Raw genomic sequence first — 56,799 nt, 5'->3', positions numbered from 1 at the left:
CGCGTCGGCTTCAGGCTTCGATTGCGCCGGCAGATCACCGAACAATTCATCGGCAGCCATCTTCGCCTCCCGCCAATCCATCATCGCCAGAGAATCACATGCCACCGGCATTCGGACAGATTTACCTGGCACGCTGCCAAAAAATCACACGCTCTGAGGTGGCCGCTTCTTCAGCGGCCCTCGAAGGGCGACGGCCCGGTTGCATCGGGGCCGTGCATCCTTCGAGGCTCGCTGCACGGTGCGTTGCACCGTACAGCTCGCACCTCAGGATGACGGAACTGGCAGGGATGCGTGCCCCTAAAAATTTACCCGGTTCGAGATCGCCCCATCCACGATGAGATTGGAGCCCGTGGTGAACGATGACACCGGGCTTGCCAAAAACACCGCCGCGCTCGCGATCTCCTGCGGCGTCGCCATGCGGCCCGTCGGGTTGCGGCTCATCGCATCTTCGTAGCGCTTGGGCATGTTCTGCTCGATCGTATTCCAGACGCCGCCCTTGAAATAGACCGTGCCCGGCGACACCACGTTGACGCGGATTTTCTTCTTGGCATATTGCCGCGCCAATCCCTTGGCCATGTGGATCAGCGCCGCCTTGATCGGGCCGTAGGAGCTGGCGAGATCGGCCTGCGCCGCCGAGATCGAGGAGATGATGACGAAGGCGGCGTCCCCGCTCTTTTCGCCGCTTGTCTTGAGAAACGGCCGCGCGGCGTCAAACGCATGCACGGCGCCGAGCAGGTCCAGCCGGAAATTTTGCTCCCACGATGCCGCATCATGACCTTGCGCCATGGCGCCCGCATTGGAAAACAGCATGTCGATGCCGCCGAGCTCTTTTGCGGCACCCTCGATCCAAGATTTCAGCGCCGCGCCGTCGCTGATGTCGACCGGCCCGCCGGTGGCGCGGATACCGCTCGCCTTCAACTCGGTGACGGTCGCCGCGACCTGATCCGCATTGCGTGCGCACACCGCGACATTGCTGCCTTCACCGGCCAGCGTCGCCGCAATCGCCCGCCCGATGCCGCGCGTGCCGCCGAGCACGATGGCGTTCTTTCCTTTGAGACCGAGATCCATTGATGGCACCTTCTTGTTGATCCTGCGGACCTTAGTTGTTTGAACGAGGATATCGAATTCGTTTTCGGTGTCATACCCCGCGCAAGCGGGGTATCCAGTACGCCGTGACGTCTCGGCTCTATCATCAGTGTCTCTGGAATACTGGATCATCCGCCTTCGCGGATGATGACACCGAGTAAAATGGCCAAGAGCGCGCCGTACTCACTCCGGTGCGGCGCCCACCGGCGGGCCGCCGGGCGGGCGGTGTAGGTAGGTCAGCGACACGTAGGCGCCGGCCCATGAGCCGATCGCCGCGAAAGCGACATAGAAGGCGTTTTCGGTGTAGCTGATCACGGCGTAAGAGGAGAGCAGATACCAGACTGCGCTCCAGTTCGCGGCCGGCACGCGCTTGCGTGCGATCACGGCCGAGGTGAACATCACATAGACTGCGTCGGTGGCCGCCGTTGCGATGAATACGGCGCCTGCGGTGAGGGGATCGATGGCGGCCATTGCATGCCTTTATGTGGTAATGGAAGGTCGCAAAAACTAAGGGAGATAAGCGGCCATGCAAAGCCCCTCCAACATTCTCAGTGACATCTGGACCTCCGCCGATGGCGATAAAGCCGCGCTCGAACGCGTACGGCTGACCGGCGAGGAGCCGCAAATCCCGTCCTCGTTCCGCGTCGCCGTAGCCGGACAAACGACCATCGCCGCCGCCGGCCTTGCCGCCGCGGAGATCTGGAAGCTGCGCAGCGGCGTGGCGCAGGACGTCAGCGTCGACATGCGCCACGCCGTCGCCGAATGCCGCTCGGAGCGTTATTTGCGCCTCGACGATAAGCCGCCGCCACCGGCCTGGGACGCCATCGCCGGCGTCTACAGGACCGGCGACAACCGTTTCGTCCGCTGTCACACCAACTTCCCGCATCATCGCGACGCCGTCTGCAAGGTGCTGGCTTGCGAGCCCGAGCGCGAGAAGGTGCAGGCCGCATTGATGCAATGGAAGGGCGAGGATTTTGAAACCGCGGCCTACGCCGGCGGCGGCGTCGTTGCCCTGATGCGCTCTTACGACGAATGGTCGGCGCTGCCGCAATCGCGTGCGCTCGCAGAACTGCCGCTGGTCTCGATCGAGAAGATCGGCGATGCCCCGCCAAAGCCATGGCCTAAAGGCGATCGTCCGCTCTCGGGCCTTCGCGTGCTCGATCTCTCCCGCGTCATCGCAGGTCCTGTTGCCGGCCGCACGCTCGCCGCACACGGCGCGGATGTGCTGCTCGTCTCGGGGCCTGAGCTGCCGGCCATTCCCTGGCTCACCATCGACACCGGCCGCGGCAAGCTCAGCACATCCATCGAACTCAAGAGCGAGGCAGGACGGGCGCAACTGCGCGAGCTGTTGAAAGAGGCCGACATCTTCTCGCAAGGCTATCGCCCGCGCGCGCTCGGAGCCCTCGGCTTCTCGCCGGAGGATACAGCCAGCATCAATCCCGGCATCGTCTATGTGACGCTGTCGGCCTACGGCCACGTCGGCCCCTGGGCCGAGCGGCGCGGCTTCGATTCACTGGTGCAGACCACGACCGGCTTCAACCACGCCGAGGGACAGGCCGCCGGCATCGACGGGCCGAAGGAATTGCCGGCGCAGATGCTCGACCACGCCACCGGCTATCTGATGGCGTTCGGCGCGATGATGGCCAAGGCCCGTCAGGCCCGCGAAGGCGGAAGCTGGCATGTGCGGGTGTCGCTGGCGCAGACCGGACGCTGGCTGTGGAATCTCGGCCGGCTCGAAGGTGGGCTGAACACCCCGGATCTTACGGGCGAGGCCGTACATTCTGCGTTCATGGAAACGGTGTCATCTGGCTTTGGTACACTGATGGCGGTGCGCCATTCGGCAGTGCTGTCGGCAACGCCGGCGCGTTGGAGTCGTCCGGCCATGCCGCTCGGCAGCCATCCGCCGCAATGGCCGGGGCGAAGCTTACGTGGACCTGACGTGGCAAAATTTTAACGCAAATTCAAAGGCGAGCCGCACTTTTTAGGTTGTTTGAAATCTCAATTCAGCACTATTAGCGCGACCGATGAGGCAGTCGCTTGCCGAGATCGTCGCGGACTTGACCGGGCCCCATGGTAGTTGAAAATACCAAGCGATTGCAGGTGTTTACAAAACAACGGGTGATCACATCCGTAGTTTTACTGGCGCTTGCAGGGGCCGGGGCCTACGGCTTTCTCTTTGCGGGCGCCAAGGACAAGAGCCATTCCGAAGTCTCCAGCCAGTCGCGCCGGAATGCGCAGAATTTCACGCCGACGCCGTCCGAATGGGCGACGCTGACAATCGAACCGGTCAAGAGCAAAGCCTTCAGGGCCGAATATGTCACCGAGGGCAAGGTCGCCGTCGATGAGGACCGTTCGACGCCGGTGTTCTCGCCCTATGCAGGCCGGGTGACCAAGCTGCTCGCCAAGCCGGGCGAGAGCCTGACCCAAGGTCAACCGCTGTTCACGATCGAGGCCGCCGACACCGTGCAGGCCCAGAACGATTTCATCACGGCGATGACGTCGCAGAACAAGGCGAAGTCGGCGGTCGATCTTGCCGACATCCAGTTCAAGCGCGCCAAGGACCTCTATGAGGGCCATGCCGTCCCGCTGAAGGACTATCAGCAGGCGGAAGCGACCCAAGTCCAGGCGCAGAACGACATGCGCTCCTCGGTGACGGCGCTGGAGGCCGCGCGCAACAAGCTGCGCATCCTCGGCTTCACCGACGAGATGATCAAGGCGTTCCAGGACAAGGGCGCCATCAATCCGGAGATCACGATCTATTCGCCGATCGCGGGCACGGTCGTGCAGCGCAAGATCGGCCCCGGACAGTACGTCAGTGCTGGCGCCAGCGATCCGGTCTTCGTCATTGGCGACCTCTCCACGGTCTGGCTGATCGCCTTCGTGCGCGAGAGCGACGCGGCCTCCGTCTCCGTCGGCCAGGACATCTCTGTCAACGTGATGGCACTGCCGGGCCGTCCGCTGACCGCCAAGATCAACTACGTCGCCACGGCGATCGATCCCAACACCCGCCGCCTGCTGGTCCGCGCCACCATCGACAACAAGGACGGCCTGCTCAAGCCGGAAATGTTCGCCAACGTCACGATCTATTCGGCCGGCGATCGTGCAGCGCCTGCAGTGCCGAAGCAGGCACTGATCTACGAAGGCGATCAGGTCCGCATCTGGATCGCGCGTGAGGACAAGTCGGTCGAATTGCGCCAGATCAAGGTCGGCCTCATCAATGGCAACCTCGTCGAGGTGACCAGCAACCTGAAGCCCGGCGAACAGATCGTCACCAGAGGCAGCCTGTTCATCGACCGCGCGGCGTCCGGTAGCTGATCGACGACCCAAGAAACTGCGAAGACCTGAATGGATCGTCTCGTCGCCCTTGCCGTCAACCGACGCTACCTGATGGTCGGCATGTTCGTCGCCGTGCTCATCGGCGGCCTGATCGCGTTCAACCAGCTCAACATCGAGGCCTATCCCGACCCGACCCCGCCGATGGTCGACATCGTGACCCAGAGCCCCGGTCTGTCGGCGGAAGAGATCGAGCGTTACATCACGATCCCGATCGAGACCCAGGTCGCGGGCCTGAAGAACCTCACGACCATCCGCACGATCTCGCTCTACGGCCTCTCCGACGTCAAACTCCAGTTCTCCTTCGCCTACACCTATGACGAGGCGCTGCAGCAGGTGCTGAACCGCCTGGCGCAGCTCGCGCCGCTGCCGGGCAACGTGCAGCCGCAGATCTCGCCGCTCAGCCCGATCGGCGAAATCTTTCGCTACCGCCTGGTCGGCCCGCCGAACTACAGCGTGCTCGACCTCAAGACCATCCAGGACTGGATTCTTCAGCGTCGCTTCCGCTCCGTGCCCGGCGTGATCGACGTCACCGGGTGGGGCGGCAAGAGCAAGACCTATGAGCTCCAGGTCGATTTCAACAAGCTTGTCGCCAACGGCCTGACGCTGCCGCAATTGTTGCAGGCGGTCAGCAATTCCAACGTCAATGTCGGCGGCAACACCGTCAATATCGGCCAGCAATCGGCCGTGGTGCGCGGCGTCGGCCTGATCCGGTCGATCGACGACCTTGCCAACACCATGGTGGCGCAGTCCGGCGGCAATCCGGTGTTGGTGAAGGATGTCGCCACCGTCACTGTCGGCCAGAAGCCCCGTCTCGGCATCGCCGGCCTCGATGATGCCGATGACATCGTGCAGGGCATCGTCCTGATGCGCCGTGGCGAGCAGAGCACGCCGACCATCAAGCGCGTCGAGCAGCTCGTCGCCGAGATCAACAACTCGAGCATCCTGCCGCCGGGCGTGCGCATCGAGCGCATCTACGACCGCAAGGACCTGATCGACCTTACGACCCACACCGTCCTGCACAACATGGTGGTCGGCATTTTGCTGATCGTGCTGTTGCAGTGGATCTTCCTCGGTGACCTCCGCAGCGCGCTGATCGTCGGCGCCACGATTCCGTTTGCACTGTTCTTCGCCGTGATCATCCTGGTGCTGCGCGGGGAATCGGCCAACCTGCTGTCGGTCGGCGCCATCGATTTCGGCCTGATCGTGGACGCCACCGTCATCATGGTGGAAGCCATCTTCCGCCGCCTCACGCAGACCACGCCGCCGGCGGAATCCGAGCAGATGTCGCCCGAGACGATGTTCGGCATGAAGAGCCATGCCATCCTCAGCGCCGCGGCCGACGTGTCGCGTTCGATCTTCTTTGCCGCCGCGATCATCATTGCGGCCTTTCTGCCGCTGTTCACGCTGTCCGGCGTCGAGGGTAACATTTTCGGGCCGATGGCGCGTACCTATGCCTACGCGCTCGCCGGCGGCCTGCTTGCGACCTTCACGGTGACGCCGGCACTGTCCGCGATCATCCTGCCCGCGCATGTCGAGGAGACCGAGACGAGGATCATGCTGATCCTGCACCGGATCTACATGCCGGTGCTGCATTGGGCCGTCGCCAACCGTGGCATCATGCTCGGCGCCGCCGTCGGTCTCGTCCTGATGACGGTGGCGCTTAGCCGGCTGCTCGGCCTGGAGTTTCTGCCCAAGCTCGAGGAAGGCAACCTCTGGGTCCGCGCCACGCTGCCGCCGACCATCTCGCTCCAGGAGGGCAACAGCTACGTCAACGAGATGCGCAAGCTGATCCGCGCCCGGCCCGAGGTGGAATCCGTCGTATCGCAGCACGGCCGTCCCGACGACGGCACCGACGCGGCCGGCTTCTTCAATGCCGAGTTCTTCGCGCCGCTGAAGCCCGCGAGCGAGTGGCCGGGCACGCACGACAAGGAAGAGCTGACCGCGCAACTGCTCAAGCAGCTCGACGACCGCTTCCCCGGCGTCGAGTTCAATTTCTCGCAATATCTCCAGGACAACGTGTCCGAAGCCGTCTCCGGCGTGAAGGGCGAGAACTCGATCAAGCTGTTCGGCGGCGATCTCCAGGCGCTCACCGACACCGCCGCCAAGATCAAGTCGGTGCTGGCGACCGTGCAGGGCGTCACCGACCTTGCGGTATTCACCTCGCTCGGGCAGCCGACGGTCCAGATCGACATCGACCGCGCCAAGGCCGCGCGCTATGGCCTCGCCCCCGGCGACATCAACGCCACCATCAAGGTCGCGATCGGCGGCGACACCGCGGGCGATCTCTACGAGCCGGGAAGCGACCGTCATTTCCCGATCATCGTCCGGCTCGCGCCGGAATACCGCAGGAGCGCGGAGGCAATCCAGAATCTGCGGATCGGCGCGCCCGGACCGAACGGCACCGTCACGCAAATTCCGCTGAGCGAGGTCGCCACGATCAGCCTCGTCTCGGGTGCGGCCTATATCTATCGCGAACAGCAGGAACGCTATCTGCCGATCAAGTTCTCGGTGCGCGAGCGCGACCTCGGCAGCGCCATCCGCGAGGCGCAGCAGAAGATTGCCGAGCAGGTGCAGTTGCCGCCCGGCTCGCACATGGAGTGGGTCGGTGAGTTCGGCAATCTCCAGGATGCGATCAAGCGGCTGTCGATCGTGGTGCCGATCTCGCTGGCGCTGATCGCCGTCTTGCTCTGGTTCAATTTCGGCTCGATGACCGATACGCTGCTTGCCATGAGCGTGATCCCGATGGCGATCTTCGGCGGCGTGCTCGGGCTATTGATCACCGGCACCGCCTTTAGCGTCTCGGCGGCGATCGGCTTCATCGCGCTGTTCGGCATCGCCGTGATGGACGGCATCATCATCCTGTCGCAGTTCAACCAGTTGATCGATGAAGGCATGGACCGCGTCAGCGCGGTGATACGCACCGGCGAGTTGCAGCTCCGCCCGGTGCTGATGACCTGCGTCGTCGCAGGCGTCGGCCTGCTGCCGGCCGCGCTGTCGGGAGGGATCGGCTCGCAGGTGCAGAAGCCGCTCGCGGTCGTGGTCGTCACCGGCATGATGCTGGCGCCGATCGTGATCCTGGTGACGCTGCCGGTGCTGATCTCGTTCTTCTCGCGCCGCGCGCGCTGACGCGCATTGTTTGAGCATGATCTCCGCGCAAACGCGTCCCGCGTTTGTCGCGAGGGAAAACCGCTGCACACTTTTCCGGATCATGCTCTCACAACATCCGCTGCGTGATCCGCACCAGCATTGTGGTGCCGAGCCCGAGCAGCATCAGGCTCGCGAACCGGCTGCTCAGCGACAGCATCCGCGGCGTCAGCCGTGATCGCGCGGTTGCGACCATCGTGCTGAGCACGGTCCACCAGACCGCCGAGCCGACGAACACCCCAGCGATCAGTGGAGCCGCCGCGGATTGCGCGGAGAACGCATTCAGCGCGGCAAGAAACAGGATGACCGTGAGCGGATTGGTGAATCCGAGCGCGATGGCGCTGAGATAGGCGCGCGCCAGGCGCACCCGGTCGATCTCGTTCGTTTCCTGAAGCATCAGGGAATTGCGATGCGTCCGGATCGCGAACCATAGCAGCGTGAGGGCCGAGACGATGCCGAAGCCCGCGGCATTGGCTTCGACCCACGGCTGCGCAAGCGAGCCCAGGCCCAGAACCGCAAAGGCACTGTAGGCGAGATGGACGGTTGCTGCGCCGAAGCCTGTTGCGAGGCCCGTGGCCATCCCCGATGCCAATGTACGTTGAATACACAGCATTCCCATTGGGCCAATCGGAGCCGCGACAGTGAAACCAATTCCAATGCCGGAGAAAAGTGCGGCAAGATAATGCGATAAAGGCATGCGACCGTACGAACAAATGAAATCTGTTCGTGTGCGTACCGGCGAAAATGAATCGTCGCCTCAACCGAACGGGTGAAAAGCGGACGAAAGCATCAACACGTTCGTGTGAGTCAGTGTCGTCGTGCTCTCGCGACAACAGTTCCAAGACTCAACGTGGAACCACATCGCACTTCGTTTGAACCTAATCGGACTTGTCGCGACTCAGAAGCCGTAGAGTCGCGCAGGATTGTCGACCAGGATTTTCTTGCGCACGTCGGCATCCGGCGCCCACGCCGGGAGCTGGTTGAGCAGGCGGCCATCGTCGATCGCGTGGAACGGTGCGATATCGGTGGCCTTGCGGCCCTCGACTTGCGCCGAATCCGGGTGCGGCCAGTCGGTGCCCCAGATGATCCGGTCCGCGTTCGCGGCGATCAACGCACGTGCATAGGGCACCATGTCCTGATAATCGGGCGCGAGGTTCGACGAGCGGTAGGCGCCTGAAATCTTCACATAGGCCTTGCCGGATTTGACCAGCGCGATGAGGTCGGCAAAGCCGGGCTGCTCGAGTCCGAGCGAAGCGTCGAGACCGCCGAAATGGTCGAACACCGCCGGCACGGGTGAAGCCAGCACGAGATCCCTGATCGCGGAGATCATCGGCAGTGTGGTGTAAAGTTGCACATGCCAGCCGCGCGCCTTCATACGCTCGATAGCGGCGGTGAAACGATCGCGGCCGACATTGGGATTACTGACGCCGTCGGTCGCAAGATTGATGCGGATGCCGCGAAAGCCGTCCGCATGCATCGCGTCGAGCTCGTTCTCCGTGGTCTTGTCGTCGATCACGGCGACGGCGCGCGCGGTCGCGCCGCGCGCCTTCATCCCGAACAGGCTGGAAGAATTGTCGGTGCCGTAGACGCTCGGCGTGACGATGACCACGCGCTCGATGAGCAGCGCCTTGTGCAGCGCTGCCATTTCCTCGGGGCTCGCCGGTCCCGGCGTATAGACGCGCCCCACAAAGAACGGAAATGTTCCGACATCGCCGTGGATATGGGTATGACAATCGCAGGCATGCGCCGGGACGTCGAAATTGATCGGCGTCGCGGGTTGCGCTGCGCGCGCGTAAATTTGGTCGGTCATGGCTACTCCGGCTGCGAGGAAGGCGCGCGGAACGATATCACATCAGCCGGGCAGTCCCGCCACGTCGGCGCATAGCTGTTCGACGAGTTTCGCAACCGGCCGCGCGCCGTCGACGCGTACGACCGGGCAGGGCAGGCCCGCGAGCCACGCTTCATGTTTTGCGAGACTGCGACCTTCGCGATCGCCGGCCTCGTAATGTGAGGCCCACTCGACGAACGACTCTGTCTCATCATGTCGCCAGCCGCCCGGCGCGACGGCATCGGCGCCGAAATGCGTGGCCTCGCGGGCTCGCAATCGCTTCAGCCGGATTTCGCGCGGCGTGGTCACGTAGACGACGAGATCGAACAGCGGGACGAGTTCGTCACCCCAACCGGTCACGGTCCCGCTCAGCACCCAATCGAGACGCGGCAGGAAGATCTCGCGCATCAGGCGCAGCCGATCTATGGCAGGGCGGGTCGTCTGGTAGGGCGGCGCGGTCGGCAGCCAGAAATAGTCGTCGCTGTCGTGATGCGGCAGCGCAAGCTGGTTCGCCAACGCACGGCCGAGCGTTGTCACGCCGGAGCCCGACGCGCCCATCAAGTGAATGCGGCAGCTTTTCATATTCGTTTCCTGGGAAGGCTTGAACCAAACAGACGACGGTTTGACTAATGATCCGCGCTCCCGGATCATACCCGTCCCGCTGGAATCATCTCATGCAAAAATCTTTTGGCAAATTTAAAGCAGGCGTCTCGGCCGCGGCCATCCTCGTGGCGCTGTTTGGCGTCTACGGCTTCCGCAAATTGCAGGCGCTGGCGGCTGATCCGACCGGGCCGAAGGATTGCCGGGCTACCGACGACATCGGCGAGCGGGGCAAGATCGATCTGGACAAGGTGCGGGCGATCGCGCCGCTATCGGGCGTAAAATGGTCGCAGCTCGGCGGCAGCATCAATGACGCGAGCTGCCTCAACCGCACCGAGATCTACGGTATGGTCGAGGTGCACAGCATCGACGATATCACGAGGACGCTGGCCTTTGCCCGCGACAACAAGCTGCCGGTGACGACGGCGGGCGTGCGCCATTCCATGGGCGGGCAGGCCTTCCGCAAGGGTGGCATCGTGCTGGACATGCGCGGCTTCAACCGCATCACGCTCAACGAGGCTGCGCGCAGCATCACCGTGCAGCCCGGCGCGACCTGGCACGACATCCAGATCGCGCTGCATCCGCGCTTCGCAGTCCGCGCCATGCAGTCGACCGACATTTTCAGCGTTGGCGGCTCGATCTCGGTCAATGCCCACGGCATGGATCATCAGGCCGGCGCGCTGGCCCGCTCGATCAAGGCGATGAAGGTGATGCTGGCTGACGGCTCGATCAAGAGCGTCTCGGCGGCCGAGAATGCGGAGCTGTTCAATCTCGTGGTCGGCGGCTACGGTCTGCTCGGCGTCATCATCGAGGCCGAGCTCGACGTCGCCGACAACACGGTCTACCAGACCGGGCGGCGTGTGCTGGATTACAAGGCGTTTCCCGCGCTGTTTTCGGGCGAGATCGAGAAGGACAGCAATATCGGCCTGATGTACGGCCATCTCTCGACCGCCCCGAGCAGCTTCTTGCAGGAAATGCTGCTCTATACCTACACCAAGGCCGACGGCACTGATTTCCAGCGCCAGCCGCTCGGCGAGGTCAGTGGCACGAAGCTGCGCCGACTCACCATCAATCTGTCCAAGCAGGGGCCGTTCTTCCAGGAGCTGAAATGGCTCTCGGAGAAGCACATCGAGCACCGCATGGAGAGTTGCACGGTGACGCGGGCGCAGGCGATCGCCTCGGGCGAAGCCTGCCTCGTCAGCCGCAACGATCCCATGCACGATTCCGTGCCTTACCTGCGCAACGCGTTGCAGGACGAGACCGACATCCTCCACGAATATTTCATTCCGCGCAGAAATTTCACAGCCTTCGTCGACGGCATGCGCAAGATCATGCTCGCCAACAAGACCAATCTGCTCAATGCCTCGGTCCGCATCGTGCACAAGGAAGACAACTTCTTGACTTATGCGCCGGAGCCGGCGTTCTCGTTGGTGCTGTACATCAACCAGCCCGCGGACGATGAGGGCAATCGGCACATGAAGAAGACGACCGAAGAGCTGATCGATCTCACCATCGCCAATCAGGGACGCTTCTTCCTGCCGTACCAGCTCTATTATTCGCGCGACCAGCTCAAGAAATCCTATCCGCAGATCGACGACTTCTTCGCGGCCAAGCGCAAATACGACCCGGCCGGGCTGTTCACGAATACGATGTACCAGAAATACGCGTCGTAAAGCATGATCCGGAAAAGTGTGCAGCGGTTTTCCGGAAAGATCATGCTCAACAGTAAAGCCTGAAGCGCGCCCCGCGCGCTTCAGGCACACGCTCAGCTGCGCTTCGGCGCCAGCCCGTTGCAGCCGCCGGCCTGCTCGGCGTCGAGAACGAGCAGGGCACCGGCCGTGTAAAGCCGGCCGACAAAGTCGGCGGCATCGGAACGAGCGATCGTGACGTAGGCGCTGGACGACAACACACGTCCGTTCGCCTTGGCGATCGCTGCGATCGCTTGTGCCTGCGGCCCGATCACGGCCAGCGAGCGGCCGGGCGAAGTGCCGAAGGTGAGGGCGATAACGAGCGCAAGCCAGCCGGCGACGACCAGTGCGACCGCAAGCGCGATCCTGCCGAGTGGCCGCAATCTTGTTCCGCTAGTAGTCGTAGAAATGCTCAAGGCTCACACCTTTGGCCGTCAGGGCGCGCTTGATCTCGACCAGCCGGTCGATCCTAGCCCTCAGGCCGGCGCGGCGAAAGCCCGGCTTTGCGTCGAGATCGAGTGAAAACAGTTCCGTGGTGTCGGCAATGTCGAGTTTCGCGTCCTTTGGTGCGATCACCGTGACGAGGATGTCGTGATTGCCGGCGATCTCCACCAGGCGGTGACCGCCGTCCAGCAGCTTGCTCAGGATCTCGGTGAGCGCCTTGTAGCGCGGTGCCTGCACCAGCTGCCAGTCCGGCGACAGCGCGCGGACCGGTGTGAGGCGCGGCTCACCGGCGAGCACCTCGGGCGGCAGCGTCGCCACCACGAACATGATGTCGCGCGGCTCGTCGTCATTGGCGGCATCGAGCGCGGATTGGATCGCGTGGGCGTAGCCGATCTTGAGGAAATATTCGGTGCCGAGCGCGAAGTCGCGCTCCCACGTGCGCAACTGGCTCGGCGTCGGCGCCGAGATCGCCTCGAGCCCGTCAAGCTTGTCGCGGAACGGATATTTGAACCAGGGCACGGTGTAGAGGAACGCAGCGTAGTCCTGGAGCACCGCGCGGGCATATTCGTCCTGCGGCGTCAGTCGGTCGCCCCTGATCCATTCGAAGACGCGGCCGATCGTGTTCTCGTAAAATCCCTTGATCGCGTATTCGGTCGAGTAGCTGATCCCGATGACGTAGATCATCATCTTGACGTCGAAACGCGATTCCGTCGCCGCCGGCATGGCGCGGTTGATGGTGCAGAAGCTGCGCCAGAAGCCGAGGATGTGGCGGAGATAGCCGAACTGGCTCTCGCTGGAATGATCGAGGAAATGGCCAAAATCCTCGAAGGAATAGACGATGTACCACTCCGGAAAGGTGAAATAGGTGTTGTCCAGCGGCCGGCGATAGCCCTTCTCGGTGATCGGCGGCAGCGTCACGGCGGCCGTTGCCGCTGATGCCGCCTGCGATACGGGCTGGCAGGTCCCTTCGATGTAGGCAAGCGGCGCGAGAATCGCGAAGGCGATCAGCGCGAGTAGCGTCAGGACAATGCGGCGCAGGCGCTTAAGCATGGGCCGGTCGCGTGCGCGGCGCCAGCAAATAGCCGATCAGGATGGCGAGACCGCCCAGGCCAAGATGCGGCGCATTGGCGAAGATGCGTGTCGCGAGCGGCAGGTTCAGCACGCCGTTGATGAGAATGCCGAAGTCGAGATAGCCGCTGCCTGTGAGGAGGCCCAGTACGCCGTCGGCGAAATAGAACACGCCGAACAGCTGAAAGAACAGTTCGGACGCGCGCCGCGAGGTCAGCGCCGCGGTCAGCGCCCACAGCGCGGAGACCAGATGCAGGCCGTCGGCGTACCAGGTGCGGCGGAACAGGCCGAAGATCATGTCGTTCTGGTCGATGAAGGCCGGGATGTAGCCGGTCGCGATGACGAATCCGAGCAGCGCGGCATAGCCAAGGGCGCAAAATCTGATGATGTCCATGGATCCTCCGGTCGCGTCTCGAATCTTGCCAAGTCTAGAGCGTCGCAAGCGCCTTGAGCAGGGCATCGTTGAAGGTTTTGGGATCTTCGATCTGCGGAATGTGACCGAGCCCGGGCAGCAGGGTTAAGTGCGCCTGCGGCAGCAAGACGTTCAAATCACGCGCCTGCTCAAGCGGAGTCACCGTATCCAGCTCGCCCCAGAGGATGGCAACGGGCTGTTTCAGGCGTGCATAGGCGTTGCGGTCCGCGCTTTGGGCGGCGCGATCGGAGCCCGCGAAATAATACAGCCAGTCGGCGATGTCGGATGTGCTGTTCTGCCGGGAGAGGGGGCGTTGTAGGATCTCGACATATTCGGGCAGCGCGCGATCCTTCTTCGCGATCAGCGACTTCAGCAGCATCCTCGTCGCAAAGGGATTGGTGACGGTGAGCGACACCAGAATCTCGCGCAACCATTTCGGACGAAGCAGCGCCGGCGCATCTGACGGCGCGGCCGTCAGTCCGAGCGCTGCATCGACCAGCACCAGTGCGCGGGCACGATCCGGGAAGCGCAGCACCAACTCGGTCGCAGCCCCCGCGCCGAAAGAATGGCCGACGATGATGGCAGGCTGCACGTTAAGCCGCATCAGCATGTCGTTCACGCGCTCGGCCTGGTCCTGTCGCGTGTAGCTGCCCGGCCGGTCCGAGAAGCCGAACGGCGGCAGGTCGAGCGCAATGACGTGATAGCCTGCGCCTGCGAGCGCATCGCTTGTCGCGCGCCAAAGTTCGCTCCAGGCTGCCGTGCCGTGGAACAGCACGATGGGCGTGCCTGTCGCGGGGCCTTTCTCCTGCACGAAGACGTCGCCGGAACGCGTGGAAACCCAATGCCCCGTCGATGGCGCAAGATCGCCGCGGCCGGCCGTTTCGCGAACCCAGGCGGCGATCCGAAATCCAGCGATCGCGACGACCACCAGTATTAAAACAATGAGGCACAGTCTGGCTGTGCCGCGGAGAAGTTTGAAAATCAAAATGGCCCTCGGCGAACCGACGCGAATATCTAACTGCCACTCTAGCCAAGGTAGAGCGACCGGCTATCACAAAATGCGAGGCCGCGGTTAATGATTTACTGCTCAGACGCTCATGCGCCGCGGTTTGCAGGTGAGCGCACTCACGCAACGCGACTCCGTTTTGATGCCCGCCCGCCTGCTGCAGGCTGTGCTGAGAGCGTTAGGCCCAAAGCACCAACGATACGCATGACCGTGCCAAACTCTGGATTGCCAGTCTCCCCGAGCGCCTTGTAGAGACTTTCGCGATTCAAGCCGGCCTTCTTCGCGATCCCGCTCATGCCCCGTGCACGCGCGACGAGGCCGAGTGCATCACGCACGAAGTCAGCGTCCCCGGTCTCCAATGCTGCTGCGATATAGGCAGCCTGACGCTCTTCGGTGTTGAGATAGTCGGCAGCATCAAATCGCGTTGTCCTGGATGCCGCCTTGGTTGTTGTTTTCGCTACCTTTGGCATCACACTGTCTCCGCCAGCTCCTGGGCTTGTTTAATGTCTTGCCGTTGCGTGCGCTTGTCGCCGCCACACAGCAGGATCACGATCTGCGCTGCGCGCTGCACATAGTAGATCCGGTAGCCCGGACCATAGTCGATGCGCATTTCCCGGACACTGCCGCCGACGCTCTTGCTGTCGCCGGGATTTCCCATCTCCATGCGGCGAATGCGGACGGTGATGCGGGCAAACGCGTTGGCATCCTTAAGGTGGTTCAGCCACTCCGAAAAATGCTCGGTTTGCCTCACCTCGATCATGGGAGGCGACTGTAGTTCATGGGCTACAGGACGTCAAGCAGACCGGTGCGGCGGGTTGAGACGATCGATGGTGCTGCGGCGCTGGATATGCCGCGAATGATCACTGCCCCGACGGCGTGCGCAGACCGTGCCAGGCGTCGCGGACCTGCTGGTAATGTACCTCGGGCAGATAGTCTGGCGTGTTCAGGCTCAACGTCTTGACGTCGAGATGACCGACGGCGCTGAGCAGCGTGTAGGAGGCGATGACGCGGTCGCGCAGCGCCCCGATCAGGCGCGCCTTGGCCTGGATCAAATCGGCCTGCGAGTTCAGCACGTCTACGGTCGTGCGCTGTCCGCCGGCGGCCTCGCGCTGCACGCCCTGGAGCGCGACGGTCGCCGCCTTCACCTCGGACTCCGAAGCCGAGACTGCGATCTTGGCGCCTTCATTGGCCACCCAGGCGCTGGTCGCCGCGGTGCGCGCCTGGTTGCGGACCTGGTCGAGCACCAGCCGGCTTTGCGCCGTGACTTCCTTGGCCTGCCGGGTCTGTGAGGCGGCCTGGCCGCCGTCATAGATCGGCGCAGTGACGTTGGCGACGATCGAGGCCTGGTCGGTGGCGAAGGTGCCAAGGGTCTGGTCGCTGTCGCGGCTGCGGCTGGCGCTGCCCTGGATGCTGGCGCTCGGCAGCAGCGCGCCTTCGGCGACGCGGATGTTGGTAGAGGCGACATCGACGTCGAAGCCTGCGGCCATCACGGCCGGGTGCTCGCGGATTGCCATCGTCATCGAGTCTTCGCGGCTCTTCGGCAGATAGCGATCGACCACTTCGGCGGGCCGAAGTGCCGAGGGCGCATTGCCGATCACCTGGGCGTAGGTGGCCTGGCTCACCGCAAACGCGACTTCGGCGGCGTTGAGATCGGCGAGGCCACGGCTGAGGCGCGCCTCGGCCTGCGCGGTGTCGGTCGGCGTGACGTCGCCGGCGTTGAGGCGGCGCTGGGTGACGGAGAGCGTCTCGCGCAGGAAGGCGACGTTGGAGCGCTGGGCGTCGACCAGCGATTGGTTGGCGAGCACGTTGGTGTAGGCAGTCACCGCATCGAGTAGCACGCCTTGGCCGACATTGCGCAGCGCTTCGCGCCCCGACTGCACCTGGAGTTCCGCCACCCGTACGCTGTTGGCGGTCCGGAAGCCGTTGAACAGCGTTTGCGTCACCGTGACGCCGATTGTCCACGGCTTCAGACTCGCGGTCTGGATGGTGTTGTCGGGCAGCAGGTTACGAACCGCTTGCAAGCCGGCGCTGAGGCTCGCCACGATCTGTGGCCGGTAGCCGGCGAGCGCCTGCGGCACGGTCTCGTCGGTCGCGCGCTGTCGCGCGCGCTCGGCATTGAGCGCCGGATTGGTCTGGTAGGCCTTGGCCAGCGCCTCGGGCAGGGCTTCTGCCCATGCTGCGGCGGGGAAGGCACAACAGAGCCCCAGCGCGGTCCATGTCGCCAGGACAGGACCCACGCCCGATCGACGCCGCGTCATCACGCGACCAGCTCTGGCGGCACGCCCAATCATGTAATCCCGCAAAACCCCGGCTGTCCGCCCCCGCCGACGGCGACCTCTTACCTGTTTAACCAGCGCCGGTCCCGCAGGCAAACTGCCGCGGAGGAAACCCCCATGAATTCCATGCTTGTTGCAGGTGCGTCACACACCGATCCTGCCCCAAATGCGCTATAGGGGACCCGCGGCGCCTTCCAATCCCGTCAGGCGCCTTTGTCATGCGGTCCGGACCCCCACGGATGATGCCGAAATTCTTCTCCGATCCCGATGCGCTCGCGGAGGAGATCATTCGCGACGTCGGAACCGATTTGGTGGTTGGTCTGCCGCTCGGCCTCGGCAAGGCCAATCACGTCATCAACGCCCTCTATGCGCGGGCCTGCGCCGATCCTGACATCAAGCTGACATTGCTCTCGGCGCTGACACTGGAAAAGCCGAGACCGAAGGGGCTGATCGAGCATCGCTTCATCACGCCCGTGATCGACCGGCTATTCGGTGGCTATCCCGATCTCGCCTACGCCGATGCGTTGCACGAAAATCGGCTGCCGGCCAACATCAACGTCGTCGAATTTTTCTTTCTTGCCGGACGCTGGCTGCATGTGCCGGCCGCGCAGCAGAATTACATCTCGGCCAACTATACTCACGCGGCGGGCTATCTGCTGGCGCGCGGGCTCAACGTGGTGACCCAATTGGTGTCCAAGCGCGTCGTTGACGGCGTGCCGCGCTACAGCCTGTCCTGCAACACCGACACGACGCTGGATGTGCTGCGCGAGCGCCGCGCCGGCCGTGCATCGTTCAAGCTGATCGCGCAGGTGAATTCCGAACTGCCGTTCATGCCGGGTGCGGGCGATCTTCCGGCCGATGAGTTCAGCGCCGTCCTGGAGAGCCCTGCGACCGACTTTCCCCTGTTCGCACCGCCGTCGGAGCCGATCTCCGATGCCAAATACGCGATCGGCCTGAACGCGGCATCGCTGGTGCGCGATGGCGGCACGCTTCAGATCGGCATCGGGCAGATCGGCGATGCGCTGGCGCAGGGCCTGATCCTGCGCCACCGCAACAGCGGAGCTTTTCACGACGTCGTAACCCGGCTGTCGCCGGCGCGGCCGGCGGTCGCGCAGGAAGCCGGCGCCTTCGAGACAGGCCTCTATGGCGTCAGCGAGATGCTGACCGAAGCCTTCATCGGCCTGATCGACGCCGACATTCTCAAGCGCGCCGTCGACGGCGTGGTGTTGCACGGCGCTTTCTTCCTCGGTCCAAAATCCTTCTACCGCGCGCTGCGCGAGATGCCGCCGGACCAGATCGCGCGCATCCAGATGATGCCGGTGTCGTTCACCAACGAGATCTACGGCGAGGAGGAGCAGAAGCGCCGTGCCCGCATCGATGCGCGCTTCATCAACAACACGATGATGGCGACGCTGTTGGGCGCGGCCGTTTCCGATGGCCTCGACGACGGGCAGGTGGTGAGCGGTGTCGGCGGGCAGTACAATTTTGTGGCGCAGGCTTTTGCGCTCACGGGCGCGCGCTCGGTGCTGACGCTCGAGGCAACGCGGCAAGCCGGCCGTGCGCTGAAATCCAACATCCTCTGGCGCTACGGGCACGAGACCATCCCGCGGCATCTGCGCGATATCTTCATCACCGAGTATGGTGTCGCCGACCTCAGGGGAAAGTCGGACGCGGATGTGATTGCGGGCATGCTGGCGATCGCGGATTCGCGCTTCCAGGACGAACTGGCGCGGGTCGCGAAAGACGCAGGCAAATTGCCGCGCAGCTACGACATTCCGGCGGCCCATCGCGAAAACCATCCGGAGCGGATCGCAACTGCGCTCAAGTCCGCGCGAGACGCCGGCTTGCTGCCATCGTTCCCGTTCGGCTGCGATTTCACGGATGTGGAGCTACGCCTCATTCCGGCGCTGGAGATCCTGCAAGACGCGCAGCGCTCGCCGCGCGCGCTCGCAGGCTTGCTGTGGCAGGGGCTGATACGAACTCCCGACAGCGCTGACGAGGCATGTCTCGCACGCCTCGGTCTCGATCGCCCAAAAACGTGGGCTGAACGTGGCTATCGCGCGCTGGTCAGCGCGGCCCTCGAACAGAGCCGCGCGGCGTAGCGACCCTACCGGTTCTTGTTCACCGGCTTGCGCTTCTCGATGAACGCCGCCATGCCCTCGGAGCGGTCTTCGAGCGCGAAGGTCGAGTGGAACAAATTGCGCTCGACGCTCATGCCTTCGGCGAGCGTGGTCTCGAAGGCGCGGTTGACCGCTTCCTTCGCCATCGCAACCGCGGGCCGCGACATCGCCGCGATCTTGTCGGCCGCCGCCATCACCTCGTCCATCAACTTGTCGGCGGGCACGATGCGGCTGACGAGGCCCGAGCGCTCGGCTTCGGCTGCGTCCATCATGCGGCCGGTGAGGCAGAGATCCATCGCCTTGGACTTGCCGATCGCGCGCGTCAGGCGCTGGGTGCCGCCGATGCCGGGAATGGTGCCGAGCGTGATCTCGGGCTGGCCGAACTTGGCTGTGTCGGCGGCGATGATGAAATCGCACATCATGGCGAGCTCGCAGCCGCCGCCCAGCGCATAGCCCGCGACCGCGGCAATGGTCGGCTTGCGGCAGCGCGCGACGCGGTCGCCGCCGATCGCGGCAAAATCCTCGGAGAACATGTCGATGAAGCCCTTCGGCTGCATCTCCTTGATGTCGGCGCCGGCGGCAAAGGCCTTCTCGCTGCCGGTCACGACGATGCAGCCGATGGCGTCATCGGCCTCGAGGTCGTCGACGGCGGCCGCGATCTCGCGGAAGACGCCGAAGGAAAGCGCATTGAGCAGCTTCGGCCGGTTCAGCTTGATGATGCCGACCGCGCCTTTGCTTTCGACGATGATGTGTTCGAACGTGCTCATGCTCCACCCACGCTTTTGATTGAGCGGGCAATCTGCCCGCTGGCGGGGTGGGCTTCAAGGGCCAAAGGCCGCCGGAACGCGCGGCGAGATGCGCGTCCCGGGCAGGGGCCTCAGGCCATGAACATGCGTGCGGCAGAGGCCAGCGTCAGCAGCGTGCCGACGCCGATGAAGATCTTGCCGATCAGGGAGCTCTGGTCCCAGGCCGAGTTCGGCTGGCTGCTTGCCATCACCGGCGCCGGACGCGGCTGCGCGTCGGTTGCGGCCACCACCGCCTTCTGCGCGGGCGGGTTGTCCTGTTGCAGGGCGCGATCGATGTCGTTGAGCTGGTCGGGAGGGACGACCTGGGTCTCGGCACCGGGGGCGGCAGCGGTATTATCGGCTGCTGCCTGCACATTGTCGTTGGCGCGGCCGGTCAATGCGCTGGCCGCTGCGGCGGTCGGCGTGTCGGCCGCGGCGAGCTGCGCATTGGCGTTGGCGACGTCCGGCGGCATCTGGCTCGAGGCCGGCACGTCATTGCCGGCCTCTTTGCCAGCCTTGGGCTCGTCGGTCTGCGGCGCGGCGTCCTTCTTGTCGGCCTTGTCGTCGGATTTCTGCGCGGTCTTGCTGCTGGTGCGGCGGTGAGAGTAGTGGCGCCGCTGCTGGCTCGGCTTGACCGCATCGGCTTGCTTGCTCGCGCTGTCCGGTTTTGAGCTTGCGCTCGCGCTCGGCGCGGCCTGTGCGGCACCTCCGAACAGCAGGAATAGTCCGGTCAGAGCAACCAATGCCGCGCGCCCGCTGGCTTTCATCATGTTGACGATCTCCCCAATTCACCCGTCCCGGAGCGAACAGAGACCCCGGCCCATGACGACAACGGGGCAAAAAATGGGAATCTTCGGGCTAGACCGGGCAAAAACGCGGCAAACCCGTCGGGCGGCCCGGGCAGCCGGGTGCAGGGCCGGTCGATCGGTGTTATGAGCGCTCGCGGGTTTTTGCGGCTGCATCGAATGCCGGGTCTGACGTCGATCACGATTTCGTGATGAGGCGAGTGCCGGTGTAACAAACTGACAGAGCGGCCGAATTGCATGGTGAGGGGCGCGCGTGCGCGGACGTGAGGACGAGTGGACCGACCTGATGCGGTCGGCCATGGCAGGCGATGATGCGGCGTATCATCGCCTGTTGAAGGCGGTCACACCGGTGCTGCGCGCTGCCGCGAGGCGTGGCCTGGCGCGGGCCGGGCAACCTCCCGATCAAGCCGAGGATATCGTGCAGGAGATTTTGTTGGCGGTGCATCTGAAGCGGCACACCTGGGACAGCGAAGCGCCCTTCGCCCCCTGGCTGTTCGCGATCGGCCGCAACAAGCTGATCGATGCGCTGAGGCGGCGCGGCAGGCGCGTCTTCGTCAACATCGACGATTTCGCCGAGACCCTGCCGGGCGAGGCGCCGCAGGAGACGGCCTCCACGGGCGAGGTCACCGCACAGCTCAACACCTTGCCGCAGCGCCAGCGCGACGTGTTGCAGTCGATCGCGGTCGACAGCGCCTCGATCAAGGATACGGCGACGAAATTTTCGATGAGCGAAGGTGCGGTGCGGGTCGCGCTGCATCGGGGCCTTGCGGCCCTCACTGCCAAACTACGGGACCACTAGTCATGGATACCGATCAACTCATTCGCACGCTTGCGGCCGACAACCCCCACCGCGCCCCGCGCGTCGGTGCGATGTTGACCATGGCGCTGTTGGTGGCAGCCCCCTTGTCCATCCTGATCTTCGCGACGTTCCTCGGCGTTCGGCCCGATGTGATGACGGCGATGCATAATCCGTTTTTCGACATGAAGTTCGCGGTCACGCTGTCGCTCGCGATCCCCGCGATCATCGTCAGCCTGCATCTGTCGCGGCCTGAAGCCTTGATGCGCGGCTGGGGCTGGCTTCTGCTGCTCCCCGTCGGACTGCTTGCGGTTGCGATTGGCAGCGAAGCGATGATGGCGCCGGCCATGCCGATGACGATGCGGCTCGTCGGCAAGAACTCGCGGTGGTGCATGTTGGCGATCCCCGCGATGTCGCTGCCGCTGCTCGCGGGCGCACTGTTCGGACTGCGCCATGGCGCGCCGTCGCGGCCGGTGCTTGCCGGCGCGCTTGCCGGCCTGCTGTCGGCCGGGCTCGCCGCGACGCTCTATGCGTCGCACTGCACGGATGACTCGCCGCTGTTCGTCGCGACCTGGTACACGATCGCGACTGCGGTCGTGACCGCGATCGGCGCCGCCGTTGGCTCAAAAGCGCTGCGTTACTAGGGCAGATTTGCCATCAGCGTAACCTCCGCATCCGCGCTCAGTGCGCCGGCCACGGTCGCATTCATGAATGGCGCATATAAGTTCATGCCATTGTGAAGGACTAATCCCGTTCGCGGCTAGAAACTAACTTCGGTTGGACGACTTCTATCCAGAGCGTCGTTGGACGCTGCTGTAGCGAGGGATATGCCCAACCATGCGAAAACCCAGCGCATTCGAAATGTCGCGGCGGAACCTTCTGATCGGAACCGCCACGTCGGTCGCGATCGGCGCTGCGTCACGCTCCGCCCAGGCTCAGAATTCCGCCACCGGATCTGCCGCCGATGCGGAGGAACCGCCCGCGATGGCGACGGTGTCCTTCAACGTCAATGGCGAGATCCGCGCCCTGAAGCTGGACACCCGGACCACGCTCCTCGACGCGCTGCGCGAACATCTCCATCTCACCGGCACCAAGAAGGGCTGTGACCACGGCCAATGCGGTGCCTGCACCGTGATCGTCGGCGGGCAGCGCATTAATTCATGCCTGACATTGGCGGTCATGCACGAGGGTGACAGCGTCACCACGATCGAAGGGCTTGGGACGCCGGAGCATATGCATCCGATGCAGACCGCCTTCGTCAAGCACGATGGCTTTCAGTGCGGCTATTGCACGCCAGGACAGATCTGTTCGGCCGTGGCCGTGCTCGACGAGATCAAAGCCGGCATTCCCAGTCACGTTACGGGTGACCTCAACGCAGTGCCGCAATTGACGAACGACGAACTGCGCGAGCGCATGAGCGGAAACATCTGCCGTTGCGGCGCCTATTCCAACATCGCTGAGGCAATCACCGAGGTTGCTGGGAGGCCCGCATGAAGTCATTTACCTATGAGAAAGCGAATTCGCCTGCGGCGGCGGCTTCTGCGGCCGTCAGGACCACTAACGCGAAATTCATCGCCGGTGGCACCAATCTGCTCGACCTCATGAAGCTTGAGATCGAGACGCCGGCTCATCTGATCGACGTCAACGGCCTGGGCTTCGACAAGATCGAACCGACGCCCGAGGGCGGCCTGTGCATCGGCGCGCTGGTCCGCAACACGACCTTGGCTGCCGACGAGCGGGTTCGTCGTGATTATGGCCTGCTGTCACGCGCGCTGCTTGCGGGTGCGTCGGGCCAGTTGCGCAACAAGGCGACCACCGCCGGCAATCTGCTGCAACGGACGCGTTGCCCGTATTTCTATGACACCAATCAGCCGTGCAACAAACGCAATCCCGGCAGCGGCTGTGCTGCTATCGGCGGCGTGACCCGCCAGCATGCGGTCATCGGCTCGAGCGACGCCTGCATCGCGACGCATCCGAGCGACATGGCGATCGCGATGCGCGCGCTCGATGCGAGCGTCCAGACGGTTCGTTCGGACGGTACGACCCGAAATATCCCGATCGCCGATCTTCACCGTCTGCCGGGAGACACGCCGCATATCGAGACGACGCTTGCGGCCGGCGAGTTGATCACATCCGTGACGCTTCCGAAGCCCGTTGGCGGAACGCATATTTATCGCAAAGTGCGTGACCGCGCCTCCTACGCGTTCGCATTGGTCTCGGTCGGGGCAATCGTTCAGCGCGATGGAACGGGGCGCGTTGCCGTCGGCGGCATCGCTCACAAGCCCTGGCGGGTCGAGGCGGCCGAAGCCGAGATGCAACGCGGCGCCAAGGCCGTCGCCTCACGTCTGCTCGACGGTGCCAGGCCGACCCGAGACAATGCATTCAAGCTGGCATTGGTCGAGCGTACGCTCGCCGCCGTGCTCACCGACGCGAAGGGTTGAGCCATGAAATTCGATACGCCCGCAACCACCAATCCGATCGATCAGCTCAAGATCATCGGGCATGCGACCAGCAGGATCGACGGTCCTCTCAAGACGACGGGGAGGGCAACCTACGCCTATGAGTGGCACGACGTCGTCTCAAGCCCTGCCTACGGCTATATTGTCGGTGCTGCCATCGCCAAGGGCCGGATTGCATCGATGGATCTGTCTCGCGCCAAGGTCGCGCCTGGCGTGATCGCGATCGTCACCGCGGAAAATGCCGGCAAGCTCGGCAAGGGCAATTACAACACGGCGAAGCTGCTCGGCGGCCCCGAGATCGACCACTATCACCAGGCCGTCGCGGTCGTTGTTGCGGAAACTTTTGAACAGGCCCGCGCCGCCGCCCAGCTTGTCCAGGTCAGCTACAGCGCGACCACGGGGGCGTTCGACCTGTCCGCCGGACGGGATGGCGCCGCAAAACCTCGCGGCCGCGGCGACGACCAGCCGGACACCAGTGTCGGTGATTTTCCGGGCGCCTTCGCGGCTGCACCGGTGCAACTCGATGCGACCTACACCACCCCGGATCAGGCCCATGCGATGATGGAGCCGCATGCGTCGATGGTGGCCTGGGATGACGACAAGCTGACGCTGTGGACCTCCAATCAGATGATCGCTTGGACGACCGGCGATGTCGCCAAGACGCTGGGTCTGCCGAAAGACAATGTTCGTCTCATTTCACCGTTCATCGGAGGAGGGTTCGGAGGAAAGCTGTTCCTCCGTTCAGACGCGATCCTCGCAGCATTGGGTGCCCGCGCGGCCAACCGTCCGGTCAAGGTCGCCATGCAGCGGCCGCTGATGTTCAACAACACGACGCATCGTCCGGCGACGATCCAGCGCATTCGCATCGGTGCTGACAGGGACGGCAAGATCACCGCGATCGGACATGAGAGCTGGTCGGGTAACTTGCCGGAAGGCAGGCCGGAGACAGCGGTTCAGCAGACCCGTCTGCTCTATGCCGGCGAGAACCGGATGACGGCGCTGCGCCTCGCCATGCTGGATCTCCCCGAGGGTAACGCCATGCGTGCGCCGGGCGAGGCGCCCGGCATGATGGCGTTGGAGATCGCCATGGACGAGATGGCGGAGCGGCTGAATCTCGATCCCGTCGAATTCCGCGCACGCAACGACACCCAGGTCGATCCCGAACATCCGAGCCGTCCCTTCTCGCAGCGGCAGCTCGTCGCGTGCATGAAGACCGGTGCGGAACGCTTCGGGTGGAGCGCGCGAAATGCCGAGCCCGGCAAGCGGCGGGAAGGCCGCTGGCTGGTCGGCATGGGTATGGCTGCCGCGTTCCGCAACAACCTTCTGATGAAGTCGGGTGCGCGCGTTCGTCTCGACAGAAGCGGGACCGTGACCGTCGAGACCGATATGACGGACATCGGAACCGGCAGCTACACCATCATCGCCCAGACCGCGGCAGAGATGATGGGGCTGCCACTTGAAAAGGTCGTGGTGCGCCTCGGCGATTCCAGCTTCCCCGTATCCGCCGGCTCCGGCGGGCAGTTCGGTGCGAACAATTCGACCTCGGGTGTCTACGCTGCCTGCGTCAAGCTGCGTGAGGCGGTGGCACAGAAGCTCGGCTTCAATTCCGCTGACGTCGCGTTTTTGGACGGGCAAGTGTCCTCGGGTAACCGAAGCGTCCCGCTGGGACAGGCGGCGTCGGACAGCGAGCTCATGGCGGAGGATTCGATCGAGTATGGCGATCTCGCCAAGACGCATCAGCAATCCACGTTTGGCGCTCATTTCGTCGAGCTCGGCGTCGACGTGGCGACGGCAGAGATCCGTGTCCGCCGCATGCTCGCCGTCTGTGCCGCAGGCCGCGTCCTCAATCCGAAGACGGCGCGCAGCCAGGTGATCGGCGCAATGACGATGGGCGTCGGCGCGGCGCTGATGGAAGAGCTGGCGGTGGACAAGCGCACCGGTTTCTTCGTCAACCATGATCTCGCCGGCTACGAGGTCCCGGTTCATGCCGACATCCCGCACCAGGACACGATCTTCCTGGACGAAACGGATCCGATGTCTTCGCCGATGAAGGCGAAGGGGATCGGTGAGCTCGGGCTATGCGGCGTCGCTGCGGCGCTCGCCAACGCCATCTACAACGCGACCGGGATACGCGTACGTGACTACCCGATCACGCTCGACAAGCTGCTGCATCGCATGCCCGACACATGACGGTGACGGCCGTCAGGCCGCCGGCGTCGCGCCCTGCTGCATGCGGTGGAAGCGCAGCACCTGCTGCGCTGTGGAGCTGCGCAGGGCTTCGTAGGTATCGCGCTGCTTCAGCATCTCCGTCTGCGAGCCGCCGGAGAGTTTTTCGCGCATGGCAATGATCGCGCGCACGCTCGGCCATGACATGCCGGCGACCTTGGCGAGGATCATCACGCCCTCGGTGCGGCTCTCGATCATCAAGTTCTCGGCGGTCTCGACCGAGACGCCGGCGAGCGCGGCGAGCCCCGCATTGGTCTCGTCGAACTTGCCCTGCTCGGCGAAAGCCGTGACCTGTAGTTCGTTGAGACGGCCGTCGGCGTGCAGCGATTTCACCAGAGCACGCGCCATCTCGGTCTGCCTGGTCATGGCGGCGGCACGGATCCGCTGGGCCGCTTCCTGGACCACGCTCGACACTTCGTCGGCGAGATCCGGATGGGCCGCCTCGAGCTTCCTGCGCACGCTTAGGGAAGCCTTCGCAATCAGCCTCAGATAGTGATGCCGCGGCAGGTCCGGCCGCAGGCCGATGCAGGTGGCGAGGTCGTCGTCGCGCTCGGCGCGGGTGACGAGATCGGTCAGACTTCCTTCGGAGAGCTGCGCGCCCGGGTTCGCAGCGGTCGATTGCACCACCTCGTCGTTGCCGCGCATCACCAGCACGTCGGTCAGCTCCTCCGAAAGCACCCGCCGCAGCGAGATCGCCCTGAGATGCGCCTGGCTCTTGCTGCGCGCGATCTCGATCAGGGTCGTCTCGTCCAGCCGCTCCGACTTCGACAGCACGGGGCCGGCGACCTCGATCACGTCGTCAAGCGCAAGCGTGCGGATGATCTGGGGCGGCGCGGCTCCGATCGGCGCGAGGCGGTCGGCCAGCAGTGCCCTGGCCGAGGTCTCGATCTGATCGACCAGGCATTGGAACACGTCGTCGAACACCCGGATATGCTCGTCGGAATAATCCACCGCGTTGTTGATGAAGAGATCGGTGACGCGGCGCAGCGTCTCGACCCGGCGCGCAACGGTGCCGTGCGAGAGCGCAGACTGCAATTCGTCGAGCAGGTTTTCGGATGTCTTGGCGGATTTGGATCTCATAGCCCTGTCCTGGAGCGTTCGGTCCGGTCGCCGTTTCTGTGCGACCGGCAGCAAATGGATTGGTCAGCTTGTTGCAATGCGGTTGCGCCCTTGCGCCTTGGCGGAATAGAGCGCGCTGTCGGCGCGCGCGAGAAACGTGTCGGCAGTATCGTTGTCGCGCAGCGTCACGACGCCGGCGGAAATGGTCACCTGCATACCGGGCGAGAATGCGCTCCAGTCAAGCTCGGCGACGATGCTGCGCAGCCGCTCGAGCATGCGCGATGCAGCGTTGCCGTCGGTGCCGGGCAGCAGCAGCAGAAATTCTTCGCCGCCATAGCGGCCGAAACGATCGTCGGGGCGGATATTGGCGAAGATGGTGATGGCAAAGGTGCGCAGCACCTCGTCGCCGACGGGATGGCCGTGGGCGTCGTTGATGCGCTTGAACCAGTCGAGGTCGATCAGTGCGATGGCGCAGGGCGCCGTCGCTTGCCGCGACTGTTCGACCTCGACGTCGAGAAGCCGCATGATGCAGCGACGGTTGTAGGAGCCGGTCAGCTCGTCGAGCTCGGCGAGCTCCTCGATGCGCTGATAGGCCTCTTTCAGCTCGATGCTGCGCCGGTACAAGATCTTGCGCAGCGTGGCGCCGAACAGGCCGAGGAAGGCGCACTGGCCGATCACCAGCACGAAGCACAGCATCGAGGCGGTCCGCTGGAGCCTCGTCGCAACGGGCATGCCGATCGGCAGGTCGGAGGCGAGGAACACGGCCGCGAGCGCGCTGGTCGCGATCGCCCAGGTGAGCATCGCCTGGGCCGAGGTCATGCGCAGCGTGCCGAACGCGAAGATCAGGAACAGCACGCTGATGAAGGCAATCCCGATCGTCGGTACCGACACCAGGAACACGAATTGCAGCGCCATATGCGCCGAGATCTGGAACACGGTGAGATAGTGGTCGTTGTGCTTGTCGCCGACGCCAGCCTCCGACATCACGATGAAGATGCCGATGATCAGGACGCCGCCGACCCAGAACAGCGACGGAACGTTCATATGAACGGCACCGTCATAGGCGTAGAGCAGCAGCACAAAAGCGCCGAGCGAATAGCTTGCGATCTGGCCGACATACATCTGCCGGCGCTGCCGGATCCGGCGCGCCAGCACCTCGGGCGCTGCCGCCGCGGATGTGAGGACGAGATCCGCGACTTCAGCGGCATTCCTCTCCGGAAAGGACGTCGCGGCCGTGCTCATGGTCCCGCCAATGGTGGATGTCAGCCGAAAAAATCTACGTGGCAAGCCTTTAGGTTTGGTATCCTTTTGCACCGAATCCCCGGGGGACGCCGCGCGGGCGAGGGGCCCTTGAACGGCGCGGAATTTTCCGGCCAGTTAGGCATCGCAGGCGATATCGCGGACCAAAGCCGGCGCTGTGCGACATAAGCTGCACGGGGCTGTGTTATGGATCGGGCTCGATCGGGCCGTCTGTGCCGGCCCACGGCGTTCCGCAGGAAAGTGTTTCCGTATTATGTTACCGTTCTGGAGCGACGCGGCCGGCCACCACGGGTGGGACAAGGAAAATGCGCGTATGTGGGGTAGATCACACAGACCCCCGTATGACTGCGGTAGGTTGAAGAATTTCGTCCCTACCGTCGAACCGTCCACCGTATCGCCCCGACCAACCTTGCGAGACGGCCTTTGAGCGTGACACAGGCGGCTACGGACGAGGTCCTGATCGCCAGGATCGCCCAAGGCGACCGGCTCGCCATGCAGGTGCTGTACGGGCGGCATCATGTCAGGGTGTATCGGTTCGGGCTCAGGCTCGTGCGCGATGAACAGACGGCAGAGGACCTCATCAGCGAGGTGTTTCTGGACGTCTGGCGTCAAGCCGGCAAGTTCGAGGGCCGATCCGCCGTTTCCACCTGGCTGCTGGCAATCACCCGATTCAAGGCCCTGTCTGCGCTCCGGCGCCGGAAGGACTTTGAGTTGGACGACGAGGCCGCCAATGCGATCGAGGATTCGTCCGACAATCCAGAAACGGCGGTTCAGAAGAAGGATACCAGTGAAGCGTTGCGGGAGTGTCTGACGGGCCTCTCGCCGGATCATCGGGAAATCGTCGATCTCGTCTACTACCACGAGAAGTCCGTGGAAGAGGTGGCCGAAATCGTTGGCATTCCGGAGAACACTGTGAAGACGCGTTTGTTTTATGCGCGCAAGAAATTGGCCGAACTGCTGAAGGCAGCCGGCATTGAGCGAGGCTGGCCATGATGGCGTTGAGCAAGAAGATGCTGGAGCAAGAGCCCAGTGAGATCGAGTTGCTGCTGCCGTGGCACGCTGCCGGCACGCTGAACGCGCGCGACGCCCGCCGCGTTGAGGAAGCGCTCGCCAGCGATCCGGAGCTCGCCCGCCAATATGCGGCGATCCGCGGCGAGTACGAAGAGACTATCCATCTGAACGAGAGCTTGGGCGCTCCCTCGGCGCGCGCGATGCAGAAGCTGTTCGCCGCGATCGATGCCGAGCCGGCGCAGGCCTCCGGTTCGCTGCCGCTGTCGGCGCGTATCTCCACCTTCTTCGCGAGCCTGTCGCCGCGCACGCTGGCCTGGTCGGCGGGCTTTGGTGCCATCGCGCTGTTGCTTCAGGCCGGCATCATCGGCGCGGTGCTGATGAAGACTCAGCCCGCGACGTTCGAGACCGCCTCGCTCTCGACCAGCGCGCCGATCACGCGTGAGCTCGGAGCCGCCGCGCCGGCGCGGGCGCTGGTGCGCTTCACGCCCGAGGCGCGCGTCGCCGACGTCACCGCGCTGCTCGACAGCTACCAGGCTTCGATCATCGGCGATGCCAAGGGCGGCATGTTCCGCCTCCAGTTTGACAAGGCGATGAGCCGGGACGAGCTCGCCGCACTGCTCGGCAAGATGCAGCGCGAGAAGTTCGTCAACCTCGCCGTGGCGGCGCCTTAGGCGCGCCGCTGAACCAATGACGCGCAAGTCCGAGAGTAAGTTGCGAGCCGGGGCCTATGCTTCGTCGGTCGGGGCCGCGCTTCTGCTCGCCGCCTGTCTCGGTATCGAGGTCGCCCACGCCCAGGCGATCATGCGCACGCCCACCATCAGCCTTCCCTCGCGCACGCCGACGATCTCTCCGAGCGTGGCGGCAAGGGCCGTGAGCGTCGATCGCGGTCCGCGTGTGGTCACCACCACACGGATCTCGGCACGGATGGCGCCGACCTCCGTGCTGCCCTATGCGCACTACTCGCCGAACCTCTATCCGGCCTGCACCGCGGCCTATCGCGACGCCGACGGCGAGTGCCTGGCGCAGCCGAACGCGAGCGGTGACGGCTCCGGCAAATCGGCCAAGAAGAGCGCCGGCAATGGACGCCGCAACAACACGCCGGTCGCCGTAAACCTGCGCAGCTTCGCCAATGAATTCGTGGCCGAGATCGACAGCGCGCTGTCGCTGGCCGAAGCCGATGAGCTCGCACGCCGCCACGGCCTTGCGCGGATTGCATCCGAGAATTTCCCGTTGATCGGGGCCACGATCGGCCTGTTCCGCATCACCGACGGTCGGCCGTATGAGACGGTACGGCGCGAGTTCGCCGCCGACGGCAGCGTGCGCTCGCTCCAGCAAAACTTCCGCTACGTGCTCCAGGACCAGAAGTCGGCGGTTCCGACCGAGGGCGACCCCGCGCAATATGTGCTGGCAAAGCTCCGCCTGCCGCAAGCGCACACGCTGGCGCATGGCGCCAATGTCACGGTTGCGGTGATCGATTCCGGGATCGACGCCAAACATCCCGAGCTCGCCAATTCCATCGCCGACACTTTCGACGCGCTCGGCAGCACCGAGGGACCGCATGTCCACGGCACCGGCATTGCGGGCGCCATCGTCGCGCATGCACGGCTGATGGGCAGCGCGCCGGAAGCGCGTATCATCGCCATTCGTGCCTTCGGCGGCACCACGGGCGGCGCCGAGAGCTCGTCCTATATCATCCTGCGGTCGCTGAACTACGCCGCCGAGCACGGCGCGCAGATCGTCAATATGAGCTTTGCCGGTCCGAAGGACGCGGTGATCGAGCGCGCCATCGCGGCGACCGCGGCGCGCGGCCTGGTGCTGATTGCGGCGGCCGGCAATGCCGGCGCGAAATCGCCGCCGCTCTATCCCGCCGCCAATCCCAACGTGATCGCGGTCAGCGCCACCGACCAGCAGGACAGACTGTTCACCGCCTCCAACCGCGGCAATTACATTGCGCTGGCCGCACCCGGCGTCGACATCTTCCTGCCGGCGCCGGACGGCAAATACCAGATGACATCGGGCACCTCATTCTCGGCCGCCTATGTCTCCGGCGTCGCGGCACTGCTCCTCGAGCGCAACTATGCCCTGAAGCCGGAAGCGCTGCGCATGACGTTGGCGAAGACCGCGCGCGACCTCGGTTCACCCGGGCGTGATGATCTCTTCGGCGACGGCGAGGCCGATGCTTTTGCCGCAGTCATGGCTGTTCCGGCCGATAGCGCGACGCCGGTTGCGGCTGTGTCCGGTACAACAAAACGTGAAGATGTCGAGAAGCGTCGCGACGACCCTGGCATCCGCGCAATCGACCAACCTTCGCTGTCGAGCGCGGACGATAAAGCCACGATTTCTCAGGTGGATAGGCCGGCGACGCGATAGCGGCTGCGACAAGATTGCGCGCCTCGCGAAGGTTAAAAAATCGAACGCCGCGTTGAACGTTCAGCCCCCTGCCAACGACCTAAATATGTGGGAGCGGTTATCCCTCCCCATCAGTCATATTAGGCGCGAGCGCCCATCCACCCCAAGCGCCCATATGGCTCGACCCGTCCGGTTGTCCCCCCGGACGGGTCTTTTCTTTTTGGGGGTCTGATTTCTTGAAGCGCCGTATGACATCAGCTTCCGGTTGAGAGATTGCGGCTGGCTCACCGCCACCGCTCGGCCCCGGCGCCGCAGGCGCGCTATGCTTGTGCGGAGCTTGACTCCAAAACCCCTTAAAACTCCGCACGACTACGGACTTTTGCGACGAAAGCCGTGTCGTTGCTGGACAAGTCGAAACTTTTCCACAAAATATTCATGTCGCGTCTAAATTGATTCGTGTGCGTTGCGTCCCCGCGTCCGTATTTTTCTCCTCACGGGCTGGTTCATGACACATCGCCAAGAGTCTGTTCGCGCGTCTGTGCGCGCCGCGGCTTGCGACCCCGCCATTGCGGCGCGCTGGTGCGCTCTCGCCGAGCAGCGGCTGGAACATCTTTCCGAAATGTTCGAGACCGGACGCTGGCGCCGCTACCATTCCGAAATCGCATTCCTCGAAAACATCCAGGAAGCCAAACGCGCGGTCCAGACCTGGCGCGCCATCGCGACCGGCGAGGACGTCGCCGCGGCCGCCGCGAGCGTGACCACCGCGTTCGGCTGGTCGCCGGCGACCCTGTCGCGTCCCGCCCCGCGAGAGAAGCCGCAGACCTTGCAGCCCAAGGCCGTTCACATCCAGCCCGAGACGGCCGTGCCGGTCAGGCTCGATCCCAAGCCGGATGCACTGGCCGAGGTGACGGAAGCCCCGCTTGCCCCGAGCGCACCGCTTGCGACGCCTGCTACTGTGGCATTGTTCACTGCGCCTGCCGCTGTCGCATCGCTCAAGGCTCCCGCTGCGAAGGCGCCGCTCACCGCACCTGCGGTGAGGCCGCCGGCCGCCGCGCCCGTTGCTATGGCAGCGTCCACCGCGCCTGCTGTAAGGGCACCGATTGCCGCGTCCGCTGCAATGGCGCCACTCGCCGCACCCGCTGTGAGGCCACCACTGACCACGCCTGTCACGATGGCAACGCTCCTGCCTCAGTTCGCCCCGCCGGCCGCCGAAATCGTCGCAGCCCCCGAGCGCGTCGTCGAATTCACCTTCAGCCTCGACGGCCTGGAAGCGAAGTACCCGCTGCTGCGCAACGCGTTCTGAGAGGATTGTTCGAGAGGGTAGTAACCTTCTCCAACCCCGTCATCCTGAGGCGCGAGCTCTGCGGTGCGCAGCACCGCGGGGCGAGCCTCGAAGGATGAGCGGCCCGTCTGCCAACCGCGCGCCTACTGCCGCACCGCATTTCCGCTGACCACCACCTGCGCGAACCTCTGTGCGCCGTCCGCCGACAGATCGGACGTCACGGCACGTGCATGCTCCAGCCCCACCACGGCGCCGCGCGGGGTCTCGGAGATCATGTTGTTGTTGACGAGTGCTGTCCCCGCGCCCGGCACCACGGAGACGCCGACGCCGGCCAGCGCCTTGCGGATGACGTTGCCGGAGATCACGACGTCGCGCAGATATTTGCCCCAGCCGGCGACGATGCCGTAGGACGGCGCATTCTCGATCACGTTGCCGGTCACCGATGAATCCGCCTCGATATAGATGCCGACGCCGGCATCGTCGTCCGGCGCGGTGCCGATCGGCCGCTTCGGGATCAGATTGCGGATGATGTTGCCCTGGACCACCGCAATACGGCCGCCTTCGTTGAAATTGCAGACGGAGACGCCGATCGCAGCGCCGTCCACAATGTTGTTGGCGATCACGGCGGCCTCGAACGCAAACTCCGAATAGAGCGCGACCTCGCGCACGTCGCTGACGCTGTTGCCGGTGATGTGGATGTTGGAGGCCGAGTTGCCGCGCACGGCGGAATAATCGCAATTTTTGATGCGATTGCCGCGCACGATGACGTTGCCGGCGCGGAAGGCGTTGATGGCGTTGCCATACTGGCCGGAGCCGCCGGGGCCGGCCTTGATGTCCTCGATGCGGTTGTCCGCGACCAGTGTGCCGTCGTCGCCGATTCCCGTGCGCAGGATCTCGATGCCGTTGTCATTGGTACCGACAATGGTGTTGCGCGAGACGCTGAGACCCCTGGCATCGAACGAGACCACGGCTGTCGCCGCGATGTTGGTAAAGATGTTGCCGGCGATGTCGCCGGACACCTGCTCGAGCCAGATGCCGCTGCCGCCGGACCCCGTGATCTCGCAATCATTGATGCGGACGTCGCGCCCGCCGAGCACGTGGATCAGTCCGCGCCGTGTCGGCAGCGGAATGCCGCCACCATCAAAGGTGATGCCGGTGATGCCGATCGAGTCCGAACCATCACTCTGGATCGCGGAGGTGCTGCCGGTGAAAATGAACTTGGTCGCGCCGCGCACGCCGATCAGTTGCGCGCCATTCGGCAGTCGCAGCAATCCGCTGCGGTAGATTCCGGGCGGCAGCGCCAGCGGCATCTGCGCTCGCGCGGCCTCGTCGATGGCGCGCTGGAGCACGCGGGTCTGGTCCTCGCTGCTACCGGGCCGCACGCCATATTGGGTCGCATCACGACCAAGCAGCGACGTCAGCGGCGCCGCGCGCGCGGCGTCGGCCGGCATGGCCAGCGCGCCGGCGATGCCTGCGGTCGAAGCTCCGATGAGATGACGGCGGTTGAGATCCATGGCGCGTCCTTGCGGCGGACGCGGGACGTGTCCGCGCGGATTAGGTAGCGCAGAAACGGGGCGGGGCGGCCGGCGCCGCGAGGATTGTTCGTAGTAGGGTTAAATGTTTACGCAAGCGGAGGTGCCGTAGGGTGGGCAAAGCGTAGCGTGCCCACCCTTATCGCTGCGTATGTCGTTGCATGGTGGGCACGGCGCAAGGGCGCCTTTGCCCACCCTACGAAACGCGCGCCTTTCGTGCCAATTGCACCATCTCCATCAGCATCGCTTCGCCGGCATCCACCAGTTCCTCCAGCGTGATGCGCGGCGCGCCCTTGCGGCGTACCGCACCACTTCGCGCGAGCAGGGGAATGTGGATGAACGCCGCAAGTTGCGGCCCGCCCGCCTTCACGTTCTCGATCGCGCGCCAGCTCAGATAATTGCAGAGATAGGCGCCGGCGTCGCGCGAGGAACGCGCATCGATGCCGGTGAGGCGCGCGGCGCGCAGCAACCGTGCGGTGTGCGGACCGAACATCATCGCGTCCGCATGGCCAGCGATGCCGCGCTTGCTCGATCGGGTGTTGGCGGCGTCCGGCCAGAGCATCGTGACCGCATTGCGCGCGCGGGTCTCGATGCGCAGGTAGGAGGTCCGCGCCGCGAGGCCGAACATCAGCAGTGCATCCGGCTTCACCTTCGCAATGACCTCCGGCAATTGCCGGTCGACCGCGGCATAGGTCACCGGGAAGATGTGGCTCGCGATCTCGACATCATCGAGCCCCGGCCGGCGCAGCCGCGTCAGCCGTGCGACCAGCGGCTGGGTCGGGTTATATGGCGCGCCCGGAAACGGCCCGAAGCCGGTGAGGAGAATGCGGAGCTTCTCGCTCATTGCAGCAACTCCAGAATCTGCTCGGCGGCGAGCGCCGGCGTGAGATGGCCGTCCGCCACTTCGGCCTCGATCTTCCGGACCTTTGTCCGCACCGAGGCCTCGCTGCGCAGTCGCGCCAGCATCCGCTGCTCCAGCATCGACCACATCCATTTCACCTGCTGCTCGCGCCGCCGCGCGGCGAACTCGCCGGACGCGTTCATCGCCTTGCGGTGATCGATGATTTTCTGCCAGAGCTTTGCGATGCCGTCGCCGGTCAGTGCCGAATAGGTCTCGACCGGCGGATGCCAGTGCTCTGAGCGCGGCGTCAAAATGTGCAGCGCGCCGCGATAGTCCGCGGCCGTGATGTTGGCGCGCTTGAGATTGTCGCCGTCGGCCTTGTTGATCGCGATCATGTCGGCGAGCTCGACCAGGCCCTTCTTGATGCCTTGCAACTCGTCGCCGCCGCCCGGCAGCATCAGCGCAAGGAAGAAATCCGTCATGTCGCAAACGGCCGTCTCGGACTGGCCGATGCCGACGGTTTCCACCAGCACGACGTCGAAGCCGGCCGCCTCGCAGAGCAGCATCGCCTCGCGCGTTTTGGCCGCGACGCCGCCGAGTGTGCCTGATGATGGCGAGGGGCGGATGAAGGCATCGTCGGAGGCCGACAGCCGCGCCATCCGCGTCTTGTCGCCGAGGATCGAGCCGCCGCTGCGTGCCGAGGACGGATCGACCGCGAGCACCGCGACCTTGTTGCCCTGTTCGATCAGGTAAGTGCCCAGCGCATCGATGGTGGTGGATTTGCCGACGCCGGGCGAACCGGTGATGCCGACGCGCACCGCCTTGCCGGTGTCGGGCAGCAGCATCTGCACCAGCTCACGCGCCAGCGCCTGGTGGTCGCCGCGCCGGCTCTCCACCAGCGTAATGGCTCGCGCCAGCGCGGCGCGACTGCCGGCGCGGAGGTCGCGGGCGAGGAATTTGATGTCGATGGATTTGCTAACGGTCATCATTGTCTTCGCGTTCAGCCGCTAGCGGCCCGACATGCGAATGTGTCTTTCGGCGCAGGATTTCAATGGTGGAAGGTGGACCTGAATAATGTCCCAAACGATTTCGGCTTTTGTCATATGATAGGCGTGACGCAGCAGATTTCCGAAGTCGATCATCTTGCGCCAGTCGATCTCTGGCTCGGCGCGCTTTACGTCATCCGGGATGGATCTCGACGCCTCGCATATGATCTCGAGAAGACGTTCGACTGCCAGCCGAGCGGTTTTTTCAGAGACGAATTGCTCGAATGTGGAGCCCTTCACGACAATTTCGATGTCGGTGATGGCTTCCAGAATGTCCCGCAGCCGGTCTTCCACGGTCGGCGGCATTCAGAAGACCTCGATCAGGTCATCCGCGATCCGCTCTGCCATGCGCGGCTTCAGCAAATCTCGCATCGATAGTTGCGCCTGAAGGCCGACATGGTCTTCGATCAGGTGCAGGGCCTTGAAGTAGTCGAACTGTGGTGTTTCCTTGCGCGAGGTCGTCTCGACCAGGACGTCGAGATCGCTATCAGGACGGGCGTCGCCTCGCGCGCGGGACCCAAACAGGTACAGGCGCGTGACGCCCGCAGCCCTCAGGGCGGGAGCAAGCTCTCTGAGCTTCCCGACAAGCGTCTTGAGCGGAATGTCTGCGACATCGGTCATGGCTGGATACTAGCACGAGGCAGCCGTCCGGCCCAGCGATAGCGGGGCCGGCACTAACGCCTTGGCGGGCAGGCGAGGGTCCCTCAGCTTAAGGGATGTTGCCGCGGGTTCGGCGTCCAGCACGAGCTCACGAGGCCTTGGCAAAACCGGCGGCCTTCATGGCCTGCCCCATCTGGGCATCGGCCTGGTCCATGAAGGTTGCGAACTGGCTGGCATCACGCCACACGGTGCCGAAGCCGCGCCTGGCCATGAAATCCTTGAACTCGGGGGAGTCGTACACCTTCTTCAAGGCCGCGGTCAGCTTGGTGGCGATGTCCGGGGCCAAGCCCCTGGGCGCGGCGATGCCGCGCCATGAGCTGGTGGAATAGTCGACGCCGAGCGCCTCCTTCAGCGTCGGGACGTCGGGGAAAATCGGATTGCGTTCTGGCGCCATGATCGCGAGGCTCCGCGCCTGGCCGGCCTCGATCGTGGCCCGCGCCTCCGGCACCGAGCAGGTGGTGAGATCGAGGCTGCCTGCGACGAGATCCTGCATGGCCGGTGCTGCGCCATTCGACGATGACCACAAGACCTGATTTGCCGGCAATCCCATCGCCTGCATCCAGCCGACGAGCGCGAGATGCCAGATGCCGCCTTGTCCCGTGCCCGATGCCTTGAACTTTCCCGGCGGGGCCACCTTAATGGCATCCGCGAGCTCTTTCACCGTCTTGTAGGGTGAGGACGTGGAGACCTGGATGCCCGGCGGGTCTTCGTTCATTAGCGCCAGTGCCGTGAAATTCCGCGGCGTCAGATGCGTCAGGGCCTGCCAATGCAGCATCGAGATTTCGACGGTCAGCATGCCGATCGTGTAGCCATCCGGCGGCGCCGTGGCGATCTCGGCATGGCCGACAACGCCGGACCCGCCGGTGCGGTTGACGACGTTGAAGGGCTGGCCGAGCTCCTTTTCCAGGAGAGTCGCGATGATGTGCGCGGTTGCATCCGATCCGCCACCCGCACCCCAGGGCACGATCAAGCTCACCGGCCGCGCCGGATAGGCTTGCGCGCGCGCAGGCGTGAGGAGAGCGGAAGTGGCAGCAGCCACAGAAGAGGCCGCGAAGGTGCGGCGCGTGATCCCTGACATCAATGTTCCCGGCGGCGCCCTCGGGAATCGGGCTTGTGTCCTGATCGCATTTTACGCGGCTTTGCGCGGATGTCGCAAGCGGCAGGCCTGCGGCGCTGTGAGCAACGCCTCTCGTCCCGTATGGCGATCACTGCGCCTCGTCAGCGTCGCCCTTGGGCCGCGCGCCGCCGAAGATGCGTGCGCCCTCCACCGTAAGGTAGGGCTTCAGCGTCTCCCACGGCACGAAGGCGACATATTGGCCCTCGGCGTAGGGGCCGAACGCGTAGGGTGGATAGTGGAAGGTGAGGCCGGAGCTTTTTCCCGCCTCGGTCGACGGCGCGAGCGTCACCGCACCGATCTTGAGCAGGTTCGGCTCAACGCCCTTGAACCATTCGTCGGTCGCGGTCTCGCTGGTGTCGCGCTTCTTCTTTTCGCTCCTGAGCGAGGCGATCACGGCCTTCACCATCGCCTTCATGGTCGCGCCGTTGTCGGCGGTCTCAGTGAGGAACGGGCGGATCGAGATGCGCTTGTTCTCGGACTTGTCCCACAGGATCGTGTTCACGTCGGAATTGGGATGGGCGCCGTGGGTGTCCATGTAGTCGTCGCGCAGCAGGCTGACATAGCGGTCGGCAACGGCGGAGCGAATGCTGTATTTGCGCTCAAAGTCCCACCCGCCGTCTTTGAAAAACTGTGGATCTTCCTTGCGCGAAGCGGCAGCATCGGCGGCGTTTTTGTCGAGCCATTTCTTGCCCTCAGTCAGGCAATCCGCCGCCAGCGCCGCATCGGCCTTGATCTTGTCGTCGAGGAAGACGCGGGCCTCGATATTCCTGTTTTTGATGACGGCGTCGGGCTTGGGATCGGCGGCATGGGAAGGGGAGGCGAGGGCGATCGCAACGACGGCCGACAGAGCCGCGATGGTGCGCAGGAGCAGGCCCGTATGCGCATTTGCACGATGATATGTCACGTTAGTATCCATGAATTTCATACTCTCTTCGGCGCAGCCGTCTCCGAGCATCTGCCACAACATGGAGATCGCAAGATGAACCGGTGCAGAACGCCCGTTGCGAACACCGGGTCGTGAAGTTTGGTCGCGGCAAACCGCCTGCCGGTTTGATGGTTGGGAGGCCGAAGCGGCGGCGGAATTACTCCGCCGCCTCGCTATGCCCGAGCCGGGCATTCAGCTTGCGGATCAGCTCCTCGGCCGCATCCGCAATCACCGTGCCGGGCGGGAAGATCGCTTCCGCGCCGGCCGCATAGAGCGCGTCGTAATCCTGCGGCGGCACCACGCCGCCGACGATGATCATGATGTCGTCGCGGCCCTGCTTCTTCAGCGCGGCCTTCAATTCCGGCACGGCGGTCAGGTGGGCGGCGGCGAGCGAAGAGACGCCGAGGATGTGCACGTCGTTCTCGACCGCCTGCCGCGCGGCTTCGTCGGCAGTGGCAAACAACGGTCCGATGTCGACATCGAAGCCGATGTCGGCGAAGGCGGACGCAATCACCTTCTGGCCGCGGTCATGGCCGTCCTGGCCGATTTTTGCGACCAGGATGCGCGGGCGGCGGCCTTCCGCCTCCTCGAAGGCGTCGATCAGCGCCTGAACCTTCTCGACCCGGTTACCCATGCTGGACGCCTCCCGCTTGTAGACGCCGGTGATGGACTTGATCTCGGCGCGGTGCCGGCCGAACACCTTTTCCATCGCGTCCGAAATCTCGCCGACGGTCGCCTTTGCCCGCGCCGCGTCGATCGCGAGCGCAAGCAGATTACCGTTGCCTTCGCCGGCCGAGCGCGTCAGCGCGGCGAGCGCGGCATCGACGTCCGTCTGGCTGCGCTCGGACTTCAGACGCGTCAGCTTGTCGATCTGGAGCCGACGCACATTGGTGTTGTCGACCTTGAGGATGTCGATCGGGGCTTCGTTAGTCGGCTTGTACTTGTTGACCCCGATCACCGCCTGCTTGCCGGCATCGATCCGGGCCTGGGTCTTGGCGGAGGCTTCCTCGATGCGCAGTTTTGGCACGCCGGCCTCGATGGCCTTGGCCATGCCGCCGAGCTCCTCGACCTCCTGGATGTGGCCCCAGGCTTTCGCCGCGAGGTCGCGCGTCAGCCGCTCGACATAATACGAGCCGCCCCAGGGATCGATGATGCGCGTGGTGCCGCTCTCCTGCTGGAGGAACAGCTGGGTGTTGCGGGCGATGCGGGCCGAGAAGTCGGTCGGCAGCGCCAGCGCTTCATCGAGCGCGTTGGTGTGCAGCGACTGGGTGTGGCCTTGGGTGGCCGCCATCGCCTCCACCGTCGTGCGCATCACGTTGTTGAACACGTCCTGCGCGGTCAGCGACCAGCCCGAGGTCTGGCAATGCGTACGCAGCGAGAGCGAGCGCGGGTCCTTCGGGTTGAACGGCTTGAGCAGCTTCGCCCACAGCAGCCGCGCCGCGCGCATCTTGGCGACTTCCATGAAGAAGTTCATGCCGATCGCCCAGAAGAACGACAGCCGTGGCGCGAAGCGGTCGACGTCGAGGCCGGCGGCAAGGCCGGCGCGAAGATATTCGACGCCGTCAGCGAGCGTATAGGCGAGCTCGAGATCCTGCGTCGCGCCGGCCTCCTGCATGTGATAGCCGGAAATGGAAATGGAATTGTATTTCGGCATCTTCTGCGAGCTGTAGGCGAAGATATCGGAGATGATTCGCATCGAGGGCGCGGGCGGATAGATGTAGGTGTTGCGCACCATGAACTCTTTCAGAATGTCATTCTGAATCGTCCCTGAGAGCTTTTCCGGCGGCACGCCCTGTTCGCCCGCGGCTGCGACGAACAGCGCCAGGATCGGCAGCACGGCGCCGTTCATGGTCATGGACACGCTCATCTGGTCGAGCGGAATCCCCGCGAACAGCGTGCGCATGTCGTAGATGGAATCGATGGCCACGCCGGCCATGCCGACGTCGCCGCCGACGCGCGGATGGTCGCTGTCATAGCCGCGATGGGTGGCGAGGTCGAAGGCGACGGAGAGGCCCTTCTGTCCAGCCGCGAGATTGCGGCGATAGAACGCGTTGGAATCCTCCGCCGTGGAGAAGCCGGCATATTGCCGCACCGTCCAGGGCTGGTTGACATACATGGTCGGGTAGGGCCCGCGCAGGTAGGGCGCGATGCCGGGATATGTGTCGAGGAAATCGAGGCCGGCGAGATCGGCCTCGCCATAGGCGGGCTTCACCAGAATGCCCTCGGGCGTCAGCCACGGCTCGGCGCTGCCGATTGGCGCGGCGCTCGCGGCCCGCTCGAAGGCGATGTCTGCGAAGTTCGGAATGCGGCTCATGGTTTCAACCATATCATAGGCGCTCAATCATGGTCCGGATGCTGATGGCTGACGATGGTTGCCATCTTCTCCGGTCCGTAATTCTGTTGCGTGGTCTGGCTCGGCAGATTGGAAATCCCGACCACCCAGCCGAGGCGGGATTCGGTTCCGTACTGCCGTGTCGGCACCAGCCGGTCCGGGCGGTCGAACGCGCCCGTCATGATCTCGATGCGCGGGCCGTCGATGCGGCGGAAGCTCAGGGGTGTGCCGCAGGCGACGCAGAAATCCCGCATCGCGATCGAGGACGACTGGAACGTGGACGGCGTGCCTTTGGTCCAGGCGAAGTTGTCCTTCTCGATTTCGGCGAAGGAGGCGAACGGCGCGCCGCTGGCCTTCTGGCACATCCGGCAATGGCAGATCGAAATCTTGTTCGGTGCTGCTGAAATCGCAAAGCGCACTGCGCCGCATTGGCAGCCGCCGGTGAGAACGGGTTTGCTCGCGTCCGTCATGGCTGTTCCATCCGTCGGTAGGCGTCTTGCAACGTCGCAAGCGCATCGCCCCCGGCGAAGACAAAACCCGTGACGCCGGCGGCCCGCAACGCCGCCTCGGCATCAGTCGGGCGGCCTCCCAGATAGATATGTCGTGCTCCGGCCGTTTGCAGGGCCTGCGCGGCGGCTTCAGCATGTTCCGCATAAACCTTGTCGCTGGAACAGAGGCAGGCAAGCTCGGCCCCGGAGGCCTTGAACGCGGCGGCGAGTTTGGCCGGATCGGCAAAACCCTCGCCGTCGACGGCCTCGATGCCGCCGGTCTCGAAGAAGCTCTTTGCGAAGGTCGCGCGCGCGGTGAAATCGGCGGGCGTGCCGAGATTGGCCAAAAACACTTTTGGCCGCGCGCCGCGTGCCTTCAGCGCCGCATCGGATTTGTCGCGAAGTGCCTCGAACGGTTGTGCGAGCCTGATCGAGCTGAGCGCGTCGAACTTGTATTTCTGCTCGCCGTAAGGTGCGAGCGCGATCGGCGTTGCGTTGAGCACCGCCGTCTCGCGCTCATGCAGGTTCGGAAACTCGCTGGCGCCGGTCAGCACGTCGCGGCGCTTGGCGATGTTGGCGTCGCGCGCTTTTCGCGCGGCTGCGACCTTGCCTTGGAACAGGCCCTGCTGAAGCGCGGCAAAGGCGCCGCCGGCTTTCTCGCTGTCCTGGAACAGCGCCCAGGCTGCGTCGCAGAGCTGCGCCGTCAGCGTCTCGATGCCGCCGGAGCCGGCCGCGGGATCGCTGACCTTGGCGAGGTTGCTCTCTTCCAGCAGCAGGAGCTGGGTGTTGCGTGCCGCGCGCCGCGCGAACGGGTCGGGCAGGCCAAGCGCCAGCGTATGCGGCAGCACCGTGATCGCATTGGCGCCGGCGAGGCCCGCCGCGAACGTCGCCATGGTCGCGCGCAACATGTTCACATAGGGATCGCGCTGCGTCAGCATGCGCCAGGCGGTATCGGCGGTGATGAACAGCGGTTTTGGCGTCAGCCCGCAGGCCGTCTCCACGCGAGCCCACAACAGTCGCAGCGCGCGGAACTTTGCCATGGTCAAAAACTGGTCGGCGTCCGCCGACAGCCGCGCATAGACCATGCCTTGCACCTGCTCCAGCGGGACGCCCGCACTTTCGATCGCGCGCAGATAGGCAACGCCGCAGGCGAGCGTGAAGGCGAGCTCCTGCACTTCCGATCCACCGGCATCGTGGATCACGCGGCCATCGGCGGACGCAAACGGACCCTTGAAGCCGAGCGCGGCAAGGCCCTTGATGCCGCCGGTGACGGCAGGAACGATCTCCTCCCAGGTGTAGGGGCTGTGGCCCCACACCGCGCAGGCCGCGAGCGGATCGAGTCCGAAGCGGATGTTGCAGGCCGAGGGATCGATGCCGTTGCTCTTCACATATTCCGCGACATGGATCGCCGCCATCCGCGATTGCGGGCCGACCTGGAGCTCGATGCCGATCCCGGCATCGAGATGAATGTCCTTCAAGACTTTCGCGATCGCATCGGCCGTCGGTTCCAGGCCGAAACCATGAGCGCCGCTGCCGCCGGCGAACACCAGCGAAAGCCCCGTCGCGCCGTTCTCCAGATCCGTCAGCGCTTGCGCGTTCGCGGCAGCCGCATCCGGATGGTCGATCCGCTGCATGACCTGCCACGGCGCCGCCGCAGGCCGACCCACCACGGGCGCAACGCCCTTGGCGCGCGGATAGAGCGGATCGATCCTCACACCGTCATAGGTCTTGCCGACCAGCTTCTCGAACGGCGCGCCCTTCAGCACGCCATCGACCAGCTTGCGCCAGTCCGCGTCCGTTGCCTTGGGAAAATCGGCCGCCAGCGGCAGATCGTCAGTCACGGAGGTCATGCGGCGAGGGGCTCCCGAAAATCTTGTTATTCGCAGGCGAAATTGCCACGGCCGGCCGTCCCTGCAAACGGTTGTTTTTGGTTAACCGGTATCCGGAAGCCGTTCAATGCCTTGCGTCGAGACGCTGGCGAGGCCGTCACCAACGCGGATGCCACCGATCACGCGGTCCGGCGCGATTTCGGCGAGCGGCACCAGCACGAAGGCGCGCTCGAACAGGCGCGGATGCGGCAGCGTCAAGTCGGGCTTTTGCAGGCTGATATCGTCATAGGCGATCATGTCGAGATCGAGCGTGCGCGGCCCCCATTGCCGCTCCTTGACCCGCGTGCGGCCGAACTTCTGCTCGACCTTCTGCATCACGAACAAGAGCGCGTGCGGATCGAGGCTGGTCTCGATCTCGATGCAGGCGTTGATGAAGGGATCCTGGTCCTCATCGCCCCAGGGCGGGGTCGCATAATCCGAAGAGCGTGCGATCAACGCGGCTTGCGCCATGCCGCAGATGTGGGCGATCGCCTTTCGGAATGTCGCGCGGACGTCGCCGACATTGCCGCCGAGTGCAATGAGGACGCTCGCCATGTCAGGGATGCCGCGAGCGCGTCAGCATGATGCCGACGTCGTCGAAGATCGCGGCGATCGGCGCGTGCGGCTTGTGCACGGTGATCTTCACCGCACGGATGCGCGGGAAGTGCGACAGGATGGCGTCGGCCACCGCGCCGGCCGCGCGCTCCAGCAGCTTGTAGTTGGTGTTCTTGAACGCCGCCGTCGTGGTCGCCACGACTTCGGCGTAGGACACCGTATCGGCGAGTCGGTCGGTGCGCGAAGGCTCCGACAGGTCGGTATAGAGCTCGAGATCAATGACAAAACGCTGGCCGACTTCGGTCTCATGCTCCATCACGCCATGGCGGGCATGGATCGACAGGCCGGTCACGAAGATCGTATCGGTCATTGCTTGCTTTCGATTGCGTTCGCGACCCGCAGGGCCTGCAAGGTCTCGGCGACGTCATGGGTCCGGATGATTTTTGCACCGTGCTGCGCGGCGATCAGATGCGCGGCGATCGAGCCGGCGAGCCGCTCTTTCGGCTCCGACGGCGACACCGAGGCGATGAAGCGTTTTCGCGAGGCACCAACGAGGATCGGCAGGCCGAACATCTCGAATTCGCGCAGCCGCGCCAGCGCAATCATGCTCTGCTCGGCGGTCTTGCCGAAGCCGATGCCGGGGTCGAGCACGATTTTGTCGCGCGCGATGCCGGCCTGTGCCGCGATCTCGAGCGAGCGAGCGAAGAATGCTTTCATATCCGCGATGATGTCGATCGCGGGATCGGCGCTGTCGCGGTTGTGCATGACGATGACGGGCACGCCCTTCGCGGCGACCAGCGGCGCCATGGCGGCGTCGCGTTGCAGACCCCAGACGTCGTTGGCGATCGCAGCGCCCTGGTCGAGTGCGAACGCCACGATCTCGGCCTTCATGCTGTCGATCGACACCGGCACGCCGAGCGCCACGATGTCGGCCAGCACCGGCTTCAGACGGGCAAGCTCGCCTTGCACTGTCACGGGCTGGGCGCCCTTGTAAGGGCGGGTGGATTCCGCGCCGATATCGATGATGTCGACGCCATCAGCGATCATCGCCCGCGCCCGCACCAGCGCCTGGTCCGGCGCGATGAACTCGCCGCCGTCGGAGAAGGAGTCCGGGGTGACGTTGAGCACGCCCATCACCGCCGGGACAGGCCGCTCCAGCAGCGTCCGCAGCACGTCAGGCCCGGCCGAGCCGGCCGGCGGGACGGATGGAGAGGGCGAGGCGTTCATGCGCGTGGCTTTGCGCGGTCGGGGAGGGGGAGTCAAGACGGGATGGGGGCATCGCCAGACCCAGCCGCCTCTGATGTTGGGGCAGTCTTGCGCATCATCCCCGCTGTCGTCCCGGCGAAGGCCGGGACCCATAACCCCAGGGAGAAGTTAGGCGAAGATTCGTAGTTCGGTACCTCTACCTTCTACGATTGATAGATTCCGCGGTATGGGTCCCGGCCGTCGCCGGGACGACTGAAAGATCAATACGTAATCTTCGGCGCCAGCTTCTTCGCCTTGGCGATGATGTCGCCGACCGACTTCTCCGAGGGCAGGATGCGGACCAGCCGCTTCCTCTCGTTCGCCTCCCGCATGCTCTGGGCGAGCCTTGCCGGATTTCGATAAGAGAGCTCGCGCACGGTGGTGACGCCGGCGGCGCGGACCAGGCCGACCTTCGCCCGGCCCATGCCGGGAATGCGCATGTAGTCGGAGACGTTGGCCCACTCCAGCAGCAGCTGCTCGCTGATGCCGGTCTTGGCCGACAGCGTCTTGCGACCCTTGGCGGTGCTGGCGGCCTCCAGCAACCCATCAGTGGTGCGGATACCCTGCGCCTTCAACTTGCTGGCGGCAAAGGCCGGCAGGCCCTCAATCTCGGAGATCGGATATGTCATGATACTCAATGTGAAATGCGGGAGCCTCAGGCGAACTGGCTGAGGCCCGGCGTCCCCGCGATGATCTTGCCCATCTGATCCGCTCCGATTTTGTCTCGGCCGAAGCGAAAAAGTTCACGGGCGATCGTTTGAATGTCGGACATGCCGAGTCCCAGGCCCATCAGGCGCGTGCCGACGGCCATCAGTCCGCCGCCCATCAGCCGCGACAGTCCGCCGCTGCTGCTGGACGCCTCGATTGCTGCTTCTGCACCGGGGATCTGTTCGATCAGGGCCTGCACGCTGTCGGACGGGCCTTCGCTGCGGAGGAAGCCCAGGATAATGCCGACGGTCTTTTCAGCGACAGCACTATCTATGCTGGCGTTTGTCGCCAGCCGCCCGATCAGCTCGTCCATATGGCCTGCCCCTCAGCCCGATCACATGCCGGATTATTTGCGAAAAATGATCTTGAGCCGGTGCGATGTGAAATACAAGCGATGAACGCATGCGACGTCGCGATTCATCTTCAATCGCGCAGAAAGTGTTGCAACGATGCAAGAGCGGAGAAGGAATCAACGAAAAATTGCCGCGGTGCGAATGTATCGCTCCGACTTTCGGCGGATGCCGCACTGGCATTCTCCGACAATGTCGCATGTCGGAGCGTCTTGAATGGTTTCAATCGGCTTGCGACATGCGTTAAACTACGGAACTGGTGAGCTTGAGTTTCAATACGCGAAACAAGCGGACAGAATAGAGAGAGTGATGACGGCACAGGACAACAAGCTCGGCGATACCGACGACAAGATATTCGTCGGCAAGGGAGACGAGCAGGCCTGGCTGACGCTGGCGCTCGCCAATCGCCACGGCCTCGTCACCGGCGCGACCGGAACAGGCAAGACGGTGTCGCTGCAAGTCATGGCGGAAGGATTTGCGCGCGCCGGTGTTCCGGTGTTCGCCGCTGACATCAAGGGCGACCTCTCCGGCATCTCGGAGGTGGGGGAGGCCAAGGATTTCATCGTCAAGCGTGCAACCGAGATGGGGCTGACATTCCAGCCCGACCAGTTCTCGACGGTGTTTTGGGACGTGTTCGGCGAACAGGGTCATCCGGTGCGAGCCACCGTCACTGAGATGGGGCCGCTGCTGCTGGCGCGCATGCTCGATCTGAACGATGTGCAGGAAGGTGTGCTCAACGTCGCCTTCCGCGTCGCCGATGACAACGGTCTTGCCCTGATCGACATGAAGGATCTGCGGGCGCTGCTGGACGCGATCGTTCCCGATACCAGCAAGAAGGGGCCGGATGCGGAAGAGGATGCGCTGGCACCGATCCGGAAGGCGGCCCAGGGTTTTGGCAACGTCACCAAGGCCACGGTCGGCACCATCCAGCGCCAGCTCCTGGTGCTGGAGAACCAGGGTGGCACAAAGTTCTTCGGCGAGCCGGCGCTGACGCTGAAGGATTTCATGAGGACCGATCGCGACGGCCGCGGCATGGTCAACATCCTCGCCGCCGACAAGCTGATGCAGAGCCCGCGACTTTACGCGACATTCCTGCTGTGGATGCTGTCAGAATTGTTCGAAGAGCTGCCCGAGGCCGGCGATCCGCCCAAGCCAAAATTGGTGTTCTTCTTCGACGAGGCGCATCTGTTGTTCAACGATGCGCCGAAAGCGCTGATGGACAAGATCGAGCAGGTGGTTCGCCTGATCCGATCCAAGGGCGTCGGCGTCTATTTCGTCACCCAAAATCCGATCGACGTGCCCGACCGCGTGCTCGGCCAGATGGGCAACCGGGTGCAACACGCATTGCGCGCCTTCACCCCGCGCGACCAGAAGGCGGTCGCCGCTGCGGCCCAGACCTTCCGGCCCAACCCGAAGCTCGACACGGGCAAGGTGATCATGGAGCTCGGCAAGGGCGAGGCACTGGTGTCCTTCCTCGAAGGCAACGGCACGCCGGCGATGGTCGAGCGGGTGATGATCCGCCCGCCATCGGCCCGGATCGGGCCGATCACGCCGGAGGAGCGCAAGGCGATCATGGATGCGAGCCCGGTGAAGGGCAAATACGACACCGCTGTTGATGCCGAGTCCGCCTACGAGATCATCCAGAAGCGCATCGCCGGCACGGCGGCGCCGGCCGACGGCCCGGCGGGTGGAAGCGGTGGCGGCATCCTCGGCCAGATCGGCTCGATCGTCGGTACCATCTTCGGCACCAACACCGGACGTAATCGGCTGACGACCGGCCAGCGCATCGCGCGCGACGTCACGCGCACGGTGACCGGCAAGGTGGTCGGCGGCGTCGTGGCCGACCTCGGCAAGTCGGTCGGCGGCCAGCTTGGCGGCTCGGTCGGCCGCGCGCTCGTCCGCGGCGCGCTCGGCGGACTGCTGCGAAGGTAGGCAGAACGACCGGATTGCGGGCTGCCGGTCCGCTCCGGTTGCGCGGGGCAGCGTTTGTCTGCCAGGTACAAATTCGGGTGAGGGGGACTCTCCAAGCGTCGGTCGGTCTGCTACGTGCTATGTGTTTCCGACTGGACATAATGTGACATCACCGGATCTATCAGACAAACCGCGCGCACTCCGCCTCCCATCGCTCAGCGCGCCGCTCGATCTGCTCTTCCTGCTCTGCTGCGTCATCCTCACCGCCGACGTCCTCGGTCCCGAGATCTTCGGCCGCGGCAAGACCAAGGATTATGCGCTGTGGTATTGGGCCGGGCAGCAGGTGCTGCATGGCGGCGCGCTCTATCCCAGCGACATCCACTACCAGTTCGGGTTCATCTATCCGCCGCTGCCCGCGATCCTGCTGGCGATCCCGAGCTGGTTCGGCAAGATCCCGCTCTACATCGTGCTGTCGATCCTGAATGTGGTGGCGTGGTGGTACACGGGGATCCTCTCCAATGCCATGACCGGATCGGACCGCAAGCCCGGCCCCTGGCTGGAAGCGCTGCCGGCGCTGATCACCGTGACCTTCGTGTTCGACATGTTCGATCTCGGCCAGCCGAACCTCGTCCTGCTGGCGATGATGCTCTACGGCTTCTGGGGCATGCAGCATCGGCGATCCTGGCTTGCAGGCTTCATGTTCGCACTCGCCACCGCCATCAAGGTGTTTCCCATCGCGGTGCTGCCCTATCTGATCTGGCGGCGGCAGTGGGCCGCTGTCGTCAGCATGCTCGCCTTCATCGGCATCCTGCTCTACGTCGTGCCGGCGCCCATTCGCGGGTTCGAGCGCAACGCGGCCGAGCTCAAGACCTGGTACCAGGGCATGATCGGGTCGAGCTCGGAAAAGGGCTTTGGCCAGCGCGACGAGCAGAATTGGTCGTGGGTCAACCAGTCCATCATTGCCGTGACGCACCGGCTGGTCCGGCCGCTCAACTACAATCAGGAAGATCCCGACAAGCCGCCGCGCACGATGAATGTCATCGACGTCGACTACAAGACGGCGAACTGGATCGTGCTCGCGGTGTCGGCGTTGCTCGGGCTCGGCTTCGTCGCGGTGATGCCACAGCGAGCGCGGCGAACGGCGCGATCGGATGCCGAGGAGCTCGGCATCCTGTTCTGCCTGATGACGGTGGCCTCGCCGTTGGCGCGGCAATACTATTTCATGTGGCTGTTCCTGCCGATGACGGTGCTGATGCATCGGGCCGCCTTCGACGAGCGGCCGAATGTGCGGCTTGGAACCTGGCTTGCGCTCGGCGCCGCCGGCATTCTCATGCTGTTGTCACTGCCGCCGTTTCCCAATGTCATCCAGGCCTGGGGCAATAACCTCGTCGCCACGGCGATCCTCGCAGGCAGCCTCGGCTGGCACATCCGGCATCCGCCGGTTGCGGCTAGCTCCGGCGCCGCGGCAGGGCTAAAACCCAAGACGTCTTAACACTCAAGACAAAGCCTAAGCCATCTTGAGACCAACAGTCAGGGAATACGACCATGGCCAACGCGCAGCTTCAATCCGTGCTCGATCACATCGACAAGGAGTTTGATAACAGCCTGGAGCGTCTGTTCTCGCTGTTGCGGATCAAGTCGATTTCCGCCGATCCGGCATTTGCGAAAGATTGCAAGGCGGCGGCCGAGCATCTCGCCAAGGATATCGCGAGCCTGGGCGTCGCCACCGAAGTAAGACCGACCGCCGGCCATCCCGCTATCGTCGGCAAGACCAAGGCGGGCGGACGGCCGCACGTAATCTTCTATGGCCATTACGACGTGCAGCCGGTCGACCCGCTCGAGCTCTGGCACCGTCCGCCGTTCGAGCCCGCGGTCACCGACCATGCCGACGGCCGCAAGATCATCGTTGCGCGCGGCGCCGAGGACGACAAGGGTCAGGTGATGACTTTCGTCGAGGCCTGCCGGGCCTGGAAGACAGTGACGGGCTCGCTGCCGATCGACATCACCTTTCTGATCGAGGGCGAGGAGGAAGTCGGCTCGAAAAATTTCGTGCCGTTCATCGAAGCCAACAAGGACGAATTCAAGGCCGATTACGTTCTGGTCTGCGACACCGGCATGTGGGACCGCAACACGCCGGCGATCACGACGTCGCTGCGCGGCCTGCTCTATGAAGAGGTCAAGATCACGGCCGCCAATCGCGACCTGCATTCCGGCGTGTTCGGTGGCACCGCGATGAACCCGATCCGGGTGCTGACCAAGATTCTCGGCGGACTGTTCGATGACGACAACCGCATCACCATTCCCGGCTTCTATGACGGCGTGAAGGATACGCCGCCTGATATCCTCGAGCAGTGGAAAAAGCTCGGCTTCACGCCGGATTTCTTCCTCAAGCCGATCGGGCTGTCGATCCCGGCGGGAGAGAAGGGGCGGCTCCTGATCGAGCAGGCCTCGACGCGTCCGACCTGCGACGTCAACGGCATCTGGGGCGGCTATATCGGCGAAGGCTCCAAGACGGTGATCCCGTCGCATGCCTCGGCAAAGGTCTCGTTCCGCCTGGTCGAGGGGCAGGATCCCGCGAAGATCCGCAAGGCGTTCCGTGAGTATGTGACGGCGCGGCTTCCGGGCGACTGCAAGGTCGAGTTCGGCGACCACTCTGCCGGGCCCGCCATCGCGCTCGACTGGAACATGAAGCCGCTCGCTGCCGCCAAGCAGGCGCTGACGGAAGAGTGGGGCAAGGAGACCGTGCTGATGGGCTCGGGCGCCTCGATCCCGATCGTCGCCGACTTCAAGCGCACGCTAGGGCTCGACTCGCTGTTGGTCGGCTTCGGGCTGGACGACGACAACATCCACTCGCCGAACGAGAAATACGACCTGCGGAGCTTCCAGAAAGGCATCCGCTCCTGGGCAAGGATCCTCGCCGCGCTGGCGGAAGTGAAGTAGGGCACGCGGCCGTAGGGTGGGCAAAGGCGCAAAGCGCCGTGCCCACCATCTGTCCCGGATCGCGATAGAAGAGGTGGGCACGCTTCGCTTCGCCCACCCTACGACGCGTCCAAAATAAAAACGCCGCCCGGAATTGGGCGGCGTTTCATTCCGAAATGTGTAGAGGGTGTTGAGGCCTACCCTACACCAAATCCCGAAAATTTCAAGACCGGTAGCCCGGCAGTTCGCGATCAAGCTTGCGCAGCAGCGGCGGCCACACCAGGTTCGTGGCGCGCAGCTCGGCGCGGTCGCGGTTGGCGAGCAGCTCGGTGTTCTTGTCGATCGCGACGTCATCGACCGGGTAGACCGGCGTGCCCAGCGCGCGCGTGCGCACCTGCATCGAGCAGGCGCGCTCGAGGTGGTACATGCGCTCGAAGGCGGAGGCGACCGAGCGGCCGACCGTCAGCGTGCCGTGGTTGCGCAGCAGCATGTGGTTGTGGTCGCCGAGATCCTTCTGCAGCCGCGGCCGCTCGTCATGGTCGAGCGCGATGCCTTCATAGTCGTGGTAGGCGATGTCGTGGGTGACGAGCTGGGCGGTCTGGTTCAGCGGCAGCAGGCCTTCGGCGCTGCTCGACACCGCGGTGCCGTCGAGGGTGTGAAGATGCAGCACGCAGATGGCATCCTCACGTGCCTCGTGGATCGCCGAATGGATGGTGAAGCCGGCCGGGTTGATGCTGTACTCGCTCTCGGAGAGCTGGTGGCCGTGCAAGTCGACCTTGACCAGGCTCGACGCCGTGATCTCGTCGAACATCAGTCCGTAGGGATTGATGAGGAAGTGATGGTCCGGGCCGGGCACGCGCGCGGAGATGTGGGTGTCGACCAGATCGTCCCAGCCGTACAGCGAGACGAGGCGATAGCAGGCGGCGAGATTGACCCGTTGCTGCCACTCGGCCTCCGTCATGTTCGACGGCACTTCCTTCAGGCGGGCTTCAGCTGGTGACATGGCAAATCTCTCCGAACCTCGTTGTTTCGGGGAGGGAGCGTAGTCGCGGGTGAGGCTGGCGGCAAGGCGGTCAAATCGCAGCAGCCAAGCGTAGCCCGCATGGAGCGAAGCGGAATGCGGGGGGCCTCACCCAAGGTCCCGGATTTCGCTTCGCTCCATCCGGGCTACAAGGGAGAAGAATTTTACGGCGCCGGGATCGAGAGCAGGCTGGAGATGCTGCGGCCGCGGATGTCGTAGACGCGAGCGAACACCACATCGTCGCGCTTGATCTCGACCAGGACCGGCGCGGTCAGGCCCTTGCAGTAGAACTCGCCGAGCGTCATTGCGAAATCGGCGGCGTTGGAATCCCAGCCGATGGTGAAGTCAGGGCCGAGCGCGACCTGGGCCGGGCGCTGCGGACCGCACACGGCGACCTTCCATTTGCGATTGCGCGGCAGCACTTCCTGGCGCTCGACGAGCTGCTCGCGCAATTCGTCGGAGGCCTGCTTCAGCGCCAGGCCCCAATAGTCCAGCATGAAGCGGTCGTCGGCGGCGCGCACGGTGCCGGCGATATGGTTGAAGTGGGTGTATTGATACGGATGCAGCCGGATCATCTCGGCCAGCGGCAGCGCCAGGCCGAAGCAGAAGGTGGCAAGCACGACCGGCTGCCAGGCGCGGTGATTGGTGCGCAGGCGCTCCATGGCCCAGGCGAAGGCAACGCCGCCGAGCACCGCCATTGGCGGGATGACGAAGACGAAATGGCGGATGCCGTTGTAGAGCGCCGGTCGCTTCACCATCGCGATCGCGAGTGGCAGGGTCGCAGCGAGCGTGAGCATTAAGAGGATGGTCTTGCGGCGGGCCGGAACCTCGCTACGCGGCAGCAGGGCGAAGGTGCCGATCACGGCGCCGGTCATCGCCACCAGCATCACCTCGGGAAGCTGAAGTGCGAACAGCGTTGGCAAATAGGACCAGGGCATGTCAGGCACGGACACGATCGCGCCGTCGAACATTTCCTTCCAGGGCTTCTCGAAGAAGTGCGAGAAGTAGGTCAAAGCCTCGAAGGGATTGCCGGGCTCCATGATCGACCACGGCCAGATCAGGCCCATGACGAGGTAACCGAACGCAAGGCCAGGCAGCAGCACGTAGACGACATGGGCGAAACGACGGGCCGCCTCGCGGACGCCCTCGGTGCGCAGCTCCTCGAGGAACAACGGCATGAATCCGACCATGGCGTAGACCAGCGCGAGCCCGCCGAGAATGCGGCAGCCGATCGAAAGGCCGGCGCCGAGGCCGACGATCAGGATCGTGCGCGGCGAGGGGTTTGGATATTCTTCGGCAAGCCGGACCAGGCCCAGCATCAGGATGATCATCGCCACCGCGAAGGGCGCATCCTTCGGGTTCATGAACATGTGGCCGTAGAAGATCGGGCAGAGCGCGAGCAGCAAGAGCGCGGCAAGGCCGGCAAGGGGGCCGCCGATGCGACGGCCAAGCCGCCACGTCACGGCAAGCCCGATCACGCCGACGACCGCGCCGAGCAGGCGGCGCGTCTCGAACAGCTCGAGCGGCAGCACTTTGTGCAGGAGGGCTGCGACCATGTCGAAGCCGCCGCCATACATATAGAGGTTGGCGAACGAGAGCGCGGCGGTGTCCCTGAAGCCGGAACCGAACAAGCGCAGCAGCAAATCGGCATATTCGGCGTGGGTATAGTCGTCCCAGCCGAGCCCGTAGTCGCGGAAAGTCAGGCCTGCGATGACGGCGACGGCAGCCAGCACCAGCATGGCGAGGTCGTCGCAAGTCCGTTCAACCGAGCGCCGGAAAGGCGTGTCGATCGCCGAAGTCGTGATGGATGTCATGGCTATTGGTGACCCGGAATCCCCTCTTGGCCCTGCTGGTGCGCATGGACCTGTACCCCGGAATCCCTATAGCGCAGTTCCATTACCAAGTAATTGGGCATTATGGCTAAATTCCTGATGCGACGCAGCAAATTCAGAAACCGAAGAGCAGGTTAGAAACTAGTGGGCCGTAGCTGAAGGGAATGTGAATAAGTCCCTGATATCCTTCCCTTTAGGAACAGCGCCGGCAATTGGTCGTTGGCGAGGAACACAGTATGACGGTATCGTGGCGTAACGGGTGTTGCGCATGGATGCGCGACCGAGGGTGGGTTCGATGGTCTTGGTATTGCTGATCGCAGGGATCTTCGCCGTGGTGGCGGGTCTCCTTGCAATCCTTTTTGGCTACACGGTCAGGGATTTCAGCCTCGGTAGCACCCTCATAATCTCCGGCACGGTCGGCGTCTGCTCCGGAATGTTACTGGCCGGCCTCTATGTCGTGGCCATGGAACTGAAGAATATTGGCCGCCGACTGACCGGTTCGGCCGCGCCGTCGGAGGTTCGGCTCAGGCCCGTGCTGCCGCCCGGCGTTGCGACGTCCGGCGCGTCCGAGCCTGCCCCGGGGATGAGGGCCGAGCCGCAGCCATCGCCCGCCGCGCCGCCATGGCAGGGCGAAGCGCCTGTCCGCGATCGCCCGCGCGTCGAGGCGCCGGAAGAGCCGGAAGTGCCTCCGCCGGCGGCTCCGGAAGCTCCGCGCCGGCGCAACCTGATGTTTGCCTCGAGCTCCCGCAAGGAGCGAGAGCGCGCCGAGGCGAAGACGACCGACAGCCCGCCGCCGCAAGCTCACGACGAGCCTGCGGTGCCTGCCGCGCCTGAGGCTCCGCCCGCGAGCTTCGACGACGCCTGGCCGAAGCCGGACCGTATGCGGGCACCGGAGCCGACCGTGGCGCGTCGCCCGCCGCCGCCGCTGCGCTCATCGTCGACCTTCGAGCCGGCCCCACCTCCGCCTGCGCCAGAGCCGCCTCCGCCGCCCGCGGAGCAGCCGCCGGTGACCGTGCTCAAATCCGGCATCGTCGACGGCATGGCCTATTCGCTCTATTCCGATGGCTCGATCGAGGCCCAGATGCCGGAGGGCATGATGCGCTTTGCCTCGATCGACGAGCTGCGCGCCCATCTCGACCAGCGGTCCTAGGGCATGATCCGGAAAAGTGTGCAGCGGTTTTCCGAAAAGATCATGCTCAAACAATAACCTAAAGCGTGATGACGATTCATCCTAATCTCATCACGCTTTAGACCAGCCGGGATCAAGTAAAGCGCCGCCGTTCTTGTCACCACAGCAGTAATCGGCTCATATTCGCCAGTCGTCGTATTTCAGCCAAACGTATTGTTGACAGAAAATACTTCACCATCGCCAATGCAGTGCGACGGAGCCAAATTGGAGAGAGGTCGAGCCCATGTCGGATGTTGGGGCTAAAAATTTCATCGAGCTGACGGCCAACATCGTCTCGGCCTATCTCAGCAACAACCCGACGCCGGCCGGCGAAATTTCAAACCTGATCAGCCAGGTGCATGGCGCCTTGGTGCGAGTCTCCTCAGGTCGCGCGGAGACGGCGCCGCTTGAACCCGCAAAGCCTGCGGTCTCGCTGAAGAAGTCGATCGCGCCGGACTATCTGGTGTGCCTGGAGGACGGCAAGCGTTTCAAGTCGCTGAAGCGCCATCTGCGCACCCAGTACAACATGACGCCGGAGCAATATCGCGAGAAATGGGGCCTGCCGGCCGACTATCCCATGGTCGCACCAAACTACGCGGTGGCGCGCTCGCAACTAGCGAAGAAGATGGGATTGGGGCAGCAGCAGCGGAAGCGGAAGTAAAGCCGCGCCCCGGATTTCGTAGCAACCATTAAAGCGCGCCCGATTGCCGGCGAGCATGACGCCGTGCTTGCGGCCGTCAAGGCGTGGCCTGGCGGCAGCGGAGATGGGGTTGGGCCGGAGCGACGGCCAGCCTTGACGGCCGCGGCGCGCGGCGTCTTTGTGACGGCAGGTCGGGACGAAGAAACGGTGCTTCGGCCGAACAAAGAAACGCGGTCAGATGGCTGGCGGGCTGGCGACTTCAGGCGATTCTTTTTGCCAGGGTGTGCCGCGGGCTACGACTGTGTTGGCGAAAATCAGCAGCTTTCTGGCGCAAGCGATCCGAGCGCGCTTGTGCTCCTTGCCGGCCCCAGTCAGCTTTTTATAGAACGCGATCAGCTGCGGATTCCAGCGAAAGGACGCCGGTAGCGCCGCATTGAACAGCGCGCGGCGCAGCCGTTCACGCCCGCCCGCAATGTGACGGACGCCGACGTGATTGCCGCTGTCATCGTCATAAGGGGCAAGCCCTGACAGTGCGGCGGCTTGTTCGCGCGTGATCTGACCGATCTCGGGCATCCGCACCAGAATGATAATCGCGGTCTT

54 protein-coding genes (1 of these 54 only partly in view) are annotated in these 56,799 nt (G+C 64.3%); 19 read left to right on the top strand and 35 right to left on the bottom strand.

Features of this window, described 5'->3' with window-relative positions; all coding sequences use genetic code 11:
• The 3 genes from UB31_RS07960 to UB31_RS07950 all read right to left on the bottom strand — a co-directional run.
• Positions 1-60 carry the start of an IS1182-like element ISBrsp9 family transposase gene (locus tag UB31_RS07960; RefSeq protein WP_045010194.1) on the bottom strand. 1,269 nt of this gene lie to the left of the window's left edge, so 60 of the gene's 1,329 nt are visible here — the first part of the coding sequence; its start codon is at positions 58-60; its stop codon lies off the left edge, out of view.
• A gap of 237 nt (positions 61-297) precedes the next feature.
• Entirely contained in the window at positions 298-1,068 is a 771-nt protein-coding gene (locus UB31_RS07955) for an SDR family NAD(P)-dependent oxidoreductase (protein WP_045010474.1), read from the bottom strand.
• Between the two features lie 201 nt (positions 1,069-1,269).
• On the bottom strand, positions 1,270-1,557 hold the full coding sequence (locus tag UB31_RS07950) for a hypothetical protein (RefSeq protein WP_045006505.1): 288 nt from the start codon (positions 1,555-1,557) through the stop codon (positions 1,270-1,272).
• Between the two features lie 55 nt (positions 1,558-1,612).
• On the opposite strand from UB31_RS07950, the gene UB31_RS07945 reads away from it, so the two are divergent.
• The 3 genes from UB31_RS07945 to UB31_RS07935 all read left to right on the top strand — a co-directional run bounded on the left by UB31_RS07945 (position 1,613) and on the right by UB31_RS07935 (position 7,548).
• On the top strand, positions 1,613-3,040 hold the full coding sequence (locus tag UB31_RS07945) for a CoA transferase (protein WP_045010473.1): 1,428 nt from the start codon (positions 1,613-1,615) through the stop codon (positions 3,038-3,040).
• Positions 3,041-3,156: 116 nt separating this feature from the next.
• Positions 3,157-4,401 (top strand): efflux RND transporter periplasmic adaptor subunit, encoded by a 1,245-nt coding sequence (locus UB31_RS07940; protein WP_045006503.1) that lies wholly within the window; start codon positions 3,157-3,159, stop codon positions 4,399-4,401.
• A gap of 30 nt (positions 4,402-4,431) precedes the next feature.
• Entirely contained in the window at positions 4,432-7,548 is a 3,117-nt protein-coding gene (locus UB31_RS07935) for an efflux RND transporter permease subunit (protein WP_045006502.1), read from the top strand.
• Between the two features lie 88 nt (positions 7,549-7,636).
• Here the strand turns inward: UB31_RS07935 and UB31_RS07930 are convergent, their stop codons facing one another.
• From UB31_RS07930 to UB31_RS07920, 3 genes are all read right to left on the bottom strand, one after another.
• The gene (locus UB31_RS07930; RefSeq protein ID WP_045010472.1) at positions 7,637-8,263 is read right to left on the bottom strand and encodes a LysE family translocator; all 627 of its coding nucleotides are present in this window, start codon (positions 8,261-8,263) and stop codon (positions 7,637-7,639) included.
• 201 nt (positions 8,264-8,464) lie between these two features.
• On the bottom strand, positions 8,465-9,376 hold the full coding sequence (locus tag UB31_RS07925) for an amidohydrolase family protein (protein ID WP_045010471.1): 912 nt from the start codon (positions 9,374-9,376) through the stop codon (positions 8,465-8,467).
• A 42-nt stretch (positions 9,377-9,418) separates the two neighbouring features.
• Entirely contained in the window at positions 9,419-9,976 is a 558-nt protein-coding gene (locus tag UB31_RS07920; RefSeq protein ID WP_045010470.1) for a P-loop NTPase family protein, read from the bottom strand.
• Between the two features lie 92 nt (positions 9,977-10,068).
• Between UB31_RS07920 and UB31_RS07915 the strand changes: the two genes are divergently transcribed.
• Positions 10,069-11,667 carry an FAD-binding oxidoreductase gene (locus tag UB31_RS07915; RefSeq protein ID WP_050044730.1) on the top strand — a complete coding sequence of 533 codons (1,599 nt, stop codon included), beginning with the start codon at positions 10,069-10,071 and terminating at the stop codon, positions 11,665-11,667.
• 92 nt (positions 11,668-11,759) lie between these two features.
• Here the strand turns inward: UB31_RS07915 and UB31_RS07910 are convergent, their stop codons facing one another.
• The 7 genes from UB31_RS07910 to UB31_RS07880 form a co-directional block, all read right to left on the bottom strand.
• Positions 11,760-12,065, bottom strand: coding sequence for a hypothetical protein (locus UB31_RS07910; RefSeq protein ID WP_045010469.1), 306 nt, complete (start codon positions 12,063-12,065; stop codon positions 11,760-11,762).
• Positions 12,066-12,075: 10 nt separating this feature from the next.
• A complete protein-coding gene (locus UB31_RS07905) occupies positions 12,076-13,176 on the bottom strand; it encodes a hypothetical protein (RefSeq protein WP_045010468.1) in 1,101 nt (366 codons plus the stop codon).
• Positions 13,169-13,588, bottom strand: a complete 420-nt coding sequence (locus UB31_RS07900; RefSeq protein ID WP_045010467.1) for a hypothetical protein — start codon at positions 13,586-13,588, stop codon at positions 13,169-13,171. Before UB31_RS07900 ends, UB31_RS07905 begins: the two co-directional genes overlap by 8 nt.
• Before the next feature lie 34 nt (positions 13,589-13,622).
• Positions 13,623-14,534, bottom strand: a complete 912-nt coding sequence (locus UB31_RS07895) for an alpha/beta fold hydrolase (protein ID WP_050044729.1) — start codon at positions 14,532-14,534, stop codon at positions 13,623-13,625.
• Between the two features lie 197 nt (positions 14,535-14,731).
• Positions 14,732-15,082 carry an addiction module antidote protein gene (locus UB31_RS07890; protein WP_045010466.1) on the bottom strand — a complete coding sequence of 117 codons (351 nt, stop codon included), beginning with the start codon at positions 15,080-15,082 and terminating at the stop codon, positions 14,732-14,734.
• Entirely contained in the window at positions 15,082-15,372 is a 291-nt protein-coding gene (locus UB31_RS07885; RefSeq protein ID WP_045010465.1) for a type II toxin-antitoxin system RelE/ParE family toxin, read from the bottom strand. The genes UB31_RS07890 and UB31_RS07885 overlap by 1 nt, the downstream gene beginning before the upstream one ends.
• Positions 15,373-15,472: 100 nt before the next feature.
• On the bottom strand, positions 15,473-16,903 hold the full coding sequence (locus UB31_RS07880; protein WP_156175238.1) for a TolC family outer membrane protein: 1,431 nt from the start codon (positions 16,901-16,903) through the stop codon (positions 15,473-15,475).
• Positions 16,904-17,130: 227 nt separating this feature from the next.
• Between UB31_RS07880 and UB31_RS07875 the strand changes: the two genes are divergently transcribed.
• Positions 17,131-18,990, top strand: a complete 1,860-nt coding sequence (locus tag UB31_RS07875; protein ID WP_045010478.1) for an acetyl-CoA hydrolase/transferase C-terminal domain-containing protein — start codon at positions 17,131-17,133, stop codon at positions 18,988-18,990.
• 5 nt (positions 18,991-18,995) lie between these two features.
• Here UB31_RS07875 and UB31_RS07870 read toward each other — a convergent pair whose 3' ends face one another.
• Both UB31_RS07870 and UB31_RS07865 read right to left on the bottom strand, forming a co-directional pair.
• Entirely contained in the window at positions 18,996-19,775 is a 780-nt protein-coding gene (locus tag UB31_RS07870) for an enoyl-CoA hydratase (RefSeq protein WP_045006496.1), read from the bottom strand.
• A gap of 110 nt (positions 19,776-19,885) precedes the next feature.
• Positions 19,886-20,563, bottom strand: coding sequence for a hypothetical protein (locus tag UB31_RS07865; protein ID WP_045010463.1), 678 nt, complete (start codon positions 20,561-20,563; stop codon positions 19,886-19,888).
• Between the two features lie 289 nt (positions 20,564-20,852).
• Here UB31_RS07865 and UB31_RS07860 point away from each other — a divergent pair, with 289 nt between their 5' ends.
• The 5 genes from UB31_RS07860 (at position 20,853) to paoC (ending at position 26,044) form a co-directional block, all read left to right on the top strand.
• The gene (locus UB31_RS07860; protein ID WP_045010462.1) at positions 20,853-21,398 is read left to right on the top strand and encodes a sigma-70 family RNA polymerase sigma factor; all 546 of its coding nucleotides are present in this window, start codon (positions 20,853-20,855) and stop codon (positions 21,396-21,398) included.
• A gap of 2 nt (positions 21,399-21,400) precedes the next feature.
• Positions 21,401-22,039 carry an NrsF family protein gene (locus tag UB31_RS07855; RefSeq protein WP_045010461.1) on the top strand — a complete coding sequence of 213 codons (639 nt, stop codon included), beginning with the start codon at positions 21,401-21,403 and terminating at the stop codon, positions 22,037-22,039.
• A gap of 193 nt (positions 22,040-22,232) precedes the next feature.
• A complete protein-coding gene (gene paoA, locus UB31_RS07850; protein ID WP_045010460.1) occupies positions 22,233-22,889 on the top strand; it encodes an aldehyde dehydrogenase iron-sulfur subunit PaoA in 657 nt (218 codons plus the stop codon).
• The gene (locus UB31_RS07845) at positions 22,886-23,836 is read left to right on the top strand and encodes an FAD binding domain-containing protein (protein ID WP_045010459.1); all 951 of its coding nucleotides are present in this window, start codon (positions 22,886-22,888) and stop codon (positions 23,834-23,836) included. The genes paoA and UB31_RS07845 overlap by 4 nt, the downstream gene beginning before the upstream one ends.
• A 3-nt stretch (positions 23,837-23,839) precedes the next feature.
• The gene (gene paoC, locus UB31_RS07840; RefSeq protein ID WP_045010458.1) at positions 23,840-26,044 is read left to right on the top strand and encodes an aldehyde oxidoreductase molybdenum-binding subunit PaoC; all 2,205 of its coding nucleotides are present in this window, start codon (positions 23,840-23,842) and stop codon (positions 26,042-26,044) included.
• Positions 26,045-26,056: 12 nt separating this feature from the next.
• On the opposite strand, the gene UB31_RS07835 is transcribed toward paoC, so the two are convergent.
• Together UB31_RS07835 and UB31_RS07830 are read right to left on the bottom strand one after the other, a co-directional pair.
• Complete coding sequence (locus UB31_RS07835) at positions 26,057-27,160, bottom strand: DUF2336 domain-containing protein (RefSeq protein WP_045010457.1); 1,104 nt, start codon at positions 27,158-27,160, stop codon at positions 26,057-26,059.
• A gap of 63 nt (positions 27,161-27,223) precedes the next feature.
• Positions 27,224-28,381 carry a GGDEF domain-containing protein gene (locus UB31_RS07830; protein ID WP_045010456.1) on the bottom strand — a complete coding sequence of 386 codons (1,158 nt, stop codon included), beginning with the start codon at positions 28,379-28,381 and terminating at the stop codon, positions 27,224-27,226.
• 441 nt (positions 28,382-28,822) lie between these two features.
• On the opposite strand from UB31_RS07830, the gene UB31_RS07825 reads away from it, so the two are divergent.
• From UB31_RS07825 to UB31_RS07810, 4 genes are all read left to right on the top strand, one after another.
• Positions 28,823-29,392, top strand: coding sequence for a sigma-70 family RNA polymerase sigma factor (locus UB31_RS07825; protein ID WP_045006487.1), 570 nt, complete (start codon positions 28,823-28,825; stop codon positions 29,390-29,392).
• Positions 29,389-30,081, top strand: coding sequence for a hypothetical protein (locus UB31_RS07820; protein ID WP_045010455.1), 693 nt, complete (start codon positions 29,389-29,391; stop codon positions 30,079-30,081). Before UB31_RS07825 ends, UB31_RS07820 begins: the two co-directional genes overlap by 4 nt.
• Before the next feature lie 16 nt (positions 30,082-30,097).
• On the top strand, positions 30,098-31,780 hold the full coding sequence (locus tag UB31_RS07815) for a S8 family serine peptidase (RefSeq protein ID WP_045010454.1): 1,683 nt from the start codon (positions 30,098-30,100) through the stop codon (positions 31,778-31,780).
• 484 nt (positions 31,781-32,264) lie between these two features.
• Complete coding sequence (locus UB31_RS07810) at positions 32,265-33,062, top strand: TIGR03809 family protein (RefSeq protein WP_045010477.1); 798 nt, start codon at positions 32,265-32,267, stop codon at positions 33,060-33,062.
• Between the two features lie 122 nt (positions 33,063-33,184).
• On the opposite strand, the gene UB31_RS07805 is transcribed toward UB31_RS07810, so the two are convergent.
• The 15 genes from UB31_RS07805 to UB31_RS07735 form a co-directional block, all read right to left on the bottom strand.
• Positions 33,185-34,555: a TIGR03808 family TAT-translocated repetitive protein gene (locus UB31_RS07805; protein WP_045010453.1), complete on the bottom strand. Its 1,371-nt coding sequence runs from the start codon at positions 34,553-34,555 to the stop codon at positions 33,185-33,187.
• Between the two features lie 214 nt (positions 34,556-34,769).
• Complete coding sequence (locus UB31_RS07800) at positions 34,770-35,417, bottom strand: pyroglutamyl-peptidase I (protein WP_045010452.1); 648 nt, start codon at positions 35,415-35,417, stop codon at positions 34,770-34,772.
• Entirely contained in the window at positions 35,414-36,400 is a 987-nt protein-coding gene (gene meaB, locus UB31_RS07795; protein WP_156175239.1) for a methylmalonyl Co-A mutase-associated GTPase MeaB, read from the bottom strand. The genes UB31_RS07800 and meaB overlap by 4 nt, the downstream gene beginning before the upstream one ends.
• 21 nt (positions 36,401-36,421) lie before the next feature.
• Complete coding sequence (locus UB31_RS07790; protein ID WP_045010450.1) at positions 36,422-36,766, bottom strand: HepT-like ribonuclease domain-containing protein; 345 nt, start codon at positions 36,764-36,766, stop codon at positions 36,422-36,424.
• Positions 36,767-37,081, bottom strand: a complete 315-nt coding sequence (locus UB31_RS07785) for a nucleotidyltransferase family protein (RefSeq protein ID WP_045010449.1) — start codon at positions 37,079-37,081, stop codon at positions 36,767-36,769.
• A gap of 127 nt (positions 37,082-37,208) precedes the next feature.
• Complete coding sequence (locus UB31_RS07780) at positions 37,209-38,198, bottom strand: tripartite tricarboxylate transporter substrate binding protein (protein ID WP_045010448.1); 990 nt, start codon at positions 38,196-38,198, stop codon at positions 37,209-37,211.
• A 127-nt stretch (positions 38,199-38,325) separates the two neighbouring features.
• A complete protein-coding gene (locus UB31_RS07775) occupies positions 38,326-39,102 on the bottom strand; it encodes an RsiV family protein (protein WP_045010476.1) in 777 nt (258 codons plus the stop codon).
• A gap of 217 nt (positions 39,103-39,319) precedes the next feature.
• Positions 39,320-41,476, bottom strand: coding sequence for a methylmalonyl-CoA mutase (scpA, locus tag UB31_RS07770; protein ID WP_045010475.1), 2,157 nt, complete (start codon positions 41,474-41,476; stop codon positions 39,320-39,322).
• 23 nt (positions 41,477-41,499) lie between these two features.
• A complete protein-coding gene (locus UB31_RS07765; protein ID WP_045010447.1) occupies positions 41,500-41,964 on the bottom strand; it encodes a GFA family protein in 465 nt (154 codons plus the stop codon).
• Positions 41,961-43,832, bottom strand: a complete 1,872-nt coding sequence (locus UB31_RS07760; RefSeq protein ID WP_045010446.1) for a methylmalonyl-CoA mutase family protein — start codon at positions 43,830-43,832, stop codon at positions 41,961-41,963. The genes UB31_RS07765 and UB31_RS07760 overlap by 4 nt, the downstream gene beginning before the upstream one ends.
• 81 nt (positions 43,833-43,913) lie before the next feature.
• A complete protein-coding gene (gene folK / locus UB31_RS07755) occupies positions 43,914-44,405 on the bottom strand; it encodes a 2-amino-4-hydroxy-6-hydroxymethyldihydropteridine diphosphokinase (RefSeq protein ID WP_045010445.1) in 492 nt (163 codons plus the stop codon).
• Position 44,406: 1 nt separating this feature from the next.
• A complete protein-coding gene (folB, locus tag UB31_RS07750) occupies positions 44,407-44,775 on the bottom strand; it encodes a dihydroneopterin aldolase (protein ID WP_045006474.1) in 369 nt (122 codons plus the stop codon).
• On the bottom strand, positions 44,772-45,632 hold the full coding sequence (gene folP / locus UB31_RS07745) for a dihydropteroate synthase (RefSeq protein ID WP_045010444.1): 861 nt from the start codon (positions 45,630-45,632) through the stop codon (positions 44,772-44,774). Before folP ends, folB begins: the two co-directional genes overlap by 4 nt.
• A gap of 239 nt (positions 45,633-45,871) precedes the next feature.
• Positions 45,872-46,279 (bottom strand): DUF4332 domain-containing protein, encoded by a 408-nt coding sequence (locus UB31_RS07740; protein WP_045010443.1) that lies wholly within the window; start codon positions 46,277-46,279, stop codon positions 45,872-45,874.
• 26 nt (positions 46,280-46,305) lie between these two features.
• Positions 46,306-46,671 (bottom strand): hypothetical protein, encoded by a 366-nt coding sequence (locus UB31_RS07735; RefSeq protein WP_045006471.1) that lies wholly within the window; start codon positions 46,669-46,671, stop codon positions 46,306-46,308.
• Between the two features lie 346 nt (positions 46,672-47,017).
• On the opposite strand from UB31_RS07735, the gene UB31_RS07730 reads away from it, so the two are divergent.
• The 3 genes from UB31_RS07730 to UB31_RS07720 all read left to right on the top strand — a co-directional run bounded on the left by UB31_RS07730 (position 47,018) and on the right by UB31_RS07720 (position 51,559).
• Entirely contained in the window at positions 47,018-48,640 is a 1,623-nt protein-coding gene (locus UB31_RS07730) for a helicase HerA-like domain-containing protein (protein ID WP_045010442.1), read from the top strand.
• Between the two features lie 142 nt (positions 48,641-48,782).
• On the top strand, positions 48,783-50,111 hold the full coding sequence (locus UB31_RS07725; RefSeq protein ID WP_045010441.1) for a glycosyltransferase family 87 protein: 1,329 nt from the start codon (positions 48,783-48,785) through the stop codon (positions 50,109-50,111).
• A gap of 53 nt (positions 50,112-50,164) precedes the next feature.
• A complete protein-coding gene (locus UB31_RS07720; RefSeq protein WP_045006468.1) occupies positions 50,165-51,559 on the top strand; it encodes a M20/M25/M40 family metallo-hydrolase in 1,395 nt (464 codons plus the stop codon).
• A gap of 202 nt (positions 51,560-51,761) precedes the next feature.
• Here the strand turns inward: UB31_RS07720 and UB31_RS07715 are convergent, their stop codons facing one another.
• On the bottom strand, positions 51,762-52,541 hold the full coding sequence (locus tag UB31_RS07715; RefSeq protein ID WP_045006467.1) for a class II aldolase/adducin family protein: 780 nt from the start codon (positions 52,539-52,541) through the stop codon (positions 51,762-51,764).
• A gap of 182 nt (positions 52,542-52,723) precedes the next feature.
• Positions 52,724-54,373, bottom strand: a complete 1,650-nt coding sequence (locus UB31_RS07710) for a glycosyltransferase family 39 protein (RefSeq protein ID WP_045010440.1) — start codon at positions 54,371-54,373, stop codon at positions 52,724-52,726.
• Between the two features lie 313 nt (positions 54,374-54,686).
• Between UB31_RS07710 and UB31_RS07705 the strand changes: the two genes are divergently transcribed.
• Both UB31_RS07705 and UB31_RS07700 read left to right on the top strand, forming a co-directional pair.
• A complete protein-coding gene (locus UB31_RS07705) occupies positions 54,687-55,541 on the top strand; it encodes a hypothetical protein (protein ID WP_045010439.1) in 855 nt (284 codons plus the stop codon).
• 262 nt (positions 55,542-55,803) lie between these two features.
• Entirely contained in the window at positions 55,804-56,220 is a 417-nt protein-coding gene (locus UB31_RS07700) for a Ros/MucR family transcriptional regulator (RefSeq protein WP_045006464.1), read from the top strand.
• A gap of 213 nt (positions 56,221-56,433) precedes the next feature.
• On the opposite strand, the gene UB31_RS07695 is transcribed toward UB31_RS07700, so the two are convergent.
• A partial coding sequence (locus UB31_RS07695; protein ID WP_045010198.1) for an IS110 family transposase occupies positions 56,434-56,799 on the bottom strand: 366 nt, incomplete at its 5' end.

Origin of the sequence: Bradyrhizobium sp. LTSP849, from assembly GCF_000938255.1 — a bacterium.
GTDB lineage: Bacteria > Pseudomonadota > Alphaproteobacteria > Rhizobiales > Xanthobacteraceae > Bradyrhizobium.
This window is presented reverse-complemented; position numbering and strand designations above follow the sequence as displayed.

What these genes read in the sequence shown, in the direction of transcription:
- UB31_RS07955 (WP_045010474.1), bottom strand. Translation starts at nt 1,068, where the DNA reads ATGGATCTCGGTCTCAAAGGAAAGAACGCCATCGTGCTCGGCGGCACG.
- UB31_RS07950 (WP_045006505.1), bottom strand. Translation starts at nt 1,557, where the DNA reads ATGGCCGCCATCGATCCCCTCACCGCAGGCGCCGTATTCATCGCAACG.
- UB31_RS07945 (WP_045010473.1), top strand. Translation starts at nt 1,613, where the DNA reads ATGCAAAGCCCCTCCAACATTCTCAGTGACATCTGGACCTCCGCCGAT.
- UB31_RS07940 (WP_045006503.1), top strand. Translation starts at nt 3,157, where the DNA reads ATGGTAGTTGAAAATACCAAGCGATTGCAGGTGTTTACAAAACAACGG.
- UB31_RS07935 (WP_045006502.1), top strand. Translation starts at nt 4,432, where the DNA reads ATGGATCGTCTCGTCGCCCTTGCCGTCAACCGACGCTACCTGATGGTC.
- UB31_RS07930 (WP_045010472.1), bottom strand. Translation starts at nt 8,263, where the DNA reads ATGCCTTTATCGCATTATCTTGCCGCACTTTTCTCCGGCATTGGAATT.
- UB31_RS07925 (WP_045010471.1), bottom strand. Translation starts at nt 9,376, where the DNA reads ATGACCGACCAAATTTACGCGCGCGCAGCGCAACCCGCGACGCCGATC.
- UB31_RS07920 (WP_045010470.1), bottom strand. Translation starts at nt 9,976, where the DNA reads ATGAAAAGCTGCCGCATTCACTTGATGGGCGCGTCGGGCTCCGGCGTG.
- UB31_RS07915 (WP_050044730.1), top strand. Translation starts at nt 10,069, where the DNA reads ATGCAAAAATCTTTTGGCAAATTTAAAGCAGGCGTCTCGGCCGCGGCC.
- UB31_RS07905 (WP_045010468.1), bottom strand. Translation starts at nt 13,176, where the DNA reads ATGCTTAAGCGCCTGCGCCGCATTGTCCTGACGCTACTCGCGCTGATC.
- UB31_RS07900 (WP_045010467.1), bottom strand. Translation starts at nt 13,588, where the DNA reads ATGGACATCATCAGATTTTGCGCCCTTGGCTATGCCGCGCTGCTCGGA.
- UB31_RS07890 (WP_045010466.1), bottom strand. Translation starts at nt 15,082, where the DNA reads ATGCCAAAGGTAGCGAAAACAACAACCAAGGCGGCATCCAGGACAACG.
- UB31_RS07885 (WP_045010465.1), bottom strand. Translation starts at nt 15,372, where the DNA reads ATGATCGAGGTGAGGCAAACCGAGCATTTTTCGGAGTGGCTGAACCAC.
- UB31_RS07880 (WP_156175238.1), bottom strand. Translation starts at nt 16,903, where the DNA reads ATGATTGGGCGTGCCGCCAGAGCTGGTCGCGTGATGACGCGGCGTCGA.
- UB31_RS07875 (WP_045010478.1), top strand. Translation starts at nt 17,131, where the DNA reads ATGCCGAAATTCTTCTCCGATCCCGATGCGCTCGCGGAGGAGATCATT.
- UB31_RS07870 (WP_045006496.1), bottom strand. Translation starts at nt 19,775, where the DNA reads ATGAGCACGTTCGAACACATCATCGTCGAAAGCAAAGGCGCGGTCGGC.
- UB31_RS07865 (WP_045010463.1), bottom strand. Translation starts at nt 20,563, where the DNA reads ATGATGAAAGCCAGCGGGCGCGCGGCATTGGTTGCTCTGACCGGACTA.
- UB31_RS07855 (WP_045010461.1), top strand. Translation starts at nt 21,401, where the DNA reads ATGGATACCGATCAACTCATTCGCACGCTTGCGGCCGACAACCCCCAC.
- paoA (WP_045010460.1), top strand. Translation starts at nt 22,233, where the DNA reads ATGCGAAAACCCAGCGCATTCGAAATGTCGCGGCGGAACCTTCTGATC.
- UB31_RS07845 (WP_045010459.1), top strand. Translation starts at nt 22,886, where the DNA reads ATGAAGTCATTTACCTATGAGAAAGCGAATTCGCCTGCGGCGGCGGCT.
- paoC (WP_045010458.1), top strand. Translation starts at nt 23,840, where the DNA reads ATGAAATTCGATACGCCCGCAACCACCAATCCGATCGATCAGCTCAAG.
- UB31_RS07835 (WP_045010457.1), bottom strand. Translation starts at nt 27,160, where the DNA reads ATGAGATCCAAATCCGCCAAGACATCCGAAAACCTGCTCGACGAATTG.
- UB31_RS07830 (WP_045010456.1), bottom strand. Translation starts at nt 28,381, where the DNA reads ATGAGCACGGCCGCGACGTCCTTTCCGGAGAGGAATGCCGCTGAAGTC.
- UB31_RS07820 (WP_045010455.1), top strand. Translation starts at nt 29,389, where the DNA reads ATGATGGCGTTGAGCAAGAAGATGCTGGAGCAAGAGCCCAGTGAGATC.
- UB31_RS07815 (WP_045010454.1), top strand. Translation starts at nt 30,098, where the DNA reads ATGACGCGCAAGTCCGAGAGTAAGTTGCGAGCCGGGGCCTATGCTTCG.
- UB31_RS07810 (WP_045010477.1), top strand. Translation starts at nt 32,265, where the DNA reads ATGACACATCGCCAAGAGTCTGTTCGCGCGTCTGTGCGCGCCGCGGCT.
- UB31_RS07805 (WP_045010453.1), bottom strand. Translation starts at nt 34,555, where the DNA reads ATGGATCTCAACCGCCGTCATCTCATCGGAGCTTCGACCGCAGGCATC.
- UB31_RS07800 (WP_045010452.1), bottom strand. Translation starts at nt 35,417, where the DNA reads ATGAGCGAGAAGCTCCGCATTCTCCTCACCGGCTTCGGGCCGTTTCCG.
- meaB (WP_156175239.1), bottom strand. Translation starts at nt 36,400, where the DNA reads ATGACCGTTAGCAAATCCATCGACATCAAATTCCTCGCCCGCGACCTC.
- UB31_RS07790 (WP_045010450.1), bottom strand. Translation starts at nt 36,766, where the DNA reads ATGCCGCCGACCGTGGAAGACCGGCTGCGGGACATTCTGGAAGCCATC.
- UB31_RS07785 (WP_045010449.1), bottom strand. Translation starts at nt 37,081, where the DNA reads ATGACCGATGTCGCAGACATTCCGCTCAAGACGCTTGTCGGGAAGCTC.
- UB31_RS07780 (WP_045010448.1), bottom strand. Translation starts at nt 38,198, where the DNA reads ATGTCAGGGATCACGCGCCGCACCTTCGCGGCCTCTTCTGTGGCTGCT.
- scpA (WP_045010475.1), bottom strand. Translation starts at nt 41,476, where the DNA reads ATGAGCCGCATTCCGAACTTCGCAGACATCGCCTTCGAGCGGGCCGCG.
- UB31_RS07765 (WP_045010447.1), bottom strand. Translation starts at nt 41,964, where the DNA reads ATGACGGACGCGAGCAAACCCGTTCTCACCGGCGGCTGCCAATGCGGC.
- UB31_RS07760 (WP_045010446.1), bottom strand. Translation starts at nt 43,832, where the DNA reads ATGACCTCCGTGACTGACGATCTGCCGCTGGCGGCCGATTTTCCCAAG.
- folK (WP_045010445.1), bottom strand. Translation starts at nt 44,405, where the DNA reads ATGGCGAGCGTCCTCATTGCACTCGGCGGCAATGTCGGCGACGTCCGC.
- folB (WP_045006474.1), bottom strand. Translation starts at nt 44,775, where the DNA reads ATGACCGATACGATCTTCGTGACCGGCCTGTCGATCCATGCCCGCCAT.
- folP (WP_045010444.1), bottom strand. Translation starts at nt 45,632, where the DNA reads ATGAACGCCTCGCCCTCTCCATCCGTCCCGCCGGCCGGCTCGGCCGGG.
- UB31_RS07740 (WP_045010443.1), bottom strand. Translation starts at nt 46,279, where the DNA reads ATGACATATCCGATCTCCGAGATTGAGGGCCTGCCGGCCTTTGCCGCC.
- UB31_RS07735 (WP_045006471.1), bottom strand. Translation starts at nt 46,671, where the DNA reads ATGGACGAGCTGATCGGGCGGCTGGCGACAAACGCCAGCATAGATAGT.
- UB31_RS07730 (WP_045010442.1), top strand. Translation starts at nt 47,018, where the DNA reads ATGACGGCACAGGACAACAAGCTCGGCGATACCGACGACAAGATATTC.
- UB31_RS07720 (WP_045006468.1), top strand. Translation starts at nt 50,165, where the DNA reads ATGGCCAACGCGCAGCTTCAATCCGTGCTCGATCACATCGACAAGGAG.
- UB31_RS07715 (WP_045006467.1), bottom strand. Translation starts at nt 52,541, where the DNA reads ATGTCACCAGCTGAAGCCCGCCTGAAGGAAGTGCCGTCGAACATGACG.
- UB31_RS07710 (WP_045010440.1), bottom strand. Translation starts at nt 54,373, where the DNA reads ATGACATCCATCACGACTTCGGCGATCGACACGCCTTTCCGGCGCTCG.
- UB31_RS07705 (WP_045010439.1), top strand. Translation starts at nt 54,687, where the DNA reads ATGGTCTTGGTATTGCTGATCGCAGGGATCTTCGCCGTGGTGGCGGGT.
- UB31_RS07700 (WP_045006464.1), top strand. Translation starts at nt 55,804, where the DNA reads ATGTCGGATGTTGGGGCTAAAAATTTCATCGAGCTGACGGCCAACATC.